The following is a 57,671-nucleotide window of genomic DNA, read 5'->3' as shown; positions in this document are numbered from 1 at the left end:
CGCTTGCGCCAGCCCAGGCGATTGAGCAATTGCCGGGTTTCGCCGTCCATGCTCAGGGTGCGCCGCCCCAGCGAGCTGGTGCCTATGCCACGTAATACTCCGACCCCGGACATACGCGCATCCGTCCCCATGCGTTGGCTGAACTGACGACGAGCCCGCAGATCGTCCACCGCCAGATAGAAGAACACCAGGGCGGTAAGCAGCTGCAACAACGAGCTGAGCAGAAGCAAGGCACCCATCAAAGGCTCCTCAACATGCGCCAGAGGGCAATGCTGCCAAGCGCCTGCAAGACGAACGCCAGCAACAGAACCATTCGCCCGGTGGGTTCCTGCCACATGCCCAGCATGAAATCCGGATTGGTGAGGAAAATATAGCTGGCCAGCGCCAGCGGCAGCCCACCCATGACATAGGCACTGATTCGCGTCTCGCCAGTCAGCGCCCGCAGCTTGCGTGCACTCTGTTCACGCTCGCGGATCAGGCGGATCAGGTTCTGCAGCAATTCGCTGCTGTTGCCGCCATAACGCTGATTGACCCGCACCCCGAGTGCCAATACCTGAAACTCTTCCCGCTCGTACAAATCGGCAAAGTCCTGCAGCGCATCACCCAAGCCCATGCCGCGTTGCACATTGCGTCGTGTACGGCCCATGGCTCCGCGCAACGGATCGGGGGCGTTTTCCATCGCCAGCAACAAGGCATCTCCCAGGGTGCGCCCGGATTTCAGGCTACGAATGACGTGATCGAGAAAGGTCGGCAGTTGCTCGATCATCCGCAGCACCCGGCGCCGATAGCGCAGGGCGATGAACAGCCGCCCGATGATCAATGGCAGCAGCAACATCACCAGCAGACCAAGCCAATGGCCGATCAGCATTCCCAGCACCGCGCCGCCCAACCAGATCGCCAGCCACAGGCCCATCCCCCGCCGTGGTCGACTGACGCCGGCACGCAGGAACAATTTGTCCAGATGGCTTAGGCTTTTGGCTCGCCGGGACTCCGGCTGGTTCACCAGCAGCCGCTGCATGACCTGCTCCGAGGCCGCCAATACACGGCTCTTGCGCAACAGAATCAGGCCCAGCGCCAACAGCGTCAGACAGATCAGCCCCAACAGCAAAGATGCGCTCATTACCTTCTCCTTGGCTCTGGCAGACCAGGTTGCTATAGCGCGCGGTACAACTTGTGCCCTGCCGGATTCGCCGCTTCGCGGCAGAAGGTGCCGGTTCCGTTGCGATCAAGGCGAAACAGGGTGTTGGTCACGTATTGATCTTCACGCAAGCCAACGACTTCGACCACCTCACTGACGCAACGCCGACCATCCGGCAGACGGGTCAACTGAATCACCACATCCAGCGCGGCACAGATCATCTGCCGCAAGGTGCGCTCTGCCACCTGCACACCGGATAGCCCGACCAGGGTTTCCAGACGCAGCAGGGCATCCTGGGCGCTATTGGCGTGAACGGTGCTCATGGAACCGTCATGGCCGGTGTTCATCGCCGTCAGCACATCGAGCACTTCCACACCGCGAATCTCTCCGAGCACGATACGATCCGGACGCATGCGCAAAGCGTTGCGCACCAGATCCCGTGCAGCCACCTCGCCGTGCCCCTCGGCATTGGGAGGGCGGGTTTCCAGGCGCACCACATGCTCGTGATTGAGACAAAGCTCAGCTGTATCCTCGATGGTGACGATACGCTCGTGGTGGTCGATCATCTGGCTGAGCATATTCAGCATGGTGGTCTTGCCGGTGCCGGTGCCGCCGCTGATCATGATGTTGCAACGACGACCAACCATCAGCTCGACACAACTGAGAATGGCCTGATCCAGCGAATTGCTGGCCAGCAGGTCGGCGCTGCGCAGCATATCCTTGCGGAACTTGCGCACCGACAGACAGGGCCCATCCAGCGCCACGGGCGGAATCACCGCGTTGATCCGGCTGCCATCGGGCATGCGCGCATCGACCATCGGCGACGACTCATCGAGACGTCGTCCCACCGGCGCCAGAATGCGCTGGATCACCCGCAGAACATGCTGATCATCGATGAAACGCAGATCGCTCAGCTGCAGAACACCACCGCGCTCGATGAACACCCGATGCGGGCCGTTGACCAGTATTTCAGTCACCCCTTCGTCCTTGAGCAGGATTTCCAGGGGTCCGAAACCGGTGAGCTCATCGACCAGCTCTTCGGCCAAGCGATCCACTTCATAGCGGGAGATGGCGATATGCCGGCGGCTGACGTACTCGCCGACTTGCTCGGTGACGAAGTGCGCCAAGGTAGTACGAGCACCTTCCAACAGGTTCTCGCCCTTTTCTTCCAGTGCATCGATCAGGTAGCGATGCAGCACGTGCTTCAGCTCCTGAACGCTGACCCGCCCACCCTCGCCACCGAATAGCCCGATCGTCATGAGCCGACCCTCAGCACACGCTTCCACCAGGAACCTGGCGAACGCCGCCGGTGCTGCAGAATCTGGTCGGCCAGATGCAACAAGCCCTGGGTAAGGGTATCGCGAGGGGCTGTCTGATACAGCGAACGCGCCTGGTTCTTACCCTTGAGGCGAGTCACCGGACTCAGGGGCAAGCCGATCCCGAGTGGTAGCTCCAGGGTACGTGCCAGCTCCTGCAGACTGGGTGCAACGGAGGACTGATAGCGATCGACCAGCAACCGGGCATGATCGAGTTTCACCCCCTTGTTGCGCCACGACGCCAGTCGCTCCATGTTACGCCGGCAGTTAGGCACACTCTGATCCACACACCACAGCAGGTACTGGCCCTGGGCGATGAAAGAGCGCAGAGCGTCGCTGTCTGGCTGCCCGCACAGGTTGACGACCACGTGCTCGAAGTTCTGCCGCAGGCTTCCCATCAGCAGAAATAGCTCGCCCAGGCTGAACAGTGCGAGCGCGTCGTCTTCCGACCCCTGGGCCAATATACGCAAACCGTCGGGATGGCTGGTGAAGGCGCTCTCGATCAGGTTCGAATCGAGTCGCCTGATGTTGCGCAACGCATCACCGAAAAAGAATGAGGCCTCCAGAGCGAAAAGCTCCAGGCTTTCGCCCTGCGGCACACCCAGGTCGATCAGCAGTGTGCGCTGACCACGAGCCTGGAATTGCAGAGCCAGATGCCCGGCCAGCAGAGCGGCATCCGCATCGGGCTGCGTTCCATAGAACAGAGTCAGATCTCCCTGTTCACGCGAGGGCGGCAGTTGCGGCAAGCGCTGGGTCAGGCGCCGCACCAGGCCCAGCACTTCGCTACTGCGCGAACCGTAGGCGATGAAGTCGCGGGCTCCGGCACGCATGGCGTTGAGCACCAGCTGGTTATCCATGCCATCGCCGAGAGCGACCACCACCACCATCGGCCGCACGTCGAGCAGCGCTTCGATCAATGCGCTCTGGTTACCCTGGCTCTCGCGGCAGAGGCCGACGAACACCAGGGAACTGCCGGTCATATCCATCAACCCCAGCACGTCATCCAGGGTCTCGCCCACGTTGAGCACCTGGCCCTGACCGGCCAATGCGGCCTGCAGCCAATCGAGATCCTGCTTGCGGCGAGTCTGCGCCAGAAAAATCTGTTCCATGCCCACTCCCTAGCGCGACAGTCCGTCTAACCGATCGAAATTGCCGTTTTCCATGAATAGCTGCCTGAAAACGCCGGGATCATAGTTGCGGAACCCCTCACCCGGCAGCGGCGGCAGGTCGGCATTGGCCGCCAATGGCTGTACCAGACGCGGAGTGACCACCATCAGCAGCTCACGCTCTTCACTGTTGATGCTTGAGTTGCGGAAAAATGCGCCGATGACCGGAAGGTTGCCAAGGAAGGGCAACTTATCCACAGCAGAATTATTGCTGGACGACATCAACCCACTGATGACGAAACTCTCGCCATCGGCCAGTGACACGCTGGTATCGGTACGCCGCACATTGAGCGCCGGCACCTGGGTGCCGGCGATGGTGATGCCCGCGCTGAAGTCCAGCTCGCTGACCTCCGGCGCGACCTTGAGGTTGATGCGGTTGCGCCCCACCACGGTCGGTGTGAGGGTCAGGCGCACACCGAACTCCTTGTACTCGATGGAAATCGAGTCGCTGCCGCTGCTGGGCACCGGTACCGGGAATTCGCCGCCCGCCAGGAAGGTTGCGCTCTGTCCGTTCAACGCCACCAGGCTGGGCTTGGCAAGGGTATAGGCAAAGCCGCTGCCCTCCAGTGCATCCAGGCCCAGCAGGAACTTGCTGCTGCCACCGCCCCAGAGGATATTGAACCCCGTATCGGACGTAGGGAAGGGAGCGCCCGGCCCGACCCCACCAACGCCACCGACTGGAACAGTGCCAGGCGCGGTGCCGGGAGAGCCGAACAGGAAATTGTTCGAGGCCGTGCCGAAGATTCTTACCCCCATTTCCCGAAGCTTGCTGCGCCTGATCTCGACGAAACGAATATCGGTCTGCACCTGGCTTGGCAGCACTTCCTGATCGTAGGGCACCACTGGCGCGGCCACCGCTGCAGTCGCCGCGCCCTCTACGAACACCATGCTCTGCCGCGGTTCGCGGTCGCAGCGCGTCCACACCATCAGGCTGGTGGCACCACCCTTCTTGCCCATCAGCAGAAAGCTGTCTTTGGTATTGAGGGTGACATCGGCCACCGTCGGATCGCCCACCGCCAGGCGCACGATGGGCACCGGGTAGCGCAACTCGCGCTGCATGCCCTGGGTCACCTCCATCACGGCCGGTACCGGTTCCAGGCCCGCGCACGAAGCGAATACCGCCGAGGGCATCAGCAACGCGGTCGCCATCAGGCAAATTGCCAGGCGCGATGGACGCGGACTACGTTTGGCATTGTTCATGGTTGTGCATCCTTGCCGGTCAGGGGTTTTGCCGAGTGACGTCATTACCGCGATACACCTGAATACCGGCCGGCGCGCGCTGAACCAAGCCAGGCTGCGGCCGTGGAGGCGTACCCCGCAGCGCCAGCTTCTCGAACTGGAACAGCTGCCGCTGGGCTTCTTCGATATCCACCTTCAGCGCATTCCCGGCGTAATAACCCGCCAGCAGTTTTTCATCGACACTGCGTACCGCCAGACGCAGGCTGCCGACCTGGGCCGCCAGCATGAAACGAGTGAGTAGTGCTTCGGGCACTGCCAGAACGGCGGTGCTGGCAACGCTGCGTCGACGGCGCTTATCGTCATCCGGCTCACCCGCTGGCCGTGCGGCTTCGCCCTGATTGGTCGCCCCCAGTTCATCGCCAACGCTGAGCAGGCGCAAGGCCGGGATCAGCACCTGGGCGGTCTGGTCGCGGTTCTTTTCGTCCTGGCGCAGATACAACAGCACATCCACATAATCGCCAGGGCTCAGATGGCCGCCGCCGCCGATTACCTCATCCACCGCCACGGCAATGGCGCGCTCCTGTGGACGAATCATCCGCGCCAGCGGGCCGCCCATCTCGAAAGTCGCCTGATTCAGAACGCTACCCGCTGGCGTCTCGCGCCACAGGGTGCGACCGACCAGCTCATCGGGATTGGAGAAGCTACCAGGGGGGGCGATGAGCAAGCGCTCGACGGCAAGGTCTTCACGGCTGATGGGAACCAGCGGCCGAACCGAACGCGCCAGCACCACGACATCGGTGCGCCGCTGCTCGTCGACTTCGCTGATCACCTGTTCCCTGATCGTAGCGGGCGCGGCAACAGTGTCGGGAGTAACAGAATCCACCGGTACCGGGGAGCGGGCAACCGGCTCTCGACTCAGGCTCAGCCCCCAGTAACCCGTGACTACCGCACCGACCAGAAGAACCCCGGCCAGCACCAACGTCAATCGGCTATTCATGACAACACACTCCCTGTAGCCATATAACTGCAAACGCCGGTAATGGATATTTACTTTATTTACTTATAGAGACCCGCGACAAAAACACAAAACACTTCATCGACGGATTATTTCAGGCTAGCCATCTTTAGCCGGGAACCAAAATGAATAGGCCGCGTCATCGCTAAGCGACCTAACCATTCGTCGCGCATGGTAAACAAAGCACTCTGCCGCAACAATACTCTTTATCGGCTAATACCCTGAACTTTATAGGTAGTCGGGCACCTATAATTGTGAATAATACTTTCTATGTAATACCAAGGTAAGTTTGCGAACCGGCTCACACCCTCCCTACACTTCCCACTGAAAGCCACACCTACAGGCGCTCTGCCTGCACGGATACAGAGGAAGTATCACCATGAACAAACCTATTATGCTCCGCGAAAAAGTTCGCGATTTCTTTGCCCGTGAAGAGGGCGCGTCGGCTATTGAATATTCGATTATTGCGGCACTGATTGCTGTTGTTATCGTAACTGCAGCTGGAGCGGTTGGTGACAACATCGTGCTAATTTTTGAAAACATCCGCGACGCCTTAGCTATTGGTGAATAAACTCTTTAATAAAAATTTATGCGCCAACATATCTTATTGGTAGACGATGAAACCGAAGCCCTCGAGGAACTCGGCGAGTTGCTCGAAGGGGCAGGGTTTCAGTGTCATTGCGCCAATAGCGTCAGCGCAGCCATGCTGTGCCTGCAGACGTGCCCAGCCATCGCCCTGGTGATCACCGACCTGCGCATGCCGGACGAGAGTGGCCTGCGCCTGATCCAGGATCTGCGGGCCAATCCGCTGCATGCCTCGCTGCCGGTTATCGTCATGTCCGGCCATGCCGACATGAATGATGTGATCAGCCTGCTGCCTTTGCAGGTCATCGATTTTCTGCCCAAGCCCATCTATCACGAGCGCCTGCTCGAAGTGCTCAACCAGCGCTTTCCTATCGCGCCAGCGACTGCCAAGGCCTGAGCCGATCGCTGCACCGCCGCCATGTACGACGCATAAAAAGGCGGAAGCAGCCGGTCGTAGGGTGGATCGGGGCGCGTAGCCGACGCTTGCCTACGCGGCCCGATCTGTCCACCACTCTGCAATCGCAATGGTGGATGAAAAAAGCGTCATCCACCCTACGGCTGCTTCAGCCCCGTAGGTTGGATTAGCGAAGCGTAATCCGACATTTGGCCGGCGCATCCGATACAACATTTCGAACGACCGCTAACGCCTTGTCCCGGTGATCACGATCGGAATGGAAAAAGCCTGGCTCGCGCAATCATGAGCCCGCTCCAAGAGCGGGAACGCCGGCTTGCGGGCCGACCGAGTTCCCCCTGAAACCTCAATCCGCCACGCGTGGCGCCAGCCCCAGGGTGCGGTAGATCTCGACCCAGCGCAGTGCCACGTCGGTGGCGGCGCGTTGCTGTTCGAGCTGGGTGTCGAATTCGGTGCGCTGGGCATCCAGCACTTCGATCAGTGATACGGTGCCTGCATCGTATTGGCGCTGCGCCAGTGTGGTGGCATTGGTCGCAGAACGGCTAGCGCCATCGAGCAGGCGCTGGCGCTCCAGGCCCTGGGCATACAGGGCAATGGCGCTGCGGGTTTCGCGCAGGGCCTGGATCAGGGCCGTCTGATAGGCCAGCCAGGCTTGCTCGCGACGCGCATCGCCGGCCTCGATGACACTGCGGATGCGGCCGAAGTCGAACAGCGGTTGCAGCGCCTGGGCACTGAGCGTCCAGGCCGGCACCCCAACACCCTGCTCGAAACCCACCAGTGCGCCCAGCGTCAGCTGTGGATAACGCAATGCCCTGGCGGCATCCAGTTCATGACCGGCAGCGAGCAGGCGCAGCTCGGCGGCACGCACATCGGCACGGGCGCGCAAGCTGCTGGCGGGTAGCTCCAGCAAAGGCAGCAACTGCTCGTCGCGCGGTACGCTGAACAGCGCCTCAGGGTCGAGAATCGCGTCGATACTTGCCTGTTCGCCGTTGAGCAGATAGGCCAGCTCGTAGCGTGCGGCAGCGGCACGTTCGCGGGCCTGAGGCACGGCGGCGCGGGTGATGGCGAGCTGGGTATCGAGGCGCTCGACGTCGAAGCCGCTGGCAGTGCCCTGGTCGAAACGAACCCGGGTGATCCGGGCAATCTGCGCCTGGCTGTCGGCAGCCTGCCGGGCGATCACTTCTTCGCGCTGAGCCAGGCGGTACTGCAGGTAAGTACCAGCGACCTCGCCGATCAGGCTGACGCGCAGCGCCTGATAATCCGCGGCAGATGCCCGCAGGCTGGCCTCCGCGGCCCCTTCGATGGCGCTCAGGCGACCGAACAGGTCGAGCTCCCAGGCCAGGTCGAGACCGTAGAAATAGTCCTCGTCGTGGCCGTCGCTGGCGCTACGCCCTTTCTCGTGGCGGCCAGTGGCATATACGCTGGGAAGCCGGTCGCCCCATGCCTGGCGGCGCAACGCGCGTTGTTCACGAATGCGCTGGGTCGCCGCGGCCAGGTCAAGGTTGTCGCGCAGAGCCAGTTCGACCAGCTGGTTCAGCGCCGGATCTTCCAGGCTCTGCCACCAGGCCAGCGGCAGCCCGGCCAGCGCTTCCGGCGGCAGCTCGGGCTCGGGCGGCGGCGTGCGCCCGGCACAGGCCGACAACAGCAGCGCCAGGGCGAGCAGCAGGTACGGCCTTCTCATGGCGCCTCCTGCACGGTGGCAGGCGAGTGCCGATGACGCTTGGCCAGGTAGCGATCCAGGGTCAGGTACACCACCGGGGTGGTGAGCAGGGTCAGCAACTGGCTGAACAGCAGGCCACCGACCACCGCTACCCCGAGGGGCTCGCGCAGTTCGGCACCGGTGCCGAAGGCGAGCATCAGCGGCACGGCACCGAACATGGCGGCCAGCGTGGTCATCAGGATCGGCCGGAAGCGGGTCATGCAGGCCTGGTGGATCGCCTCGCGCGGAGTCATGCCCTGACGCTGGGCCTGCAGGGCGAAGTCGACCAGCAGGATGCCGTTCTTCTTGACGATACCGATCAGCAGGATCAGCCCGATCAGCGCCATGATGGAAAAATCCAGGCCCCACAGCCAGAGCAGCAGCAGCGCACCAATACCCGCCGAGGGAATGGTCGAGAGAATGGTCAGCGGATGCACGAAACTTTCGTAGAGCACGCCAAGGATGATGTACACCGCCACCAGTGCGGCGAGGATCAACAACGGCTGCGAGGCCAGGGTCTGCTGGAAGGCCTGGGCCGCGCCACTGAAACGGCCGCTGATGCTGGTGGGCATGCCGATGTCCTGCTCTATCTGGCGCAGCACCGCCACTGCATCACCGAGGGCCACGCCGGCAGCCAGGTTGAACGACAGATTGGCCGACGGCAGCATGCCGCTGTGATTGATGCTGACCGGCGCCGGCTGCTGCGCCTGAACGCTGACGAAGGTGCTCAGGGGTACCAGTTGTCCACTACTTGGCGAGCGTAGCTGGAACAGCTCCAGGCTCTGTATCCGCTGACGCTGGCTGCTGCTCAATTCGAGCACCACCTGGTACTGGTTGGCAGCGGTCTGAATCTCGTTGATGCGGCGCTGGCCGAAAGCGTCGTAGAGGGCATCGTCGACATCACTGGCGGAAAACCCGTGCCGTGCCGCGGCCTCGCGATCGATACGCACCGGGGTCAGCGAAGCATCGAACTGCAAGTCGTTGTTGACGTCGCGGAACAGCGGGTGCGATTGCAGGCGCTCGGTCAATTGCGGCGTCCAGGTGGCCAGCTCCTCCAGCGAGCGGCTGCGCAGCACGTACTGGTACTGGGCACGGGAGGCGCGCGAGCCGAGGTTGATGTCCTGGGCCGCACGCAGGGTCACACGCAGGTCGGGAATGGCGGCGAACTGCGGGCGCAGGCGGTCGATGATCTGCTCCACCGTGACGTCGCGGTCGCCCGGATCGCGGAGCACCACGGCCAGGCCACCGACGCTGTAGCTGCCATCGTTGCCGATGTCGGTGTTGAAGGCGATGACGTCCGGGTCATTGCGCAGGATATCCACCAGCTGGCGATTCTTGGCGCGCATGGCCTCATAGGAAATGTCCGCCGAAGCCTGCACCGTACCGTTCATGAAGCCGGTGTCCTGCAGCGGGAAGAAGCCCTTGGGCATCAGCGCGAAGCCGCCCACGCTGATGACGATGCAGGCGAAGAACGCGCTCAGCGTGGCGCGTGGGTGATCCAGTGCCCATACCAGCGCTCGCTCGTAGCCGCGCAGCACCCTGCCCATCACCGGGCCGGGCCCCGCGTGAGCCGGCAGCGGGCGCATGAACAGCGCGGCCAGGGCTGGCGCCAGGGTCAGGCAGACCACCACGGAAATCAGGATGGCCGAAGTCGCGGCCAGGGCGAATTCGCGAAACAGTCGGCCGACGTAACCACTCATGAAGAACAGCGGAATGAACACTGCCACCAGCGACAGGCTGATGGAGACCACGGTGAAGCCGATTTCACGGACGCCGTCGAGTGCCGCCTGCACCCGCCCCACCCCGCGCTCCAGGTGGCGGTGGATGTTTTCCACGACGACGATGGCATCGTCGACGATGAAACCCACCGCAACGATGATCGCCACCAGGGTGAGGTTGTTCAGCGACAGGCCGAACAGCAGCATGGCCGCGCAGGCGCCGATCACCGAGGTGGCCAGCACCGAGAACACCACCAGGATCGCCGACCACTGGCGCAGGAACAGCGCCATGATGCCGATCACCAGCACCACGGCGATCAGCAGGGTCAGCTCCGCTTCGTGCAACGAGGCACGGATGGTACGGGTGCGGTCATTGAGCACCGAGACCTCGAGATCCGCAGGCAAGCCTGCGGTGAGTTCGGGCAACGCCGCGATCACGGCCTCGGCCGTGGCCACGATGTTGGCACCTGGCTGGCGACGAACCACCACCGCGACTCCCGGCTGGCCGTTGGGCGTGGCCTGGGTATAGGCATTCTCCGCACCGGGCACGACACGCGCCACATCGCCCAGACGCACCGGTGCACCGCCGCGATAGGCGACGATCAGGTCAGCGTAATCGCCGGGCTCGAACAGCTGGCCATTGCTGTCCAGGGTCGACAGACGATGCTCACCGACCAGGGCGCCGGTGGGCCGGTTGCCGCTGGAGCGCTGCACCGCCGCGCGCACATCCTCCAGAGTGACGCCGGCCGCCACCAGCGCTTCCGGCCGCGCCTGGATGCGGATCGCCGGGCGCTGCAAGCCGTTGAGACGAATCATGCCGACGCCTTCGATCTGACTGAGCTGGCGGGCGATGGCGGACTCGGCGAGGTCGCTGACCTCGAAGGGCGAGAGTGTCGGCGACGTCACTGCCAGGATCAGGATAGGCGTGTCCGCCGGGTTGATCTTGCGCCACACCGGCAACTCCGGCAGATCCGCCGGCAGACGCGACGATGCCGCATTGATCGCCGCCTGGACTTCCTGGGCGGCGGCATCGATGTTCTTGTCCAGGTTGAATTGCAGCACCAGCTCGACGCGGCCCAGGGAACTGGTCGAAGTCATGTCGTCGACGCCGGGGATGGCGCTGAGCTGCACTTCCAGTGGCGTGGCCACCGACGAGGCCATGGTCTCGGCGCTGGCACCGGGCATCTGCGCGGTAATCTCGATGGTCGGCGCGTCCACCTCCGGCAGCGGCGCCAGCGGCAGGCGGACGAAAGCGATCACCCCACACAGCACCAGCGCCAGGGCCAGCAGCACGATGCCAATGGGATGGCCGATGCACAGTGCGTAGAAACCACGCGACTGCATCAGCTATCGTCCCTGGCCACGGCGGGCTGGGCGTCGGCGCGCCTGACCTCGACCCCGGCACGCAACCGCGACTGGCCATCGGTGACCACCTGATCGCCTACCTCGAGCCCTTCGATCACGGCCAGTACATCGGTTTCGTGCAGCACCTTGACCGACACCGGCTGCGCCTTGTCCTGCTCGACACGCCAGACGAAAGTGCCTTCGGCGCGTTGCCGAATTGCCTCCAGGGGCACCGACAAGGCATCGCGCAGGACATTCGCCTGCAGAGTGACCACTACCGATTGATCCGGCCACAGACGCTCGTCGCCATTGTCGAACAGCGCCTTGGCGCGGATGGTGCCGGTGTCCAGGGCGACACGGTTGTCGATCAGCACCAGCTTGCCGTCGGCGATCACTTCGCCGCCGTCTTCACGAAACGCGCGCACCACGGCCTGCTCGGGCGCCGCGAGCATCGTCTGCAGCTCGGGCAAACGACGTTGCGGCAGAGTCGCCTCGATATCGATGGGGTTGGTCTGTACCACGGAAAACAAACTGCTGGCATCGCTCGCTCGTACCAGGCTGCCGGCATCCACATTGCGAATGCCCAGGCGCCCATCGATAGGCGAGTGGATGCTGGTGTAGGACAGTTGTACCTGAGCCGAAACCACCGCCGCCTCCCGGGTCGCCAGCGTTGCCTGCAGACGCGCCACCAGGGCCTTCTGCTGATCGAGGGTCTGCGCCGGTGCCGCACGTTCGCGCACCAGGTTCTGGTAGCGCTGCAGATCCAGTCGGGCGATATCCAGTTCGGCACGGGTGACGCCGCGTTCCGCGATGGCCTGGTTCAAACTGGCGCGCAGGCTGCGGTCGTCGATGCGTGCCAGCAGTTGCCCCTTGCGCACCTGCTGGCCCTCGGCCACGGGCAGTTCGACCAGGGTACCGTCGACCTGGGCACGGATCTCGATGCTACGCTGGGCGCGTACCCGCCCAAGTGTACGCAGCAGTATCGGCACGTCGCTGCGGGCGACTTCATGCACCACCACGGGTACCGCGCCAGGCGTGTTATCGATGACGAGCGCAGGCGTACGCAGCAGCCAGTAGGCCAGGGCGCCGAATAACAGAATCGAGATGACCAGCAGCGATGTTCGGGACAGGGGCATGCCGTTTCTTCAAGTCAGTGAGCGGGCCATACGTTGCCGGCAGTCATGAAAGACCGCCTGAAAACGCACCAGGGGTCGAGTGTTGTAACGGATTTTGCCGCTACTTTCTCTAATTACTTTGCCAAATTTACATGACTAGCGTTACGAATCTGTTCCACGCCCGGCGTCGCTCGGTGGCACCTGCCGCTGCCAGCGCGTAGAGTCGCGGGCTGGAATCCTGGTATGACACGGGCAGACGATGCAAGAACGGGACACGGAAGACGCACGGATCGGGCAGCTACTCGCCTTCTACCGCAGCGCCTACCTGGCCGACAGCCGCGATCTGAATCTCGACAACCTCGGCAAACTGCCAAGCGAGCGCTGGGCCTGGCTCGACGGGCGCGAAGAGCTGGCCAGCGGCGCCCTGCCACTGCTGGCTCTGGCACCGAGCATCGGCGCCGAACTGGAGCGCCAGCAGCGCCTTTACCAACGCGAACTGCAACTGGTCTATGGCGTACTGCCGGTGTGCGGTCGCCTGGTCGCCGACGATGGCCCCTCCACTCCATTCTGTGCGCCCCTGGTTTACTACGAGGCGAGCCTGAGCAACGGCAGCGAAGGTGATGCTCACCTGCTGTCCATCGACACCGGCCAGCCGCAGGCCAACTGGCGACTGTTGCGACAATTGCTACGCGAGGATGGTGGCACCGCGCTGGATGAGCTGCCCCTGGCGAATACACCCATCGACGCCGTGGCCCTGGGCGATCTGATCGCCTGGATCGGACGCCATACCCGGGTCGCCGAGGTGCTGCCGGCCGCCGGCTTTCCGGCCCTGGAAAGTGCCGAGGCGCTGGACAAGGCACTGCGCCGACGCAGCCTGTCGCTGCGCGCCGCCGCCATGGTCGCCCTGGTACCACGTGGTAGTGGCAGCCGCGGCATCACCCATGAATTGCAGCAGTTGCAGGACGCCGGTCAATGGTCGCCGCCGCTGCGCCAGTTGCTCGGCGCGTCGGCCGCCGTCGCACCCCAGGGTGGCAGCACGCCCCACGCCCTGCCCGCGCAACTCAGTGCCGCGCAGTGCCGGGCCCTGGCCAACGCCGCCCGCTACCCGCTGAGCCAGATATCCGGCCCGCCGGGCACGGGCAAGAGCTACACCCTGGCGGCGCTGGCACTGGATCGTTACCTGCATGGCGAAAGCGTTCTGCTGGTCAGCCGCAGCGAACAAGCGGTGCGGGTCATCGCGCAGAAACTCAGCGACGATTTCGGTCTGCGCGACGCGGTGCTGGAAGGCTCCGGTCGCAGCCTGCAACAGAACCTGCGCGAGCGCCTGGGCAACCTGCTGCAGGGTGAGCTGGAGAGCGTCGAGGCAGACGCCGAAGAGCGGCAGAAGACCGCCCTGCGCGGCCTGATGCAGGAGGAACGACGCCTGGCCGCGGCCCTGGGCGTGCGCAGTGAGCAGGCACTGCGCTGGAGTCGGCTGATCCTGCGCGCCGAGCGCGGCACCCTGGGTTTCTGGCGCCGCCATCTGTTGCTGCCCTGGGTACGCCGGCGCATCCGTGGCAGCGCGAAACCCTGGGCGCTGCTCGACGAACTGCGCGAGTGCCAGCAACGCCGCGAACGCCTCAGCCGCGATTACCTCAACACGCGCCGCGGCAGTCGGCTGCAACAGTTGCTGAGCAAGGATCGGCAACTGTTCGTGCAGTACAACCAGGCCATCCGTGCACGCCAGTCACAACGACAGCTGGCCTTGTTCGAGGACATCGACCCGGCACGTCTGCTCGCCGCCTTCCCCATCTGGGTGGTGACGCTGGATGAGCTGCATCGCCTGCTGCCGCTGCGTGCCGGGCTGTTCGACGTGATGGTGATGGACGAAGCCACCCAGTGCGATATCGCCTCGGCACTACCGGCCTTCCAGCGCTGCCGCCGCGCGGTGATCACCGGCGACGCGAAGCAGTTGCGCCACCTGTCGTTCCTTTCGCGCAACCGTGAGGAGCAGTTGCTACAGCGCAGTGGCCTGGATAGGCGCCAACGCGAACAATGGAGCTACCGCGACAACAGCGTGCTCGATCTGGTCGGCCTGCACCTGCCCAGCCAGGCCGCGCTGACCTTTCTCGACGAACACTTTCGCAGCCGCCCGGCGCTGATCCGCTTCAGTAACGAACAGTTCTACGAGCGTCGTCTGCGAGTGATGAAGGAACGCCCGGATCAGGTTCGCTGTGACAGCCTGCAGCTGGAGCGACTGCAGGGCGAACGGGGTGCCAGCGGCGTCAACCAGGCCGAAGTGCAGCGCGTGCTGAAACTGATCGACGAGCACCTGAGCCGCTATGCCGACAGCCCGGTAAAACCCGCCATCGGCGTGCTGTCACCGTTTCGCGACCAGGTCGAAGCGATCCGCCAGCGCGTGGCCCGGCTCGACCTGCAGAAGCTGCGCGAATTCCGTTTGCTGGTGGATACGCCCTACGGTTTTCAGGGCGAGGAGCGCGACCTGATGATCATCAGCTTCGCCCTCGATGCCCGCGCCTCCCAGGCCGCCGTGTACCTGAACCGCCAGGACATGTTCAACGTCGCCATCACCCGTGCCCGCGAACGCCAGGTGCTGCTGTTCAGCGGCGACGAACATCAGCTCCCCGCCGGGCACCTGCTGCGCCGCTACCTGGAAAGCATCGACCGCGACGCCCCGGCGCACCCACCCGCCGTCGAGCAGGACGCCTTCGAGCGCTCACTGTGCAGCGCCCTGCAGGCCGAAGGCGTGAACACCTGGACGCGTTATCCACTGGCCGGCCTGCTGCTGGACGTGTTCTGCCAGCGGGGCGACAAATGCCTGGCCATCGACCTGATCGGCTTCCCCGGTGAGGGCGAAGGCTTTCTCGAACTGGAGCGCTACCGCGTGCTGGCCCGCGCCGGCCTGGAAACCGTGCCACTGAGCTATGGCCTGTGGGTACAGGAACCGGAGCTGGCCCTGCAGGCGTTGCTGCAGCGGCTCTGATCGAGTCCGTAGCCAACGATGCCTGCGGTTCTTATCGTACCCATGATCGATAGCGCTGGTTGCGTGCTTCACTCCAGCAACAGCCTTCTGTTCGAACCGTCCATATCTCCTACAACTGTATGTGCTCTTACACATACAGAAGCTGAGCTGGCTCCCGTATGGGCAAACATCGACAGGTTCTCTTTCCGTATAAAACCCGGGTGTTAGAGTCGCGCCAGTGACGGATCCTACTGAAACGAGTTGATGATGGATTTCAATCGTGCACAAGCCAAGATCACGGTGGCGAAGCTCATCGAACTGGCTTATTCGACGGACAAGGGATTGACGACCCGGATAATGGCCAAGAAAGGCAGCGCAACCCTGGTCGTCGATCAAGAGGGTAATGCAATACTTTCAGGCTCGGCCGGAGTGTTGAGGTTCAGCGGATCTCCCGTGCTGGCGAGTATCGGCATTCATATGAAGCGGATCTCGGTGAGTTTCGTAAACAGGGATGGCGGGAAGATTGGATACAATGCAGCGTTCAATCTTGAAGTGATCAGCGTCACTGTCATGGATGAATTCGATCTGGAGGCGCTTATCACTGCCTGTTCCGGGTTGCTTTGTCAAGCAGCCAGGGTGATGAAGGGCCGTCACAAGGCTTATGAACGGGAACTCGAACGGATCATGATGGGGCGGTGAGATGAAGACAGCGATTCTGTTCTGCCTGGTTTTCCTGGCGGCTTGCGCTTCATCCTCGGGGGCGGGGCGCACACTGTTCGAACTCTATGAGGATTACGTACAGGCAACCAATGCCGGGAATGTAGCCTTGCTGGCCCCCCGTTACTTCAGTCCCCGACTGATAGAGGGCAAGAATCTGGATTCGCCCGGGATCAAGAGCCAGCTCCTGTTCAAGGAGCGGATGGTCACGATCCGCAACCACTTGGAACGCAAGGCGCCATCAGGCGGTTGTCTAACGATCAACGGTCATGACGAGGAGCGCATGCCGATCGCCTTCGACATCGCTTATAGCCGAAGCGACAATAATTATCTGATCAGCCAGGTGGCCGTTTCCTATCTCAACGACGAGGCGGACTTCAGCGATACCGCCAGGTGTCCTGACGCAGCAGACGACGCAGCGCGTTGAGCGCGCTGGCACCCGGGGTCAATCGCTCAAGACCCTGGCGCGCGCCACAGCGCCACGCGGCGGTGGTGGCGTCAGTGCAACCTGTCGAACGACACTCCTTTCAGAAGCTGCGCCCCAGGTTCAGGTACAGGGCCTTTTCATCCTCGTCGTTGAAGCCATAGCTGAAGTTCAGCGGGCCCAGGGGCGTTTCATAACCGAGGAAGATGCTCGCCGCATTGACGTAACCGCTGTCGAAGGCGTTGTCGTTGTTCCAGACCCGTCCGCGTTCCAGGGAGGCGCCAAGGTACAAGGGGAAATCCAGGGGCAGGAACGACCGCGGCGTCATCCGTCGGTAGTAGACCAGACGGCCAAGGCTGACATTCTGCCCGGCCAGGGCATCCTGGCGGAAACCGGACAGCTGCCGCGCGCCGCCGAGCAGGAAACTCGAGGTGACCACTTCGGCATCGTCCAGGGTGCGCCCGTAACGACCACCGAGCACCCAGGTGTTGGGGCCATTACTGAAGGCCTTGTCCAGCGTCAGCTCCCATTGCCGGTAACGGTCGTCGGCGCCCAGGCTGGCGTCGTACTGGCGCAGGTGCAGGCCGATCTCTTCACCCTCGTTGGGAAAGTCGACGTTGTCCAGGGTGTCGAAGGAGTACTTCAGTTCATAGAAGCCCTCGGTGAAGCTGAAACTCGGCAGGTCGCGCTCGCCGATACGTACTTCGGCATCGCCCCAGGCCTGGCCGATGCCAAAGCGAAGTTCGCCGTTGTTGGCGATCTGCCGGCCGAGGTTGAAGCCGTAGCCATAGCGACGCAGGCGGTATTCGGCGATCGGATCGTTGTCCAGCACCGCCTCGACGTTCTGTGCCTCGCCATACAGGTTGGGTGCGACGAACCAGCGCGAGCCGACGTCCAGTGGCTGGTAGAACTCGCTGTAGAGTTCCTGGCGGTCACCCAGTTGCAGGCGCGTCAGCCACTCGGCACCGAGGCGGTTGATGCCATTCTTGCGATAGCTGGCACCGAGGTTGAAGACGCTGTCGCCGTTGAAGTCATCGGACAGGTTCAGACCCAGACGCAGGTAGTCGGTGCCGGTACGTTTTTCCCGTGCATCGATGACCAGGGTGTTCTCGTCTTCGCTGCTGACCACCCGATACTCGACGCGCTCGAAGTAGTCGAGGCCGTAGAGCGTGCCCATGTCCCGCTGCAGGCGGGTCATGTCCAGCGGCTCGCCGAGGGGCTGGCGGATGTAGTTGCGAATCACCTCGTCGCCGACCTTGGAGTCGTTCTCGACACGGATCGCGCTGATCACCGGTTCGCGCTGCTTGGCACTACGGGCCAGACTCAGGGCCGGGTTACCGCCACTGCTGCGACGCAGCTCTGCCAGGCGCGGTTGCAGCGCCTGGGCGGCACGATAACCGGCGTCGATCATGGCTTCGCCGCGGCCGAAATCGGTGACACCGAACTGCGCCATGGGTGGCTGCACCAGTATGTCGACGTCAGTCAGGGTGGCCAGTTGTTCCTCGGAGTTGCGCCGAGTCATCATGGTGATCGACTGGTTCAGCACATCGACCACGGTCAGCAGTTCCTTGCGCGGTTTCAGCGGGGTACCGATGTCGACCACGATCACCCGGTCGACGCCCATGCTGCGTGCCACGTCCACCGGGATGTTGTCGACCATGCCACCATCGACCAGCAAGCGGCCATCCAGCTCGACCGGCGCGAACACCGCCGGGATCGACATGCTGGCGCGGATCACCTGGGGCAGGTGGCCGCTGCTGAAGATCACCTTCTCGTCGTTGGCGATATCGGTAGCCACGGCGCGAAAGGGAATCGGCAGGCGGTCGAAATCACGGATATCGCTGCTGCGCACCAGCAACCGCTCCAGCAGCAGTGCCAGGTTCTGGCCCTGGATTACGCCCAGGGGCAAACCCAGGCTGCCATCGTCACGAAAGCTCAGGCGCTGCTTGATGAGAAAGTCGCGGTCGTCCTGCTTGCGCCGGAACGGCACATCGGGGCGCGGCGGAGCATCTGAAAGCACCTGCTGCCAGTCCATGGTCAGGGCCACTTCTTCGAGCTCGGCGATGCTGTAGCCGGAGGCATAAAGGCTGCCGATCACGGCGCCCATGCTGGTGCCGGCGATGGCATCGACCTGCACGCCCTGCTCTTCCAGAGCCTTGAGTACGCCGATATGAGCCAGGCCACGCGCCGCGCCACCGGATAACACCAGGCCGACCTTGGGCGGCACCGACTGGGCGACAGCGAGCAGCGGACAAAGCAGAAGCAGCAGAACGAGCAGACGACGCATGGCACATCCCTGGCGGTGGCAAGCTGGACAAGGCCATCATTATACGAGCCCGCCACCAGGATATGCCCGGTCAGTGCATCATCGGCCGCAACGACTCTCTGCCCACCTCGCTGGCGAAGGGATCGTAGTAACTGGCAATTTCACTCTGCAGCCGACGATTCTCACCGTACAGCTCGATAGCCCGCCGGTACCGCATGCGCTGCTCATCGAGCAACTTGCGCCGGGCTTTGACCACACTGTTTTCCGATGCATCCACGTGGCGAGCCATGTGAGGTCTCCAGGTTGAATAACGGGAAACCAGATTCGGATAACGGCATGACAGTTTGAGGGCGCCAGGATGAAGCTGGCGTGAATGCTTCGGAGCATGCTCACGATTTCGCGAAGCAGAGAGCTGGCCGATGAGACGCTACAAGGCGCAAACGGCCTGTCGCAGGGTGGACGACGCTTGCCTACGCGGCCCGATCCGTCCACCGCTCTGCAATCGCAATGGTGGATGAAAAGAGCGTCATCCACCCTACGAGATGAGCGTCTGCTTGCGCCGCTTTTCGGTCGTAGACCAGGGCTTCTCAGAGTGCCTCGTCGCTCACCCTGACCGACTTCGGCGAAAGCCGCAGGCTGCGCAAGCTGCGCTTCACGCTCTTGAGGTGGTTGACCAGGCTTGGCCCGCGCGCCATGGCCACGCCCATGGCCAGCACGTCGATCACCACCAGGTGAGCGATGCGCGAGGCCAGCGGGGTGTAGATCTCGGTATCTTCCTGTACGTCGATGGCGATGTTGACCGTGGACAGCTCTGCCAATGATGTCTGTCCTGGACACAGGGTAATCAGTGAAGCACCGGTCTCACGCACCAGATTGGCGGTGATCAGCAGATCCTTGGAACGGCCGGACTGGGAAATGCACACCGCCACGTCCGTCGACTTGAGGGTCACGGCGGACATCGCCTGCATGTGCGGATCGGAATAGGCAGCGGCGTTGAGCAACAGGCGGAAGAACTTGTGCTGGGCGTCGGCAGCCACCGCACCGGAAGCACCGAAGCCGTAGAATTCGATACGCTGCGCCTGGGCGCAAAGCGCGATAGCGCGCTGCAGGGCATCGGGATCGAGCTTCTCGCGCACCTCGATCAGGGTATGCAGTGTCGTGTCGAAGATCTTCATACTGAAGTCGGCGACCGAATCGTCCTCATGGATGGCGAACTGGCCGAAGCTGGCCCCCGCCGCCAGGCTCTGTGCCAGCCTGAGCTTGAGATCCTGAAAACCGCTGCAACCGATGGCTCGGCAGAAACGTACGATGGTCGGCTCGCTGATACCCACCGAATGTGCCAGCTCGGCCATGGAGCTGTGCATCACCGCAGCAGGATCGAGTAGCACATGATCGGCCACTTTCAGTTCCGATTTGCGCAGAAGGTGGCGTGACTGGGCAATGTGCTGCAACAGGTTCACAGGCATGGACTCGACAGGAAAAAGTAACGGATGCACCGGGTAACCTAGTTTGAAGCCGTTACTCGGCTATGATCGGTTACGCCGGGTTGTAGTGTTTTTGTAGTTATACTACAAGAATGTCGCCCTCGCACGGACAAACCGAGTCGGAGTATCCAAGTTGAGTAATTCCTGTGACATGCTGATTTTTGGTGGTACGGGCGATCTGGCCTTGCACAAGCTGCTGCCGGCGCTCTACTACCTGCACCGTGAAGCACGCCTGCACCGCGATACCCGCATTCTTGCCCTGGCCCGCAGCAACCATAGCCGCGAGGCCTACCAGGGCCTTGCCGAACGCCGCTGCCGAGCCCAGGTGGCCCGGGCCGATTTCGATGAGGAAACCTGGCGCAGCTTCGCCGAGCGCCTCGACTATTTCTCCATGGATGCCTCGCAAAGCGCCGATTTCGGTCGTTTGGCCAAGCGGCTGGGCAACGATCCGGATCGGGTACGCGTGTATTACCTGGCCACCGCACCGAGCCTGTTCGAAGACATTGCCTCGCACCTGCAGGTCGCCAGCCTGGCCAGCGCCAATGCGCGCATCGTGCTGGAAAAACCCATCGGTCACTCCCTGGAATCGGCTCAGGCGATCAATGCCCGAATTGGCGCGGTATTCGATGAATCCCGGGTGTTCCGTATCGACCATTACCTGGGCAAGGAAACCGTGCAGAACCTGATGGCGCTGCGCTTCGCCAATGCCCTGTTCGAGCCGGTGTGGCGGGCCGGACATATCGATCACGTGCAGATCAGCGTGTGCGAAACCCTCGGCGTGGAAAACCGCGGCGCCTACTACGATCAGGCCGGTGCCATGCGCGACATGATCCAGAACCACCTGCTGCAGTTGCTCTGCCTGGTGGCCATGGAAGCACCGGTGCGCTTCGACGCCGAGTCGGTGCGCAATGAAAAGGTGAAGATTCTCGAAGCGCTCAAACCCATCTGCGGCCAGGATGTACGTGACAAGACCGTACGCGGTCAGTACACCGCCGGAAAGATCGGCGGCCAGGAAGTGTCCGCCTACTATTTCGAGAAGAACGTCGACAACGATAGCGACACCGAAACCTTCGTCGCCGTACAGGCCGAAATCGATAACTGGCGCTGGGCCGGCGTGCCCTTCTACCTGCGTACCGGCAAGCGCCTGGCACGCAAAACCTCGGAAATTCTCATTCAATTCAAACCGGTACCTCACCACCTGTTCGGTGGCGGAGAGGCCAACCACCTGCTGATTCGCCTGCAGCCTGAGGAGCGTATCAGCCTGCAGCTAATGGCCAAGAATCCGGGCAAGGGCATGCGCCTGCAACCCGTAGAGCTGGATCTGAATCTGGCTGACGCCTTCCACAAGCAGCGACGCTGGGATGCCTATGAGCGGCTGCTACTGGATGTCATCGAGGGTGATTCGACACTGTTCATGCGCCGTGATGAGGTCGAGGCAGCGTGGCAGTGGACGGATCCGATCATCAAGGGCTGGAACCAGCATTATCAGCGGCCACGACCCTACCCAGCCGGCAGCAACGGCCCGGAACAGCTGCAGAGCCTGCTGGAGCGCCACGGCCGGGAATGGGTCGAGTGATAGGCCTCGAATTCCCAAGGGTGGATGACGCTCTTTTGGTCGTAGGATGGGTGAAACCCATCGGAAATTGATGGGTTTCACCCATCCTACGGACTGTAGGTTGGATCGGGGCGCGTAGCCTAGCCGCAGGCGTAATCCGACATTTGGCCGGCACATCCAATACAGTTTTGAGCGTCCGCTTGCGCCTTTTTTCGGTCATACATGAAACGCTCCGCGGCAGATCGTGAGAGCCAAAGAGCTGACCGATAAAACGCGGCAAGGCGCAAGCAGCCCCCGCGCCTCGACGACCCCGCCGCTTGGTTGTCGCCCTATAGCTGGTAACTGAAGCTCATGCCGAATCGCGGGTCACGATCCCGACTGTCCAGGGCGCGATCACCCAGTGGCCGCGCCAGTTCCAGCGACAAGCTGTAGAAACGCCGATCACCAAAGCGCACACCCAATGCCGCCGATGCCAGGTTGGATGATGCACCGGCTCCGTTGAACCTGGCGCGCGCGGCATCCACCGCAGCATAAGGCTGGATCATGCGCAGCCATTGCCCATCACGGGCGAAGCTGCGATTGAGCTCGTAGGCCAACCCCCAACCCTTGTCACCATAAGCCTGATCACTGGGATATCCACGACCGAAATTGCGGTCACCGAAGATCACCTGTTCGCTTTCCGGCAGCGAATCGTCGCTCCAGTACAGCGCGCCTGATATCACGCTTTGCCAGGTACCCGCGAAGGTATCGCTCTGTACGCCGGACAAGCGCAAACGAGTGAAATCCAGATCGTGCAGCTGAATGTCGGCTTTCTGATCCAGCACCCGCACCTCGCTCTTCGCACCCAGATCGTCGATACCCTGATACAGGCCTCCGCTGAGAATACGCAGGCGATTGGCCTGCGCCATCTTCCACTCACCTTCCAGGGCCACGGCCCGTACCTTGCTGTCGATCACCAGCGCCCGCTTGCGTTCGGGCAGGGGCGACAGACGAGTGAACTCCCGCTCGTCATCCACCGAGTAGATTCGCGCCACGCCGGTCACCATCTCTGTCGGCGAGGCGACGAAGGGATGACTCACCCCCAGCGACAGACGCTGGTTGTCCCGATGCGACTCCGTGGTGGCACCGCCGATCACGAGCTGATCCTTGGGGTCGCTGCGATAGCGCGATGCAGAGGCTTGCAGACGCGTGCCCTCATCACTGACGAACTGGCTGTAATCGACCCGCACATAGCGCTCGCGATCTTCGCCTGGCGGCACCAGGGCACTGACCACCACCTGTTCACCTACCGACGTGTGTGAATTACTGGCGACCGAGACCACGGCCTGTAGATCATCCCGGCTGTCGTAGTCCATCGCCATCGAGACGCTCACCGGTTTACGGCTGACGTCGGTAACCAGGGTCACCGCACCATCGGTGGTGGTCGGTGGCGGTACGCTGGCACGCACCGTCACGCCGGGAATCTGTGCCATCAGCGTGGTGTAGCGTTGGAAGGAGCGAGTGGTCAGCGGGCGCTCCTGCAGCAGTTTGGCGGCGAGCTTGTCGACGTAGCCCCTGGCACTGCCGATCTCGCCGCGCAGTTCATGGCCACTGATATGCCCCTCGACCAGGATCACCCGCACATTACCCTGGCTCAGATCCTGGGCCGGCACAAAGGCGTAGGACAGCGCATAGCCATCAGCCTTGTAGCGCTTGGTGATGCTTTCTGCAGCAACCAGCAACTCACGGAGGCTGACCTCGCGACCGACCATGGGATTGAACAGCGCCGCAACTTCCTCGAAGGGATACACGGTGCCGCCCTCGATCAGCACATGGTTGACCTGTACGCGGGTATCGATCGGCAGTTGCTGCTGGGTGGGAGCGGAGAGCTGGGTCTCCGGCACCTTGGGCCTGTAGCTTTCCGGCGGCAGGTTGGGGGTTGGCAGGTTGTTTTCGATATCGTTGGTGTTGAGAAACTGCGGGCTATCAGCCATGGCACAAGACCAGGGCAGACAAATCAGCCCTGGCAACAGTAGGTCACGAAAGCGCATGAGTACCCTCCCTGAGATCCTCAAAACGCGGTGCAGAGCGCACCGAAAAGTCCTTTATAACAAGAAGGCGTCGCCCAACCGGGCGACGCCTCATATGCACGAACTGAAGTGTAGTCAGCTTTTCCAGAACACTGGAATCTGTTGACTCACTGGTTCGAGGAGCGGGAGCCACCGAGCAGGCCGCCCAGACCACCACCCAGCAGGCCACCTTCACCGCCAACCAGGCCTCCGGTCAAACCGCCGACCAGACCATTCACCGTGCCGACTACAGGCGCCAGAACCCCGTTTTCGCCAGCCAGACCGTTGACCAGCCCGCCAACCGGAGCCAGCGCACCAGACGGCGAGGTCAGGTTTTCAACCTGGCCAGTGATCGGGGCCAGTGCACCATTCACCGGATCGACCAGACCGCCGACCAGACCGCCAACAGGTGCCAACGCCGTGCCGTCAACCAGGCTGCCGACCGTGCCCTGTACATCGGTGATGGCGCCAGTGCCGCCAGCAGAGCCACCAGTCAGGCCACCGAGCAGGCCACCGCTGGCGGAACCACCGGTCAGGCCACCGCCCAGCAAGCCACCTTCACCGCTAGTCAGGCCACCGGTCAAACCGCCGAGCAGACCATTCACCGTACCGACTACAGGCGTCAGCGCACCATTCTCGCCAGCCAGACCGTTGACCAGTCCACCTACTGGAGCCAGCGCGCCAGATGGCGAAGTCAGGCCTTCAACCTGGCCAGTGATCGGGGCCAGTGCACCATTCACCGGATCGACCAGGCCGCCGACCAGACCACCAACAGGTGCCAACGCCGTGCCGTCAACCAGAGTGCCAACCGTGCCCTGCACATCGGTGATGGCGCCAGTGCCGTCAGCAGATCCACCGGTCAGGCCACCAGTCAGACCACCCGTGAGGCCACCGAGCAGACCACCATTTTCCAAACCAGCACCGCCTATATCGCTCAGCCCACCGAGCAGGCCGTTGACCGTACCCACGACAGGCGTCAGCGCACCATTCTCGCCCACCAGACCATTGACCAGACCACCTACCGGAGCCAGCGCACCGCCCTCACCCGTCACACCTTCGACCAACGAGGTAATCGGGGTCAGCGCACCAGTCGCAGGATCGACCAGGCCATTGGTCAAGTCGCTGACCGGCGCCAGAGCGGTGCCGTTGACCAAGCCACCCACCAGTCCCTGAGCGTCGGTTACCGTGCCGGTGCCATTGGTGCCGGAAGCCAGGGTATTGGTCAGGCCGTCGACGGCGCCGTTGACACCGCCCACCAGGCCGCCAACAGCATCGGTCACCGGCGACAGGCCCAGACCATCCACCGTCGAATTGAGGGTGCCGATCACAGGGCTCAGGGCACCACTTTCACCGAGCAGGGTACCGGTAAGGTCACCCACCGGCTGCAGCGTGCCACCCGTTCCAGTCAGCCCATCGACCAGACCAGTCACGGGCGACAGCAGGCCGGTGCTCGGGTTGATCAGGGTATTGGCCAGATCACTGACCGGGGCCAGGCCACCTTCGCTGCCCGTCACCTGGCCCGCGGTTGCCAACACATCGGATACGCTGCCCGTTCCCACTTCACCGCCGACCAGGGTGTTGTTGACGATACCGATAACCGGGCTCAACGCACCATCGGAACCCACAAGCGACCCAACCAGGCCACCCACCGGGGCCAGCGCACCACCATCACCGGTGAGGTTGTCGACGATGGAGGTTACCGGGGACAGTAGGCCGGTCTCCGGGTTGACCAGGTTATCCACAAGGTCGCCGACAGGAGCGAGCACCGAGTTATCAACAGTGTTGTCGACCACGTTCTGCACATTGTCTATGACACCATTATTCGCACCAGGCCCGCCTGGGGTGCCCGGTTCACCCGGAGTGCCCGGTTCACCCGGAGTGCCTGGCCCGCCTGGGGTACCCGGTTCACCTGGAGTGCCTGGTTCACCTGGAGTGCCTGGTTCGCCTGGAGTGCCTGGTTCGCCCGGAGTGCCTGGTTCGCCCGGAGTGCCTGGTTCACCCGGAGTGCCTGGTTCGCCTGGAGTGCCCGGTTCACCCGGAGCACTGCTGCTGTTCTCGGTAACGTAATACTTCTTGGTAGTACCGCTGCAACCCGCAACAGCAGTCAGGGAGAGTATCAGCGCCAGTGCTGTGCAGGTGTGCAAAACCGAATGCGTTTTCATGATGACCGTCCTAGCCGATGAGGCCCAGTTGAAACAAGGTTCACGAAAGTGGAACCACGACTGTGACGGTCATTAAAGGTGCACAACTTAAGGGCGGCAATTCTCGAATTATTACTACTACCAGAGGTATAGGGTTTTATATACCGGATGGATTAATACTATCTACGTAAATAAAAACCCATGCTCCATATGACCTCCTGAATGCGAAAACAACATGTCGCGACTCGGTCATCACTTACTTAATCAACTGGCTCCGGAGTTTGTTGCACAATCACCAAGACATAGTAAACAACTATTTTCAGAAACGCTCACACGTAGCATGAACGTAGTATTTTCAATTCTCATCAATAAATAAAGCGCCCTAGAAAGCATTTCATAACAGATGTGTTAATTACAAAGTATTATGGAGCCTCTACTGGCTCCATGCTATTAGATAAGCGTTGGCGCACCGACTTTTCATTTATGGCCTGGAATCTCGATACCCGGCTTCATGAAATGATCCTTTCTCTACTCCAGCCAACATGTGGAGAGCTGCATCGTTATCCAGCAGACGGCTAGCGACAGAGCGAGTGGCGTACTCGCGCAGGATCCAACAACGGCGCCACAACATGGATTTGGCAATCATGGGGATCAGGGAAGTGCCTCAACGGCTACAAATGCGCTCGGCACACAAGCAGCGTGGCGCGGTGGCCGTCGAATTTTCGATCGTCTTCATCATTTTCTTTCTGATTTTCTACGGGCTGGTGGGCTATAGCATCCCGTTTCTGCTCGGCTCCACGTATCAGGAGCTCGCCACCGAAGCGCTACGTGACACCATTCGTACCCCCAATACCCGTGCTCCCACAGCAGAACAGCTGGCCCTGCACCAGCAGCGCGTTCAGCAAACCCTGCACAACTCCTGGCTACCAGAGGCCTGGGCACAGACTTGCGACGGCTATACCGGTTACCTGAAAACCGGCGCGGTATGGAGTGTTTGCGTTCGCCACGCCAACCCCGAAGCCATCATGCCGCCCTTTTCCATATTCGGCTGGAAGGTTCCGCAATTGCCCAGCGAAATACGTGGCGAGGCGAAGATTCGCCTCTATAACGGAGCAGGATAATGCACATGAACATGCCACTTCAGCGGCGAAGCCAGCACGGCGCCTTCAGCATCCTCAGCGCCTTCACCCTGATGCTGGCCATCCTGTTCCTCGCTCTGGTGGTAGACGCCGGCCGCCTGTATCTGGAACAACGCAACCTGCAACGAATCGCCGACACCGCCGCACTGGAATCCATTTCCCGGCTCGAGTCGGGCAACTGCTCCCAAGAGCCAGCCAAAGCCCAGAGCTATGCCCTGGAAAACGCGAGTTCCTATGGTTTTGCCATGAATGACCTGCAGTCTCTCAGTACCTCCTGCGTCAGTATCAATAGCGTCGACAGCCTGCTTGTCACATCACCTGATGCCGCAACCGGCCGCGCCGTAGAAGTGATCACCAGCAGTCAGGTGCCGGCCAGCATCATCATCCGTACCGGTAGCCTGTTCGGCTTTCCCGGCAATGCCACGGTACGGCTGCAGGCTATAGCGGTTGCCGAGAAGGATAGCGATCCGATGGCAGTATTTTCTGTTGGTGCGCAACTGCTTAATTTGGGTTGTAGCGCTTCCCCTGGCTTGGTTCCCAGCCTATTGAAAACAGTTGGCGCAGATATCTGCCTGACGCTATTGGACTGGGAGGGGTTACTTGAGACTCAAGTTACTCCAGCAGGACTACTACAGGCACTGGGCGTGGATCTGACCATCAACCAACTCAAGGCACTGACACCGGAAGGGCTAGTGGAGTTGGAGGGAACCAAGATCAACCTGATTGACCTACCAGACTTGATCAATGCTTCAGCCAGCCTGATCACCAACAACGATACGCTGGCTGCCAACATTGCCGCTCTTGGCGTAGATCTGCTGAGTACCGAACTGAAAAACGCCAAGGTAAACCTTCTGGGCACTGCCGATCAGCCTGGAATACTCCAGATCGTCACGGGCCCTGGCCAAGCGCTGGGCTCGGCACTGGATGCCAAGCTCAATCTTGGCGATGTGTTATCCACAAGTTTGATGACTGCGGTACAGGGGCGTGGGTTGCTGGTAGATCAACTGAGTCTTCTCAATGGCACTTTGGCCGTGAAGATGGGAATTGTAGAGCCTCCAGCCATCGGTATCGGACCTGTAGGCACCACCGCTTATAACGCCCAGATCCGCCTCCAGGCCAATGTCGACAGCAGTAAACTTCTAGGTGGTTTGTTGGAGCCTCTCTTATCGCTAAAACTCCCAATTATTCTCGATCTCGTTAATACCAAGGGCGAATTGGCTGACATCGATTGCTCGCTTCCCGAACCGGAGATCACTATCGATGTGGAATCACGCGTTGGAAATATTTGTATCGGTACCATGCCCAGCGAGTCCTTGTGGTCGACAAAAGCCAGTTGTACCGAAGCCAATACCCAAGAAACGCCCATATTGAAGTTGCTTGGTTTGGATCTGGTCAAAGGCAAGGCTGCTGTACCACTGCTTAGTACAGGGGTTCCTAGAAGCGTCACCCTCGCCGAGCAAGAGTCAGAAACAACCGAAATTAATAAATTAAATATCGGTACCTCAGTTAGCAAATTACTTTCTGAAGTACTTAAAATGATCAGGCTAGGGGCTCCAAAAACCTCGAACGGCTCACCTGGCTTTACAACGATTCAGGCGGCTCAGATTGCCGAGAAATATCTTTCAGAAAATAGTTACAACAAAGAAAAAGCAAAGGCCGCACTAGAAAAAGACAACATCGACTGGGCTAGGCCTGCCGTAATTATTTTTAGCACGACAATGCTGGAAGAATGGAGCGGTAAATTGCTGGGAGTTAACTGCGCTATCGAATCCAATAAATCCAAATGCCGTAATGAGTTAGCCAACTCATTACAAACCAAAGCACAAAATGGTCTATTAGGTAGCCTTTTAACAGGCATCGCAAACCTGCTTGGCTTGGGCAGTGATTCTCAACCTCTACTGCTAACAATCCTTGAGCCAATTATTAAAATCCTTGAACCACTCCTGAATGAAGTAGGCAATAGCCTGAGCACCCTACTCACCGCCCTCGGCCTAAATCTGGGTCAAAGCGAAATCAAAGTACACAGCATCAGCTGTGGCATCCCTCGGCTGGTGCAGTGAGGTTCGCCATGCGACGTTCTCTGGCAAACAGGCAACAAGGCGCGGTGGCCATCGAGTTCGCCATGCTGTTCGGAGTGTTCTTCGTGGTGGTCTACGGGATCATCGCCTACAGCATTCCCATGTTGCTGATGCTGACCTTCAAGCAGGTCAGCGCCGATGCAGCACGGGCGACCCTGCAGGTGAATCCGGCCAGCAGCAGTTATGTACAGGTGCTTAGCCGCGAAATCACTCGTACCGTCGAGCAGAGTTGGTTGCCGGAGAGCTGGCGTGGAGGCGACTGTCCCGCGCCGGAGCAGAATGAAGCGGGCTATGTCTGGAGCAAACTACCCGGCAGCCCGTCCTACGGCCATATCGCCCTCGACGCCCGTGATCCGAACGCGTCCTACCATGTGTTGCACGTCTGCCTGCAACGCTTCTACAACCGTGAAGGCGCTACCGAACAGCGGGCCATAGTGCCGACCCTGCGTCTGTTCAATATCGACATCCCCAGCCTGCCCGAGCGTGACGGCAACGTGGTGATTCGGGGCGAGACGACCGTGACGCTGTGAGTGAGCACGCAGGACGGAAGCACCGAGAGCGTTTCCGTCCTTACCGCGAAACAGGCTGACACGGGGTCGACCCACAACAGCAGCATTGCCCCAACGTTCGGCGGATTACGCCTTTGGCTGATACGCCCTGCGGATCTGCAGGACGGATCTCGGCGGAGAGGCCAATACGATTAGTCTCACGAATGTTCTGTCCATGAGGCGTAAACGCAGACCATCAGGCGCCGATGACACCCCCATCGTCACGGCTGATCACCATCACCGAAGAGCGTGGATGCACACCCGGCCGATGATCCGGGAAAGACGAGCCACCCTCTTCGCCCGGGTGCTGAATGCCGACGAACATCGTGGTGTAGTCCGGCGAGAAGGCCAGGCCGGTGACTTCGCAGCCGACCGGGCCAACCATGAAGCGGCGGATTTCGCCGCTGCGCGGATCGGCGCAGAGCATCTGGTTGTTGCCCATGCCGGCATAGTCGCCGCTGTTGCTGTACTTGCCATCGGTCTGGATCCACAGACGGCCGCCGCCATCGAAACCGACACCGTCCGGGCTGTTGAACATGTTGTCGGCATCGATCGCATGGCTGCCGGCCTGTGCGGTTCCGGGATGAACCACCGGGTTACCGGCGACCACGAACAGATCCCATTCGAAATCCTGCGCCGCGGCATCATCGCCCTCCTCACGCCAACGCAGGATCTGCCCGTACAGGTTGTTGGCCCGCGGGTTCGGGCCGCCGACCGGCTGCCCCTCCTCGCCACGCTTGCTGTTATTGGTGAGGGTGCAATAGACCTGCCCATCCTGCGGGCTGACGGTGATCCATTCGGGGCGATCCATACGCGTCGCCCCCACTTGAGTTCCGGCCTGGCGGGCGCGGATCACCACGTCGGCCTGGTTGGCGAAACCATGCTCGGCGGTCAGACCGTTCTTACCCGCGCTCAGCTCGATCCAGCGACCACGGCCTTTCGGATGATCGGCATCACCGTCACCTCCGTCGAAACGCGCCACGTACAAGGTGCCGTGGTCGAGGATATGCCGATTGGCCTTGGCATCCGCGCGGTTCAGGCGGTCACGGGTGATGAATTTGTAGATGAACTCACCGCGCTCATCGTCGCCCATATACACCACCACGCGACCATCGCGCGTGGTGTTCAGCGCCGCGTTCTCGTGCTTGAAGCGGCCCAGGGCGGTACGCTTGATCGGTTTGGACTGTGGATCGAAAGGGTCGATTTCGACAATCCAGCCATGCCGATGCAATTCGTTGGGATTCCTGGCCAGATCGAAGCGAGGGTCGAAACGGTGCCACTCGTTGTCGACGCTGTCGTGAACCACACTGAAACGCTTCTGATCCGGGGTGAAGGCCAGTTGCGCATCCGTGCTGCCGAAGCAATCGCTAAAGTTCTCTTCGCAGGTCAGGTAGGTTCCCCACGGCGTCTGTCCACTCGAGCAGTTCTGGAAAGTGCCGAGCACTTCGGTACCGAGCGGATCACTCTGGGTTTTGAGCAGGTCGTGGCCACGGGCCGGGCCACTCACTTCGATCGGCAGGTTGGCATGCACACGGCGGTTATACGGCGAGCCCTGAACGAACGCCCAGCCATCCTTGCCACGACGTACTTCGATCACCGTCACACCCTCGGCATTCTGCGCCTTGCGCACATCCTCGGCGGACTTCGGCAATTCACCGTGAGGCAGTAGATAACGGTAGTTCACGTATTCGTTGTTGATGGCCATCAGCGCGCGATCCGCGTCACCGGGCCAGGGAAAGAAGCTCATGCCATCGGTGTTGTCACCAAACTGCAGCAGCTGCTCGGCGGTACTGTTGCTGCCATCACCTTTGAACGCCGGGCCACCGTCGTGCAGTGGCTGGCCCCAGCTGATCAATGTGCGGAAGGAATAGCCGGGCGGCAGGGTAATGGTGTCGGCGCTGGACGCAGCGATATTGTCGAATCCCATCAACGGACTGCCAACCGCAGTACCGATCGCATCGGCCAGGGCGCTACGGCCCAGCAATCCGCCCCCGAGAAACAGCGCCGCACCGGTCAGGGCACCAGCCCCGATGAAACGGCGACGGGAAAGGGTCAGGCGTTCGAGGTCAGTCGGTTGCTCGTCATGCATCACGGTATTCCTGCTTTCTTCTGATGCGCAGGAACGCTAGGGCATGAACATGACGGTTGGATGACGACTGATCGCAAAAGCGAGTCAGAATACAGCGTCATTATCGACAGGCTGAGCGATATACACAATTACCGTGGCTTAACCTGTGGATAACCTGGGAGCTCTCTGCCATAGCCCTCAGAAGACGAGCACTACAGATGATTGTGCAGAATCTGACCAGTAGTAATATTTTATACACAGGCGCTCTGGATAAGATCCTTAAGTATCTGTGGATAAAACAACAGAGGCCATATGTTACGTATGCTTGGAGACTCTGGATACTTTTTGACCATACGAGGGGAGGTGCACAGGATCAAAAGCGGCGCGTGCTGAGCAGTTCGTCCAGCACTCGGTTAACCACTCGAAACGGCACCGACATGTGATCCTCGCCCGCTTCGATCTGAAAGTCACTGCGCAGGCCGTACTGCGACAGGTTTTCCAGGCGAATTTGCAGGGAACGTACATCCTGGATTTCCTGAGGCATCTCACGATCGCCGACCCACATCGTCAGGCTACGATGGGTCAGATCGAGTTGCCCGGCATGAGCCTGTTTGGTGAACGCACGCTCGTGCTCCAGCAGGTAGCGGTCACGCCACCACAGGCTCGGGCTGATCGCGACCACATGCTGGAACAGCGCCGGCCGGGTGAATAACGCGTAGATACCGAACATGCCGCCGAATGAGTGCCCGACCAGACTGCGCTGATCCTGATCGACCTTGAAACGTTCGGCGACCCTGGGCATCAGGCGCTTCTCGATGAAATCCAGGAACGGATCCTGACCACCCTGCGGCGGCGTGTTGCGCTCCTTGGGCTGCGGCGGCGACAGGTCGAACGCACGCCGCTCGAAGTCCAGCGGCGTGTCGCTCGGGTAACCGATGGCCACGATGATCGCCCCCCGCAGGCGCTTCTGCGCGCGCTTGGCGGCGTGGAAGGCCGGAAAGTAGGCGTTGCCGTCGAGCAGGTAGATCACCGGATAGCCGCCGGTATAGGGCACATCGCCCTCCGGCAGGCTGACCATGATGCGGTACTCGCGCCCTTCGGCGCTGTTCATCGTCCACTGCTCGGTGCCGTCCAGTGTTACCGGAGTGGCCTGGGCGAGCGATAGGCTCCCTAGCAACACACTCATCAGTAACGCGCTCCAGCAGTTCACCGCGATCACCAGCGGTAGCTAAGGCTGGTGACCACGCTGCGCGCTTCGCCGCGATAGCAGAACGTGTCTTGGCAGGTGATGTAGCGTTTGTCGGTCAGGTTGCGGGCGTTTAGTGCCACGCGCACGCCGTCCATGCCGCCACCGAAGTCGTAATGCACGCCCGCATCGAACAGGGTGTAGTCGTCGTTCTTTTGCGTGTTGGCGCCATCGCGATAGGTGCTGCCAGTATAACGCGCGCCGGCGGATACCCCGAGGCCGAACGACAGGCTGTAATTCAGCCAGAGCGAGGCCAGGTGACGCGGCGTGTCTTTCGGCGCCTTGCCTTTGAAGTCGCTGTCCTTGGTCACTTCGGCGTCATTGAAGCTGTAGCTGGCGTTCATGCGCAAACTGTCGGTCAGATCGGACACGGCTTCCAGTTCCAGGCCACGAGAAACCTGCTCACCTGTCTGCACCTGGAAGTTGGCATTGTTCGGGTCACGAGTTGTCACGTTGCTCTGGGTCAGGTGGTAGAGCGAAGCCGTGAGCATCGTGCTGCTGCCTGGCGGCTGATACTTGAGGCCGACTTCGTATTGCTCGCCTTCGCTCGGTTCAAACAACTTGCCACCGAATTCGGCGCCACTCTGCGGCAGGAACGAAGTCGCATAGCTGGCATAGGGTGCCAGGCCGTTGTCGAACAGATAGAGCGCGCCGACCGAACCGGTGGTGGCGGAATTGCTGATTTTGGTGTTGACGTCCTCGCCCCACACGTAACCATTGGTACGCGCATGCACCCAGTCGCGGCGCAAGCCTGCGGATAGGCGCCAACGGTCGATTTCGATTTGATCTTGCAGGTACATGCCTGCGCGGTACTCAAGACCTTCACGGTCGACTTGAACATTGTCGGGGCGGCTAATGTGCTGGTGATAGTCAGGTGCGCTGAGATCCAGCGATGGAGCTGCGCCCGTGGCATACAACAAGGACGTATCGAGCCAGGCGTAATCCACGCCACTGATCAGGGTGTGCTGCAGATTGCCGGTGGCAAAACGGCTGATCAGGCGGGTGTCTGTGGATAACGTGGTCATGTCCTCATAGCTGCCTGCCGTACCACGATTGAGGATGTGGCCATCGGTGACACCAAGTATGTCCAGATACTGGTTGGTAGTATCCAGCTGCCCGTAACGCAGGTTCTGCTGCAGGCTGAAAGTGTCGTTGAAGGCATGCTCGAACTCGTAGCCGACCGTCCACTTGCGTTGTTCGAGCTTGTCGAAATATTCGTCGCCCTGCCAAATATTGGTCAGGTGATCGCCGTCCTTGTAGAACATCGGCGACGCGGCTGTCTGGCGCTCCTGATACTGCGCCAGCAGAGTCAGGCTGGTGTCCGGGTCGATCTGCCAGCTCAGCGACGGAGCCAGCAGGCGCGTGTCGTTATCCATCTGCTCGATGGAGTATTCGGCATCCCGATAAATGCCGACGGTGCGCCACAACACGTCACCGGACTCATCCAGCTTGCCACCCACATCGAACTGGCCCTGACGATGGTTGTAGTTGCCGGCCTGGATCTCCACTTCATTCTTCGCCAACATGCTCGGTCGCTTGCTAACCCGGTTGACCATACCGCCAGGACTGATCTGTCCGTACAGCACTGAAGCCGGGCCCTTGAGCACCTCGACACGCTCCAGGCTGTAGGCCTCCAACGCAGGCAAGGCCAACCAACCGCTGCCCGTCTGGCGCAAACCGTCGAGGAAGTCGGCAGATTGGGTGGTCTCGAAACCCCGCATACTGATGGTGTCGAAGCGCGGATCCAGGCCCGAGCCGCCGACCCGTACACCGGCGGTGTAGGCGACGGCATCCTCGACCCTGTTCACCTTACGATCGGCCATCTGCTCGGCAGTCACCACGCTGATGCTCTGCGCGGTTTCCAGGATTGGCTTGTCGCTTTTCGTGGCGCTGCTGGCGTTGCTGGCGAAGTAGCCCGGCACCGGCGCAAAGGCACTCTGCACCGCCGTGGCTTCGATGCTGGTGGCGTCGAGCTGAACGCTGGAGTCGGTCTTGCCCGGCAGCACCACATAGCCTGATGACGTCTTGCGGGCGGCCAGACCACTGTCGGCAAGCAATTTCGCCAACCCTTCCTCCAGCGAACCGCCGCCGGCCAGGCCAGGGCTGTTCAAACCACGCACCACGTCTGGAGAGTAGGACAAGGTGATGCCGGCCCGCTCGGCGAAGGTGCTCAGCGCCTGTTCCAGCGATCCGGCCGGAACGCTCGGGGCGGCAGCAGCGGAAACCGGTGAGGCCGCCTGAGCCGACAGGCTTGCCGTACCACCAATCAGGGCCAGCGCCAGGCAGATGGCGCCCGGCAACGTACGAGGCTGAAGCTGAAACGGCAGGGGTCTGGCAGAACGCATGACGGTATCCATTGAGGGAGTGATCACCCCTAACCGGATGAGCCGAAAAAATCCGACAGATTATTTTCAAAAGGAGATCGCACCATCGGCGCCTAGAAGGCGAAAGCGGCCTGTCGTAGGATGGGTGAAACCCATCGGAAATTGATGGGTTTCACCCATCCTACGGGCTGGTGGATGAAAAGAGCGTCAGCTACGCGCCCCGATCCATCCTACGTCCGCTTGCGCCTTCAAACGGCCACTGATTTCGTTCGGACTTACGCCACCGGCATGATTCGTACCCACCAGCGCGTTCGCTCGACGATCTTCACCGGCAATAGATGGGTGATGTTGCTCAGCATCGCGTCGGGCTCGTCCAGGCGGAAAACCCCGGAAAGATGCAGATCGGCCACTGCCGAATCGCAGCCCAGCCAGCCCTTCCGGTAGCGCCCGGCTTCAGCCAGGAAGTCATCCAGGCGAATATCGCTGACCACCAGCAGACCGCGCGCCCAGGCGAAGGGATCGAGCGGACCTTTGCCGAGTACGGTCATGCCGGTCGCTGACACGCCAACTCCCTCGCCAGCCTGTAACCGCAACTGACCGGTAGCGGTGGAAACCAGCGCTTCGCCACGCTGGACTCGAATCTCACTGTAATCGTCACGCTCACGCAGCAGCACGCTGGCGTTATGGCCCTGACACGCGGCGAAACGACAGCGCGCTCGCCAATCGGCCCCCTCCACCAGCGCCTCGCCTGCGCGCAGAATCAGTTCTTGCCCCTGCACATCCAGCGCACTACCGGTGTTGAGCACCACCTCGGCAGCGGCGCCCAGGCTGACTCGACGGCGCTCCCCGGTGGCGGTCGCAAAGTCGGCCTGCCAGGCAGGTGGCGCCTGCGTTGCCAATAACGTCGCGCTGCCCACCGCCAAGCCGAGGCCGAGTAACTTCAGGGTGCGTCGACGGTTCAAGTCGGCTTCAGCGCGGCGCAGCAAAGGAATGGTTTGTGCGGCATCTGGCAACTGACTGGCCTGGAACAGCCCGCCCATCTGCTGCAGGCGTTGCCAGGCCAGTTGATGACGCACATCGCGCCCTAACCAGTCCTGCAACTGCCCGTGCAGCTCGGCACTACCGGTATTGGCGCGCAAACGCATCTGCCACTCGATGGCCGTGCGGACGATGGACTCCGGCAGACGCTCGGCGGCCGCGCTCACAGCGGCGCCTCGAAACAGCCGCGGTAACAGTGCAACAAAGCGCTCGCCACATGCCGCTCGACGGTGCGGCTGGAAATACCCAACTGCTGGCCAATCTGCTGATGAGTCAGGCCGCCGAGCTGATACAGCAGAAAGGCCTCGCGTACGGTTGGCTTGAGGCCGTCGAGCAACCCAGCGATTCGCTCCAGGCACTCCATCGTCTCGTGGCGCACTTCCGGCGAGGGATGGCTGGCTTCAGGCAACAGTGCCAATGCATCGAGGTAGGCACGTTCCAGCGCATCACGTCGCCAATGGTCGATTACCAGGCCGCGGGCAACACGAACCAGCAAGGCGCGCGGCGCCCGATCACTGATCGGCTTGCCACGCATCAACAGACGCACAAAGGTGTCCTGGGCCAGATCCGCCGCCTGCTGCGAACAGCCGAGCGAACGCCGCAGCCAGCCATTCAGCCAGCCGTGGTGCGTGCCGTAAAGCACATCGAGCGGAACGATCGAATCCGTTTCAGGTAGCGACATGGACGCCCTCCGAGGCCGACAAGCGCAATAAACACCATGGACGTGATGGCGACCGCGCACATTATTCGCGAATCGTTCTTATTACAACTATTAGCGCGTTCAAATCGACGAGCAAGGTGACGGATACCCTTGCCAAATTGATCGCGATTTCAGGATTCGCTGCTCATGCCATAGGAAACAGCGTCTTTATTGATATATGATTCGTATACGATTCATATATCTGGAGGGCGCATGGGCATAGTCAATATCGAGGATGAGCTGCACGATCAGATTCGTAGGGCAAGCAGCGTATCGTGCCGCTCGATCAACGCTCAGGCCGGCTTCTGGATTCGCATCGGCATGTTGTGCGAAATGAACCCGATGCTGAGCTTCAACGAGGTGGTCGCGGCAGAACTACGCGCCGCCGGTGTGGTGGCTCCACGTCGTGTGGTGGAAACGGTATGACCAAAAATCCGCAAGAAATCGCCCTGATGGCGGAATCCGGCAGGCTGCTGGCATCGGTATTCGGCTACCTGGATCGCCTCGACCTGCTTGGCATGTCCACCCTGCAGGTCAATGACCTTGTGGATAACTTCATCGTAAAGGAGCTCGAGGCCCGCCCCGCGAGCAAAGGGCAATACGGTTACGCCTATGCTCTGAACGCTTCACGCAATGAGGTGGTGTGTCACGGAGTGCCCAGCCCCAGCGAGATTCTGCAAAGCGGTGATCTGGTGAATTTCGATATCACCCTGGAGAAGAACGGCTATATCGCCGACTCCAGCAAAACCTACCTGATCGGCGAAGTTTCCCCACAGGCCCGGCAGCTCGCCACGATCACCTATGAGGCGATGTGGAAAGGCATCGAGGCCGTGCGTCCTGGTGGGCGCCTGGGCGATATCGGTCACGCCATCGAAAGGCACGCCCGCGCCCATGGCTATTCGGTGGTTCGCGAGTATTGCGGTCACGGGATCGGCCGAGAAATGCACGAGCCACCGGAGGTGTTGCACTGGGGTAAGGCAAAGACCGGCCTGACGCTTCGCGAAGGCATGGTCTTCACCATCGAGCCAATGATCAATCAGGGCCAGCCTGGCGTGCGCACACTGCGTGACGGTTGGACGGTAGTGACCCGTGACGGCACGCTGTCCGCGCAGTTCGAACACACCGTGGCGGTGACGAAAGATGGCGTACAGGTACTGACCTTGCGGCCCGATGAGCGCTCGATCGTTTGAAGGGAAGTTTGCCAACATAAGCGAATGCTTGGCGATTGACTGCGCGGCACTGCTCCATGATCAGGCTGCTAAAAGACGCAAGCGGACGCTCACCCCGTAGGGTGGATGACGCTCTTTTCATCCACCATTACGATTGCAGAGCGGTGGACGGGTAAAGCGTCGTCCACCCTACGACAGGCCGCTTCCAGCACTCTGCTGCCATTGTTTTTGAAATGCCTGAGGCCGATGCAACTCTGGCCTATGCCTGCGTCTCGAGACTGACCAGCACCCATGGCAGCATCACCTGGGTCAGCGGCCCGATGCTCAGTGCGAACAACAGGGTACCTATCCCCAGAACAGCCGGGCCCGCAAGCAGAAGGCCGACCAACAGCACGCTCAGTTCGAGCGCGGTGCGTACAGCGCGCAGCGAGTAACCGGTGACCCGATGCAGCCCGGTCATCAGCCCGTCCCGCGGCCCGCGTCCAAGCTGGGCACCGATGTACAGCGCCGAGCCCAGCCCACACAGCGATACGCCACCGATGGTGAACAGCAGGCGCCAGAGGAATGTCTCCGGTGCAACCAGCACCTGCAGGGTAAAATCAACCACAACGCCAATAATCACGGCATTGGCGATGGTGCCGAGGCCGGGCATTTCGCTCAGCGGAATCCACAGCACCAGCACCAGAAAGGAAACGCCGACCACCACCCAGCCAAAACTGACAAGCAGCAGTTTGGCCACCCCGACATGCAGCGCATCCCACGGCGCCAGGCCAAGGTTTCCGCGAATCATCAGCGCAATGGAAACGCCGAAGAAGACCAGACCGACAACCAGTTGCACGAGGCGGCGCAGCAGTTTGCCGGCGCGCAACTGCGCAAGCGGCCCGAGCTGAACGAGTGTGGCCTTGTTGCCCATCATTCCACAGTTACGCTCTTGGCCAGATTGCGCGGCTGGTCGACATCGGTGCCGCGCAACACGGCCACGTGGTAGGACAGCAACTGCAGCGGCAGGGTGTATAGGATCGGCGCCAGGGCGTCGTGGATGTGTGGCATGTTCACTACGTGAATGCCTTCGCCATTGCTCATGGCCGCCTGCTCGTCGGCGAACACCAGTAGCTCGCCGCCACGGGCGCGCACCACTTGCAGGTTGGACTTGAGCTTGTCGAGCAGCTCGTTGTTCGGCGCCACGGTGACCACCGGCATGTCGGCATCCACCAGGGCCAACGGGCCGTGTTTCAGCTCACCGGCCGGATAGGCCTCGGCGTGGATATAGGAGATTTCCTTGAGCTTGAGCGCTCCTTCCATCGCCACCGGGTATTGAGCGCCGCGGCCGAGGAACAGCGTGTGGTGCTTCTCGGCGAACAGTTCGGAAACCTTTTCCACGATCTTGTCCATGGCCAGGGCTTCGTCCAGCCGGGCCGGCAGGCGACGCAGTTCTTCCACCAGTTCGGCGGCCACGCCATCTTGCAGCGTGCCTTTGACCTGGCCGAGGGCCAGGGTCAGCAGCATCAGGCCGACCAGCTGGGTGGTGAAGGCCTTGGTCGACGCCACGCCAATCTCGGGGCCAGCATGGGTCAACAGGGTCAGGTCGGATTCGCGCACCAGCGAGCTGATACCAACGTTACAGATGGCCAGGCTGGCCAGGTAACCACCGTCGGCCTTGGCGTTGCGCAGGGCAGCCAGCGTGTCGGCCGTCTCGCCGGACTGGGAAATACTGACGAACAGCGTGTCCGGCTGCACCGCCACTTTGCGATAGCGGAATTCGCTGGCCACTTCGACCTGGCAGGGAATACCCGCCAGACCTTCGAGCCAATAACGGGCGACCATACCGGCGTGGTAGCTGGTACCACAGGCGACGATCTGCACGTTGCGCACCTTGGCGAACAGCTCGGCAGCCTGGGGGCCGAAGGCCTGTACCAGCACATGATCGCTGCCCAGGCGGCCTTCCAGCGTGCGCTGCACCACCTTGGGCTGCTCGTGGATTTCCTTGAGCATGAAGTGACGGAACACACCCTTGTCGGCCGCATCGGCGCCTTCGTGGTACTGCACCGCCTCACGCTGCACCACATGGCCATCGGCGTCCCAGATTTGCACGCTGTCGCGACGGATCTCGGCGATATCGCCCTCTTCCAGATACATGAAGCGGTCAGTGACCTGGCGCAGAGCGAGCTGGTCGGAGGCGAGGAAGTTCTCGCCCAGGCCCAGGCCGACCACCAGCGGGCTGCCACTGCGGGCGGCGAGCAGGCGATCCGGTTGAGCCGCGCTGATCACTGCCAGTCCATAGGCACCCTGCAACTGCTTGACCACCGCTTTCAGCGCCTCGACGAGGTCGCTCTGGCTTTTCAGGGTGTGATCGAGCAGGTGCACGATGACTTCGGTATCGGTATCGGAACTGAAGGTATAACCCAGTTCCTGCAAGCGCTCACGCAGGGGGCCATGGTTTTCGATGATGCCGTTGTGCACCACGGCCAACTGGTCGCCGGAAAAATGCGGGTGGGCATTGTTTTCGGTCGGCACGCCGTGGGTGGCCCAGCGGGTATGGGCGATGCCCAGGCGACCCGGCAGCGGCTCGCTGCTCAGGGCGCTTTCCAGTTCGCTGACCTTGCCGACGCGGCGGCGGCGCTGCAGCGAGCCCAGATCATCGACCAGCGCCACACCGGCACTGTCATAACCGCGGTATTCCAGGCGCTTTAGGCCCTCGACCAGCACAGCGGTGATGTTACGTTCGGCAATGGCGCCTACGATGCCACACATAGCATTCTCCTCAGGTAGCGTCGGCAACCGCGCAGATCAACTGGATCCCGCGGGCCAAGAGTTGTTCACGCGCCTCGTCAGTGAGACGCTCATCAGTGATCAGGGTGTGCACGCTGCTCCAGGGCAGCTCGAGGTTGGGGATACGCCGGCCGATCTTGTCGCCCTCGACCATCACGATCACCTCACGGGCCACCTCGGCCATCACCCGTGAAAGCCCCAGCAGTTCGTTGAAGGTAGTGGTGCCCCGCTGCAGATCAATGCCATCGGCACCGATGAACAGTTGGTCGAAATCATAGGAGCGCAACACCTGCTCGGCGACCTGGCCCTGGAAGGAATCCGAATGCGGATCCCAGGTGCCACCGGTCATCAACAGCACCGGCTCATGCTCGATATCGCGCAAGGCGTTGGCCACGTTCAGCGAGTTGGTCATCACCACAAGGCCGGGCTTGTGCCCCAGCTCGGGAATCATCGCCGCCGTGGTGGTGCCGCTGTCGATGATGATCCGCGCATGCTCGCGAATCCGTGCCACCCCGGCCCGGGCGATGGCCTGCTTGTAACGGGAAACCGGCTGAGCACTGTCGACGATCAATTCCTGCGGCAGGGGTACCGCACCGCCATAGCGACGTAGCAGCAGGCCATTGGTCTCCAGAGCCGCGAGATCCTTGCGGATGGTCACTTCGGAGGTGGCGAAACGCTTGGCCAAGGCATCCACACTCACCTCGCCCTGCTCGGCGAGCAAGGCAAGGATGGTATGGCGACGTTGCGGTGTGTTGCGTTTCGACATCTATAAGTTTCGATTCGAAAGATAATTGCGCGAATCAAAACCTACCGAAGCTTTCGAGTCAAGCCTTTGCAACGATAAAAGTGGCTGAGGCTACCCTCCAGAGTTATCCACAATATCGTCAGGGCTTCAATTCAAGGTCAGCTTGACCCCGAAGCCCACCAGGCAAAGCCCTGCAAGCCTTTCCAGGCCACGGGCGATCCTCGGGTTCGCGCGCATGCGCTCAGCGAGGAAGTGGGTACTCAGTACCACCACCAACCCGTAGAGAAAGGTCAGTACGGCGATGGTCATGGCGAGAAACCCGAAGGTCAGCATACCCTGGTGCTTCTGCGGGTCGATGAACAGAGGAAAGAAGGCCATGTAAAAGATGATGGCCTTGGGGTTGAACAGGGTGATCAGGCAAGTCTGGCGAAGGTATTGGCGGGGTTTGATCTCCAGCGTAGGCGCCGCCCCGGGTTTGGCCAGCAGCATGCGCAAACCGAGCCAGACCAGGTAAGCGGCACCGAGCCACTGCACCAGGTGGAACGCTGTCGGATACGCCTTGAGCAAAGCGGCAACTCCGGCCACGGCCAGCCACATCAGCACCTGATCGCCAAGAATGATGCCCAGGGTCGAGGCCAGACCAGCACGGATACCGCCCTTGCCTGTGGATAAGATCAGCGCCAGGTTACCCGGCCCGGGAATCGCCAGCAGGATGATGAAGGCCACCACGAAGGCGCTGTAGTCCGTTACGCCAAACATTCATTGACTCCCTGTGTGGCGAGGTGAAGCAAGTGTCTGACCGTCAGATAGCTATCCACAGGCGCACCCGCTGCTGGTATTTCCTGGGTATCGCTTCGCTCAACCCAGGCTACAGACTACAGGCCGAGCTTAAGCCATGCTTGCCATCGCAGGCATATTTCGCGGTGCCTGCGCCTCTTCTTGCAGCTTATGGCTTGCGGCTTGTAGTTGCTTTTACCGGGCGCTGCCAGCCATCTATGTTGCGCTGGCGGCCACGGGCGACAGCCAGGTTGTTGTCTGGCACATCGCTGGTGATGACAGAACCGGCTGCCGTGGTCGCCCCGTCGCCCAGGGTCACCGGAGCTACCAGGGCGCTGTTGGAACCAACGAAGACATCTTCACCCATCACCGTACGGTGCTTGTTGGCGCCGTCGTAGTTACAGGTGATGGTGCCGGCGCCGATGTTGCTGCGCGCACCGATCTCGGCATCGCCCAGGTAACTCAGGTGACCAGCCTTGGCGCCCTCGCCCAATACGGCATTCTTCAGCTCGACGAAGTTACCCACATGGGCCTTGGCGCCGAGCACGCTGCCCGGACGCAGGCGGGCGAACGGGCCGCAATCGGCACCCTCACCGACTTCGGCACCTTCCAGGTGGCTGTTGGCCTTGACGATGGCGCCCTTGCGCAGGGTACTGTCCTTGATCACGCAGTTCGGGCCGATCTGCACATCATCCTCGATGACCACACGGCCTTCTAGGATCACGTTGATGTCGATGGTGATATCGCGGCCCACGCTGACTTCCCCACGCACATCGAAACGGTAAGGGTCGATCAGGGTGACGCCTTGCGCCATCAGACGATTGGCGAAGCGTTGCTGGTAATGACCCTCAAGCTGCGAAAGCTGGATGCGGTCATTGGCCCCCAGCACTTCCATTTCGTCGGCCGCCTGCTCGGTGGCCACCACCAGACCATCGGCCACGGCCATGGCGATCACATCGGTCAGGTAGTACTCGCCCTGGGCGTTGCTGTTGGACAGACGCCCCAGCCAGTCGGCCAGATGCTTGCCCGGTACGGCGAGAATGCCGGTATTTCCCTCACGGATGCTGCGCTGGGCTTCACTGGCATCCTTGTGCTCGATGATGGCCTGCACCACGCCGGTATCATCGCGAACGATGCGACCGTAACCGGTCGGGTCGGCCAGCTCGACGGTGAGCAGACCCAGCTGGTTGTCACTCACCAGGGCCAGGAGACGCTGCAGGGTCGCGGCCTCGATCAGCGGCACATCGCCGTAAAGAATCAGCACGGTGTCGGCGCTGAGCTGCGGCAGGGCCTGGGCCACCGCGTGGCCGGTACCGAGCTGCTCGGCCTGAACGACGAAATTCAGGTCATCGGCTACCAGCCGCTCGCGTACCTTCTCGGCACCATGCCCGATCACCACCTGAATGCTTTGCGGCTGCAGGCTGCGGGCGGTGTCGACGACGTGGCCGAGCATGGATTTGCCAGCCACCGGGTGCAGCACCTTGGGCAGAGCGGAACGCATGCGGGTGCCTTGGCCGGCGGCGAGGATGACGATATCGAGGGACATGGAGAGCGGTTCCTTGGCAATCCCAGACGCACGGGTCGTCTGCGAAAATAAAACGGCAGAAAAGCAAAAGGGTAGCCAAGGCTACCCTTTTACCAAGCAACGATGAAGCCCGTTGGTATCAGCTACCGCCGAACTTCTTGCGCATTTGCTGGACGGTGCGCAGCTGGGCTGCGGCCTCGGCCAGACGAGCAGCGGCGGAACCGTAGTCGAACTCGGCTCCCTGCTCGCTCAGCGCTTTCTCGGCAGCCTTGACGGCTTCCTGAGCAGAGGCTTCGTCCAGGTCGGCAGCGCGTTGCACGGTATCGGCAAGCACCTTGACCATGCTCGGCTGCACTTCGAGGAAGCCACCGGAGATGTAGAACACCTCGGTGTCGCCACCCTGCTTGACCAGACGAATCGGGCCCGGCTTGAGGTCGGTGATCAGCGGCGCGTGGCCCGGGGCGATCCCCAGATCACCCAGGTTGCCGTGGGCGATCACCATTTCGACCAGACCGGAGAAGATCTCGCCTTCTGCGCTGACGATGTCGCAATGGACTGTCATAGCCATATCTAGCCTCACGTAAGCGCCCGTTGCCGGGCGCACGGGTGATTACAGTTTCTTCGCTTTCTCGATGGCTTCTTCGATGCCGCCGACCATGTAGAACGCCTGCTCCGGCAGGTGATCGTAATCACCTTTGAGGATGCCGCTGAAACCAGCGATGGTGTCCTTCAGGGAAACGTACTTGCCTGGCGAACCGGTGAAGACTTCGGCCACGAAGAACGGCTGGGACAGGAAGCGCTGGATCTTACGAGCACGGGATACCAGCTGCTTGTCTTCTTCCGACAGTTCGTCCATGCCGAGGATCGCGATGATGTCCTTCAGCTCTTTGTAACGCTGCAACACGTACTGAACGCCGCGAGCGGTGTCGTAGTGCTCCTGGCCGATAACGTTCGGATCCAGCTGGCGCGAAGTCGAGTCGAGTGGATCGACCGCTGGGTAGATACCCAGGGAGGCGATATCACGGGACAGTACGACGGTGGCGTCCAAGTGGGCGAAGGTGGTCGCCGGGCTCGGGTCGGTCAGGTCGTCCGCAGGTACGTATACGGCCTGGATCGAGGTGATCGAACCGGTCTTGGTCGAAGTGATGCGCTCTTGCAGAACGCCCATTTCTTCGGCCAGGGTCGGCTGATAACCCACTGCAGACGGCATACGGCCGAGCAGTGCGGATACTTCGGTACCGGCCAGGGTGTAGCGGTAGATGTTGTCCACGAAGAACAGAACATCACGGCCTTCGTCACGGAACTTCTCGGCCATGGTCAGGCCGGTCAGTGCTACGCGCAGACGGTTGCCTGGTGGCTCGTTCATCTGACCGTAGACCAGGGCTACCTTGTCGAGAACGTTGGAGTCCTTCATCTCGTGGTAGAAGTCGTTACCCTCACGAGTACGCTCACCCACACCGGCGAACACGGAATAACCGCTGTGCTCGATGGCGATGTTACGGATCAGCTCCATCATGTTCACGGTCTTGCCCACACCGGCACCACCGAACAGACCGACTTTACCGCCCTTGGCGAACGGGCAGACCAGGTCGATGACCTTGATGCCGGTTTCCAGCAGTTCGTTGGAGCCAGCCTGTTCGGCGTAGGTCGGAGCGGGACGGTGGATGCCCCAGCGCTCTTCTTCGCCAATCGGGCCCGCTTCGTCGATCGGGTTGCCCAGTACGTCCATGATACGGCCCAGGGTTTTCACCCCGACCGGTACCTGAATGCCCGCGCCGGTGCTGTCGACGTCCAGGCCACGTTTCAGGCCTTCGGTCGAACCCATCGCAATGGTACGCACCACGCCGTCGCCCAGCTGCTGCTGAACTTCCAGAGTGGTTTCGGCGCCGACTACTTTCAGCGCTTCATAAACACTCGGCACCTTGTCACGCGGGAATTCCACGTCGATGACGGCGCCGATGATTTGAACGATACGTCCGCTACTCATCTTTGGTTCCTCTGAATATTTGAACCGTTAAACCGCGGCAGCGCCGCCGACGATTTCCGAAATTTCCTGGGTGATCGCTGCCTGACGTGCCTTGTTGTAAACCAACTGCAGGTCTTTGATGATGTCGCCAGCGTTGTCGGTGGCATTCTTCATCGCAATCATCCGCGCGGCCTGTTCGGCTGCGTTGTTCTCGACCACCGCCTGGTACACCTGCGACTCCACGTAGCGCACCATCAGCCCGTCAAGCAGTTGCTTGGCGTCGGGTTCGTACAGGTAGTCCCAGTGGTGTTTCAGCTCCTGATCCGAGTCGGCCACCAGTGGAATCAACTGCTCCACGGTAGGACGTTGGGTCATGGTATTGACGAACTTGTTGGAAACCACGGACAAACGGTCGATGCGCCCTTCCAGGTAAGCATCGAGCATCACCTTGACGCTGCCGATCAGATCATTGATCGACGGCTCTTCGCCGAGGTGGCTGATCGCAGCGACGACGTTGCCACCAAAGTTGCGGAAGAATGCCGCGCCTTTGCTGCCAACCACGCAGAGATCGATCTCCACGCCGCGCTCGCGGTTTGCCGACATGTCCTTGACCAGGGCCTTGAACAGGTTGGTATTCAAGCCACCGCACAGACCACGGTCCGAACTCACCACCACATAACCGACGCGCTTTACTTCGCGCTCGATCATGAAGGGATGACGGTATTCCGGGTTGGCGTTGGCCAAATGACCAATTACCTGGCGGATACGCTCCGCGTAGGGACGGCTAGCTGCCATGCGCTGTTGTGCCTTGCGCATCTTGCTGACCGCCACCTTTTCCATGGCGCTGGTGATCTTCTGCGTGCTTTTGATGCTCGCAATCTTGCTGCGAATCTCTTTTGCGCCTGCCATTTCACACCTATCGGGTTAGCAGGCGGGCGCCGTTGGGCGCCCGCTGCGGCTTACCAGGTTTGGGTGGCTTTGAACTTCTCGATACCGGCTTTCAGCTGGCCATCGATGTCGTCATTGAAGTCACCCTTCTCGTTGATCTTCGCCATCAGAGCGGCGTGATCACGGTTGAAGAAGGCGATCAGAGCCTGCTCGAAGCTGATGATCTTGGCGACTTCGATGTCGGTCAGGAAACCACGCTCAGCGGCATACAGCGACAGCGCCATGTCCGCGATGGACATTGGAGCGTATTGCTTCTGCTTCATCAGCTCGGTAACGCGCTGACCATGCTCGAGCTGCTTGCGGGTGGCTTCGTCCAGGTCAGAAGCGAACTGGGCGAATGCCGCCAGTTCACGGTACTGAGCCAGAGCGGTACGGATACCACCGGAGAGCTTCTTGATGATCTTGGTCTGCGCAGCACCACCGACGCGGGATACCGAGATACCGGCGTTGACGGCCGGACGGATACCCGAGTTGAACATGGCCGATTCCAGGAAGATCTGACCGTCGGTGATCGAGATCACGTTGGTCGGAACGAACGCGGAAACGTCGCCAGCCTGGGTTTCGATGATCGGCAGAGCGGTCAGCGAACCGGTCTTGCCAGTCACGGCGCCATTGGTGAACTTCTCTACGTACTCTTCGGAAACGCGCGATGCACGCTCCAGCAGACGGCTGTGGAGATAGAACACGTCGCCCGGGTAGGCTTCACGGCCTGGCGGACGGCGCAGCAGCAGGGAGATCTGGCGGTAGGCAACGGCCTGTTTGGACAGGTCGTCGTATACGATCAGTGCATCTTCACCGCGGTCACGGAAGTATTCGCCCATGGTGCAGCCGGCGTAAGGTGCCAGGAACTGCAGCGCAGCGGATTCCGAAGCCGAGGCAGCCACCACGATGGTGTTGGCCAGGGCGCCGGCTTCTTCCAGCTTGCGTACCACGTTGGCGATGGTCGATTGCTTCTGACCGATGGCGACGTAGACGCAGCGGATGCCGCTGTTCTTCTGGTTGATGATGGCGTCGACGGCCAGAGCAGTCTTGCCGATCTGACGGTCACCGATGATCAGCTCGCGCTGGCCACGGCCGACCGGGATCATGGCATCGACCGACTTGTAACCGGTCTGCACCGGCTGGTCGACCGACTTACGCCAGATCACGCCCGGTGCCACTTTCTCGACAGCGTCGGTAGCGGCGGCGTTGATCGGGCCTTTGCCATCGATAGGGTTACCCAGTGCGTCGACCACGCGGCCCAGCAGTTCCGGACCAACCGGGACTTCCAGGATGCGGCCAGTGCACTTGGCGCTCATGCCTTCGGCGAGGGTGGTATAGGCACCCAGCACAACGGCACCGACGGAGTCTTGCTCCAGGTTCAGTGCCATACCGTAGACGCTGCCCGGAAACTCGATCATTTCGCCGTACATGACGTCGGCGAGACCGTGAATGCGCACGATACCGTCAGACACGCTGACGATGGTGCCTTCGTTGCGGGCTTGGGAAGAGACGTCGAGTTTATCGATACGTCCCTTGATGATTTCACTTATTTCGGAAGGATTGAGTTGCTGCATAGCTCTGCTGCCCCTTCAAACTCAAGATTTCAATGCTTCGGCCAGCTTCGCGATTTTGCCGCGAACTGAGCCATCGATAACCAGGTCGCCGGCGCGGATCACGACACCACCGATCAAGGTGGTGTCCTCCGCAGCGTGCAGGCGCACTTCCCGGCCGAGCCGTGCACTGAGAACCTTGGCGAGTTTGTCTTGCTGTTCATCGCTCAATGCGAAGGCACTGGTGACATCCACGTCGATCGATTTTTCCTGTTCGGCCTTGTACAGCTCGAACAGCGAGTAGATTTCCGGCAACAGGGCCAGACGATCGTTCTCTGCGACAACGTGGATGAAATTGCGTACCTGGGCGTCGAACTTGTCACCACACACCTCAACGAAGGTGGTGGCCTTGTCTGTACTCGTCAAACGCGGGGCCTTGAACACGCGCTGCAGCGTGGCGTCCTGAGACACCACTGCTGCCAGGCCGAGCATGGCTGACCAAGAGGCCAGCTGCTGGTGGGCCTGGGCGTATTCGAAAGCCGCCTTGGCGTAAGGTCGGGCCAACGTGGTCAGTTCTGCCATGATCGCGCCCTCGCTTAAATTTCGGCGGCCAGTTTGGAAACCAGCTCCGCATGCGCGTTTTGGTCGATGGATGCGCCCAGGATCTTCTCGGCACCGCCGACGGCCAGAGCACCCACTTGGGCACGCAGGGCGTCTTTGACGCTGTTGATTTCCTGTTCGATCTCGGCCTGAGCCTGAGCCTTCACGCGATCAGCCTCGACACGAGCCTGTTCACGGGCTTCGTCGACGATCTGAGTGCCGCGCTTCTTGGCTTGCTCGATGATCTCAGCAGCCTGGGTTTTGGCTTCGCGCAGTTGCTGACCCGCTTTCTCTTGGGCCAACTCCAGGTCACGAGCCGCACGACTGGCTGCATCCAGACCTTCTGCAATCTTCTTCTGACGTTCCTGCAAAGCCGCAATGACCGGAGGCCACACGAACTTCATGCAGAACAGCACGAAGATGAAGAAGGCAACGGATTGGCCAATCAGGGTTGCATTAATGTTCACGCCAACACCTCGCTCGTTCGTTGTCCATCACACCAATCAACTCGAAAATTCGAGTGATCAGCCTGCGATTTGACCAACGAAGGGGTTCGCGAAGGTGAAGAACAGTGCGATACCAACACCGATCATGGTCACGGCGTCGAGCAGGCCGGCGACGATGAACATTTTCACTTGCAGCATCGGAACCATTTCCGGCTGACGCGCAGCGCCTTCCAGGAATTTGCCGCCCAGCAGGCCGAAGCCGATGGCGGTACCCAGAGCGCCCAGGCCAATCAGCAGAGCAACAGCGATCGCGGTCAGACCAACTACAGTTTCCATCTTTCCTCCCGACTTTTTACGTCGTATTGGTTTAAGGTTTTTCTAAGGGTAAAGCGGTAAAGCAAAACCGTTACTTCCAGTGCCCTTGCGGGCGTTCCAGCCGAGGCCGGATCCATCAACAACGCTCTCTCATCCGTTCTGCGGGGAATCAGGTACTAAAAAGCCCCCTCATCCGCCCTTCGGGCACCTTCTCCCGAGGGAGAAGGGCATCGGATGCGCTACGCGCTGTTAATGGCTGTCTTCGTGCGCCATCGACAGGTAAACGATGGTCAGCATCATGAAGATGAATGCCTGCAGCGTGATGATGATCAGGTGGAAGACTGCCCAGGCCCACTGCAGTACGCCTGCCAGTGCTGCCAACAGAATGCCGCCGCCGAACATGACCGCGATGAGGATGAAGATCAGCTCGCCGGCATACAGGTTGCCGAACAGACGCAGGGCGAGGGAAATCGGCTTGGCGATCAGGGTCACGAACTCCAGCAGGAGGTTGACCGGGATCAGCAGGATCTTGACGAAGATGTTCTTGGCGCTGAACGGGTGCAGGGTCAGTTCGCCGAGGAAGCCGCCGATGCCCTTGACCTTGATGCTGTAGAAAATGATCAGCGCGAACACCGACAGGGCCATGCCCAGGGTGGCGTTCGGGTCAGTGGTCGGTACGGCGCGGAAGAACAGGTGCTCGTCGCCAGCGATCTTGGCGGCGGCGACCGGGATCCAGTCCACCGGCACCAGATCCATCAGGTTCATCAGGAAGATCCAGACGAAGATGGTCAGAGCCAGCGGCGCGATCAGCGCGTTACGACCGTGGAAGGTGTCCTTGACGCTGCCGTCGACGAACTCGACCAGCACTTCGACGAAGTTCTGCAGACCGCCAGGCTGGCCAGAGGTAGCCCGCGTTGCGGCAGCCTTGAACAGCAGAATGAAGATCAGGCCCAGCACCACGGAGATACCCAGGGTGTCGAGGTGGAAAGCCCAGAAGCCCATTTCTTTGGCTTCTTCAGCGGAGTGGGCGAACCCCCAGCCATTCACCGGATGCTGACCATAGGTCAGGTTCTGCAAGTGATGCTGGATATAACCCGAAGCGGTTTCTGCAGCTGCCATAAATCCCTCAAACGCTCTAAGGCTTTAAAAGTTATCTCTTCATCAGCAAGGGTGCGAACCAGTTGACCAATTGGGTCAGCAGGAATACGCCGAACAACGCCAGCGCATCCAAAGGCTTCACACCTGCAAACACCAGCGCAAAAAGCACCGCTGTCAAAACCAGTTTCCCTGCTTCGCCGGCATAGAACGACCGGACGATGGCCTGGGCCGCCCGCGCTCCGGAAAACCGGAATGCCTTGTGGGCGAAGTACAGATTCGGCAGCCAGGCGATCAGGCCGCCACAAAGACCGGAGTAACCGGCAACAGCACCTCGCCATTGCCAAAGAGCAGCAGCGAGTAAAAGCACCACGATCAACTGAACCACAAGCACCGGGAAAACCGGAATGCGATGGAAGGGCAGGCGTTTTGGCGTGCGGATATCCATCGAATTACCTAGGAGATGGCCCTCATGGTATCGGCGCCAGAATAATCAATGCCTTGGCATAGTTTGTGCGGCCGAAATGCGCGCAGAGTATAGGGGTGGTTCCCACCCCGTTCAACCGCTCGAAAGTCTTTTCGGACTAGTGCTGCGGGAGCAATTGTTTCAGCGGATGTGGGCTAGAACGCCCTGAAGTTCATCGAGGGAATTGTAACGGATGACCAGTTGGCCTTTGCCCTTCTGCCCATGCTTGATCTGCACCGGAGAGCCCAGCCGCTCAGCCAGGCGCTGTTCGAGCCGGCTGATGTCCGGATCGGTCTTGGCGGGGGAGGCAGGTTTGTCCTGGATATTCAGCCATTGCCTCACAAGCGCCTCGGTCTGACGGACGGTCAGGCCTCGTGCGACAACGTGTCGCGCTCCTTCTGTCTGCTGTTCGGCAGGCAGGCCAAGCAGTGCACGGGCATGGCCCATTTCCAGATCACCATGGGAGAGAAGGGTTTTCACTTCTTCGGGCAGGGCGATCAGGCGCAGCAGGTTGGTGATGGTGACCCGCGACTTGCCGACGGCTTCGGCCACCTGTTGCTGGGTGAGCTGAAACTCCTGCTGCAGGCGCTGCAGGGCCATGGCTTCTTCAATCGGATTGAGGTCTTCGCGCTGGATGTTCTCGATCAGCGCCATGGCGATGGCGGCCTCGTCCGGCAGCTCACGCACCAGAGCCGGAATGCGATCCAGGCCTGCTTTCTGGGTGGCTCGCCAGCGGCGTTCACCGGCAACGATCTCGAATCGACCTTCGCCCACCGGACGCACAACGATAGGCTGCATCACACCATGGGATTTGATCGACTGGGCCAGCTCTTCGAGAGCGGTGACGTCCATGTCGCGGCGTGGCTGGTATTTGCCGCGCTGGATCAGATCCAGAGGCAGGTGCTGCAACTCACTGGTATCGGCCTTGACCGCTTCTTCCTCCAGAGTGTCGACGCTGGAGCCCCCCAACAGGGCGTCCAGGCCTCGTCCCAGCCCTCGTTTCTTGGCGGCCATGCACAGATTCCTTATACGGTTGCGGTGTGGGCGTTCGCACGCTGACGGCGAACCAGTTCGCCAGCCAACGCCAGATAGGCGATCGCACCACGGGATTGCTTGTCGTAGACCAGCGCCGGCATGCCGAAACTCGGCGCTTCGGCCAGACGCACGTTACGCGGGATCACGGTTTGATAGAGCGTGTCGGGAAAATGTTCCTTGAGCTGCGCCGATACGTCGTTGGTCAGGCTGATGCGCGGGTCGTACATGGTACGCAGCAGGCCTTCGATCTTCAGCGACGGATTGAGCAGCTTGCCGATACGCTGGATGCTGTTGACCAGATCGCTCAGCCCCTCGAGTGCGTAGTACTCGCACTGCATCGGAATGATCACCCCATCGGCGGCGACCAGGGCGTTGACGGTCAGCATGGACAATGCCGGCGGGCAGTCGATGAGGATGTAATCGTAATTCTCGCGGATCGGCGCCAGTGCGTAACGCAGGCGGCTCTCCTTCATCTTCATTTCCAGCAGACCGACTTCCGCGGCTGTCAGGTCACGGTTGGCCGGCAGCAGCTGGTAGCCGCCGTGCTCGGAGAACTGCATGGCCTCGACCAGGTTGCACTCACCGACCAGCACGTCGTAGATGGAATGCTCCAGCGCCTGCTTGTCCACACCGCTGCCGGTGGTGGCATTGCCCTGTGGATCGAGGTCGATGAGCAGCACACGGCGTTTGGTCGCAACCAGGGAGGCCGCCAGGTTGATGCAAGTCGTGGTCTTGCCCACGCCGCCTTTCTGGTTGGCGATTGCGAATACTTTAGCCATGTTGCCGTTCCCCCTAGACCGAGCGACGCAGTATCAACAGATGGCGCTGACCTTGGCAACCGGGAACCTTGAGTACGTGGGTGGCAGTGAGACGGAAGTCCGCAGGTAATGCCTGCAACTCGTCATCCGGGTGCACACCCTTCATCGCCAACCACTGGGTCTGGCCATCGCCAAGGTGGCGCGTCCAGTTGGAGAAATCCTCCAGCGAACTGAACGCTCGCGAGCAGATGCCGCTGAACGGCTGCTCCGGCGTGAAGCCTTCGACCCGGCTGTGGATAACGTCCAGGTTGGCCAGTTTCAGCTCGAGCTTCACCTGAGTCAGAAAACGGGTTTTCTTTCCGTTCGAATCGAGCAGGGTGAAATTTCGCTCGGGAAACAGGATGGCCAGGGGAATACCGGGCATACCGCCGCCACTGCCGACGTCCAGCCAGTTATCCCCAGCCTCGGCAACGAACGGCACGACACTGAGGCTGTCGAGCAGATGCCGCGACACCATCTCGTCAGGGTCGCGCACCGCGGTCAGGTTGTAGGCCTTGTTCCACTTGATCAGCAGCGCCAGGTAGGCGAGCAATTGCTCATGCTGCTGCTCGGACAGCGTGACACCCAGTTCGCGGGCGCCTTGCTGCAATTCTTCGGCGTGACGGGCAGTGACGACGGACATCAGGCGCTCTGCTCCAGCTGGCGACCCGCGCCGCGTTTCTTCAGGTGGATCAGCAACAGCGAGATCGCCGCCGGCGTGACACCGGGGATACGCGATGCCTGACCCAGGGTCTGTGGCCTGGTGTTGCCGAGCTTGTGCTGGATTTCCTTGGACAGGCCGGAAATCGTCGCGTAGTCGATATCCGCTGGCAGCTCGGTTTCCTCACTGGCGCGCAGGCGAGCGATCTCGTCCTGCTGACGCTCGATGTAGCCGGCGTACTTGGTCTTGATCTCGACCTGCTCGGCAACCTGCGGATCTTCGGCACCGCCGCCAGTCACGTCGATCAGACCGGCATAGTCGATCTCCGGGCGCGACAGCAGGTTGAGCAGGTTGTATTCATGGGTCAGCGGCGTACCGAAGCGCTCGACGATGGCGTCGCCCTGAGGCGTGTTTGGCCGTACCCAGGTGCTTTTCAGGCGCTGCTCTTCCTGGGTGATGCCCTCACGCTTGGCCTCGAAGGTCGCCCAGCGCTCATCGTTCACCAGGCCCAGTTCGCGACCCTTTTCGGTCAGGCGCAGGTCAGCATTGTCCTCACGCAGGATCAGGCGGTACTCGGCCCGCGAGGTGAACATGCGGTAGGGCTCCTGGGTACCCAGGGTGATCAGGTCGTCGACCAGTACGCCGATGTAGGCCTCGTCGCGGCGCGGGCACCAGCTGTCCTTGCCCTGGGCGCGCAGTGCGGCGTTGGCACCGGCCAGCAGGCCTTGGGCGCCGGCTTCTTCGTAGCCGGTGGTGCCGTTGATCTGGCCAGCGAAGAACAGGCCGCCGATGACCTTGGTCTCCAGGCTGTACTTCAGGTCGCGCGGATCGAAGTAGTCGTACTCGATGGCGTAGCCCGGGCGCACGATATGCGCGTTCTCCATGCCACGGATGCTCTGTACGATCTGCAGTTGCACGTCGAACGGCAGGGATGTGGATATCCCGTTGGGGTACAGCTCGTGGGTGGTCAGGCCTTCCGGCTCGATGAACACCTGGTGGCTGTCCTTGTCGGCGAAGCGGTGGATCTTGTCTTCGATCGATGGGCAGTAACGCGGCCCCACACCCTCGATGACCCCGGAGTACATCGGCGAACGGTCGAGGTTCGCGGCGATGATCTCGTGGGTACGCGCGTTGGTGTGGGTGATCCAGCAGCTCACCTGCTGTGGATGCTGTTCCTTGTTGCCCATGAAGGACATCACTGGAATTGGCGTATCGCCCGGTTGCTCGGTCATCTGGGTGAAGTCCACCGAGCGACCATCGATGCGGGGTGGCGTACCGGTCTTCAAGCGACCAACGCGCAGCGGCAATTCACGCAGACGTTTGGCAAGCGCGATCGAAGGCGGATCGCCTGCGCGACCGCCGGAATAATTCTGCAGACCGATGTGGATAAGTCCACCGAGGAAGGTGCCGGTGGTCAGTACCACCGAGTCGGCGAAGAAACGCAGACCCATCTGGGTGACCACACCTTTGACTTCATCCTGCTCGACGATCAGGTCGTCCGCGGCCTGCTGAAATATCCACAGGTTGGGCTGGTTTTCCAGAATCTCGCGTACCGCCGCCTTGTACAGGATGCGATCGGCCTGGGCTCGGGTAGCACGTACGGCTGGCCCCTTGCGGCTGTTCAGCACACGGAACTGGATGCCGCCCTTGTCAGTGGCGATGGCCATGGCGCCACCGAGGGCATCGATTTCCTTGACCAGATGGCTCTTGCCGATCCCGCCGATGGCAGGGTTGCAGCTCATCTGCCCGAGGGTTTCCACGTTGTGGGTCAGCAGCAGGGTTTTTACCCCCATGCGCGCCGCTGCAAGCGCGGCTTCGGTACCGGCATGGCCGCCGCCGATGACGATCACCTGAAAACGGGAAGGGAAATCCACCACGCACCTCGTGCCTGTTGAGAAGGGGAGCTTTTAATTTGAAAGCGGGAAAGGGCGGCAAGTATAGGGACTTAGCCAGATTGAAAGAAGCCTTTTGCACAAAAAATAGCCAACTGGTCGTTGGTCATCGAGCACCTTCTCCAAGCGTACTCACCTTGTCCGTTCACCACGCCCGGGAGGTGAAATGGACGGAAGGTTAATAAAAGAAAAAAGAAAAGATCTTTTTAAAAGGCTTGTTTTTATGTTTATAAATGGTCTTCACGATTTCTGTGGATAGATCGCTACAAGCCTCTAATCATCTGATGTACAGCGATGTATGAAAGCGCGATTATCCTGGGTGGCGGGTGTTAGGTACCGGTGGTCAGCCTGTGTGTAAATGAGGTACTTATGCACAGGGTGGTTTATCCCTAGCTTTGCCACCTGCTTATGAACGGGGCTTATGGCTAGTTTTCCACAGGGTTCTGAGAGGCAGATTCCCTGGTTTCCCGGTCGGTGATCAATGCCTGGATCAGTGCATCCGAATTTATGTCGTAGCGAAAAAGCTTGGGCTCATCGTCGATCTTTTCGATGTAGAAGGATTCCATAGCTGCGCCCGAGCTGAATTGAGTGTTGAACACCAATAGTGTCAGCATGCGGCCATCATCGGCTTTCGTGGGAACCCGGTTGGCCAGTTCGCTGCGCTCGATGGATCCCATGGTTTTGCCGATCAATCGAAGAATCCGAACGAAGTCTGACTCTGAAGCGCCCTCTCTCAAGCCAGGCGCTGCCTCGTTATAGATGGATGAGAATTCCCCACGTTGAGCCTGGTTGTGGAAATCTTCCACCAGCTTGAGTGACGCGGCCTGATAATCACCATCTTCAAAAGAGCAGGCTGCGAGCATTAAACAGCCCAGCAGGGAAAAGGCTTGGAAAACGGATTTCATGGTGAGTCCCTCACACAATATTGATATTGCTGGCAGGTCATCACGCCCCCTGCCCCACCGCCCCCGAGACCGAACCCTCCAAACCGAATAGGTTTTCCCAGTGGTGGGAGCAGCATTCGAGGCCGTGCCATAGGGTTTGGCAGGTCATGATGTAAAAACGAAAGTTGGGCAGGTTGTCGCTGCCCTTCTTGCCGGCAATGCTGAGGTCATGGCAATGCCGAAAGCATCACACCGGTATCGTCATTTTCCGATACAGAAGCTCGAGAAGATGCGCCCGAGCAGGTCGTCGGAACTGAAGGCACCGGTGATCTCCCCCAGCGCCTGCTGAGCCTGACGCAGGTCTTCGGCGAGCAGCTCGCCGGCGCCGGCCAGCGTCAGCTGGGCGTGGCCATGGTCGAGGTGGCTCTGGGCCTGGTGCAGTGCATCCAGGTGGCGGCGGCGAGCGCTGAAGCCGCTCTCCGCCGTTTGCTGGAAGCCCATGCAGGCTTTCAGATGTTCGCGCAGCAGCTCCAGGCCCTCGCTGGACTTGGCCGATAGCACCAGCGTGGCATGACCGTCGTCGCTGGTCTGCAGGCCGACGGATTCGGCCGACAGATCTGCCTT

Annotated in this window: 50 protein-coding genes (2 of these 50 running past the window's edge); 11 read left to right on the top strand and 39 right to left on the bottom strand. The window is 60.9% G+C overall.

The features are described from left to right. The 6 genes in view from DNK06_RS07635 to cpaB are tightly spaced (at most 32 nt apart) and all read right to left on the bottom strand, a layout consistent with a single transcriptional unit that may run on beyond the window. A protein-coding gene (locus DNK06_RS07635) for a type II secretion system F family protein (RefSeq protein WP_131179431.1) crosses the window boundary here: on the bottom strand, positions 1-239 show its beginning. It extends 652 nt beyond the left edge of the window; only the first 239 of its 891 coding nucleotides appear in the window; it begins with the start codon at positions 237-239; its stop codon lies beyond the left edge, outside the window. After that, complete coding sequence (locus DNK06_RS07630) at positions 239-1,120, bottom strand: type II secretion system F family protein (protein ID WP_131179430.1); 882 nt, start codon at positions 1,118-1,120, stop codon at positions 239-241. Before DNK06_RS07630 ends, DNK06_RS07635 begins: the two co-directional genes overlap by 1 nt. Positions 1,121-1,152: 32 nt before the next feature. Beyond that, positions 1,153-2,397, bottom strand: a complete 1,245-nt coding sequence (locus DNK06_RS07625) for a TadA family conjugal transfer-associated ATPase (protein WP_131179429.1) — start codon at positions 2,395-2,397, stop codon at positions 1,153-1,155. Continuing rightward, a complete protein-coding gene (locus tag DNK06_RS07620; RefSeq protein ID WP_131179428.1) occupies positions 2,394-3,563 on the bottom strand; it encodes a CpaE/TadZ family protein in 1,170 nt (389 codons plus the stop codon). Before DNK06_RS07620 ends, DNK06_RS07625 begins: the two co-directional genes overlap by 4 nt. 9 nt (positions 3,564-3,572) lie before the next feature. After that, positions 3,573-4,820 (bottom strand): type II and III secretion system protein family protein, encoded by a 1,248-nt coding sequence (locus DNK06_RS07615; protein WP_131179427.1) that lies wholly within the window; start codon positions 4,818-4,820, stop codon positions 3,573-3,575. Positions 4,821-4,839: 19 nt separating this feature from the next. After that, on the bottom strand, positions 4,840-5,796 hold the full coding sequence (gene cpaB, locus DNK06_RS07610; RefSeq protein WP_131179426.1) for a Flp pilus assembly protein CpaB: 957 nt from the start codon (positions 5,794-5,796) through the stop codon (positions 4,840-4,842). A 397-nt stretch (positions 5,797-6,193) separates the two neighbouring features. Between cpaB and DNK06_RS07605 the strand changes: the two genes are divergently transcribed. Together DNK06_RS07605 and DNK06_RS07600 are read left to right on the top strand one after the other, a co-directional pair. After that, positions 6,194-6,385: a Flp family type IVb pilin gene (locus DNK06_RS07605; RefSeq protein ID WP_131179425.1), complete on the top strand. Its 192-nt coding sequence runs from the start codon at positions 6,194-6,196 to the stop codon at positions 6,383-6,385. An 18-nt stretch (positions 6,386-6,403) separates the two neighbouring features. Then, positions 6,404-6,796, top strand: a complete 393-nt coding sequence (locus DNK06_RS07600; RefSeq protein ID WP_131179424.1) for a response regulator — start codon at positions 6,404-6,406, stop codon at positions 6,794-6,796. 361 nt (positions 6,797-7,157) lie between these two features. Here DNK06_RS07600 and DNK06_RS07595 read toward each other — a convergent pair whose 3' ends face one another. The 3 genes from DNK06_RS07595 to DNK06_RS07585 are packed head-to-tail and all read right to left on the bottom strand — an operon-like array spanning position 7,158 to position 12,708. Then, positions 7,158-8,492, bottom strand: a complete 1,335-nt coding sequence (locus DNK06_RS07595; protein WP_131179423.1) for a TolC family protein — start codon at positions 8,490-8,492, stop codon at positions 7,158-7,160. Beyond that, a complete protein-coding gene (locus DNK06_RS07590) occupies positions 8,489-11,572 on the bottom strand; it encodes an efflux RND transporter permease subunit (RefSeq protein ID WP_131179422.1) in 3,084 nt (1,027 codons plus the stop codon). The genes DNK06_RS07595 and DNK06_RS07590 overlap by 4 nt, the downstream gene beginning before the upstream one ends. Then, the gene (locus DNK06_RS07585; RefSeq protein ID WP_131179421.1) at positions 11,572-12,708 is read right to left on the bottom strand and encodes an efflux RND transporter periplasmic adaptor subunit; all 1,137 of its coding nucleotides are present in this window, start codon (positions 12,706-12,708) and stop codon (positions 11,572-11,574) included. Before DNK06_RS07585 ends, DNK06_RS07590 begins: the two co-directional genes overlap by 1 nt. Before the next feature lie 238 nt (positions 12,709-12,946). Here DNK06_RS07585 and DNK06_RS07580 point away from each other — a divergent pair, with 238 nt between their 5' ends. The 3 genes from DNK06_RS07580 (at position 12,947) to DNK06_RS07570 (ending at position 16,793) form a co-directional block, all read left to right on the top strand. After that, entirely contained in the window at positions 12,947-15,670 is a 2,724-nt protein-coding gene (locus DNK06_RS07580; protein WP_131179420.1) for a DEAD/DEAH box helicase, read from the top strand. Positions 15,671-15,916: 246 nt separating this feature from the next. Next, positions 15,917-16,348: a hypothetical protein gene (locus DNK06_RS07575; protein WP_131179419.1), complete on the top strand. Its 432-nt coding sequence runs from the start codon at positions 15,917-15,919 to the stop codon at positions 16,346-16,348. Position 16,349: 1 nt separating this feature from the next. Beyond that, positions 16,350-16,793 (top strand): hypothetical protein, encoded by a 444-nt coding sequence (locus DNK06_RS07570; RefSeq protein WP_131179418.1) that lies wholly within the window; start codon positions 16,350-16,352, stop codon positions 16,791-16,793. A gap of 100 nt (positions 16,794-16,893) precedes the next feature. Here DNK06_RS07570 and DNK06_RS07565 read toward each other — a convergent pair whose 3' ends face one another. The 3 genes from DNK06_RS07565 to hexR form a co-directional block, all read right to left on the bottom strand. Beyond that, on the bottom strand, positions 16,894-19,077 hold the full coding sequence (locus DNK06_RS07565) for a patatin-like phospholipase family protein (protein WP_131179417.1): 2,184 nt from the start codon (positions 19,075-19,077) through the stop codon (positions 16,894-16,896). Between the two features lie 70 nt (positions 19,078-19,147). Beyond that, on the bottom strand, positions 19,148-19,345 hold the full coding sequence (locus DNK06_RS07560; RefSeq protein WP_131179416.1) for a PA3496 family putative envelope integrity protein: 198 nt from the start codon (positions 19,343-19,345) through the stop codon (positions 19,148-19,150). A gap of 298 nt (positions 19,346-19,643) precedes the next feature. Then, complete coding sequence (hexR, locus tag DNK06_RS07555; RefSeq protein ID WP_131179472.1) at positions 19,644-20,516, bottom strand: transcriptional regulator HexR; 873 nt, start codon at positions 20,514-20,516, stop codon at positions 19,644-19,646. A gap of 175 nt (positions 20,517-20,691) precedes the next feature. Between hexR and zwf the strand changes: the two genes are divergently transcribed. Further along, positions 20,692-22,116: a glucose-6-phosphate dehydrogenase gene (gene zwf / locus DNK06_RS07550; protein ID WP_242674733.1), complete on the top strand. Its 1,425-nt coding sequence runs from the start codon at positions 20,692-20,694 to the stop codon at positions 22,114-22,116. 308 nt (positions 22,117-22,424) lie between these two features. Here zwf and DNK06_RS07545 read toward each other — a convergent pair whose 3' ends face one another. Continuing rightward, positions 22,425-24,125 (bottom strand): ShlB/FhaC/HecB family hemolysin secretion/activation protein, encoded by a 1,701-nt coding sequence (locus DNK06_RS07545; RefSeq protein ID WP_131179414.1) that lies wholly within the window; start codon positions 24,123-24,125, stop codon positions 22,425-22,427. 146 nt (positions 24,126-24,271) lie between these two features. Further along, the gene (locus DNK06_RS07540; protein WP_242674731.1) at positions 24,272-26,305 is read right to left on the bottom strand and encodes a hypothetical protein; all 2,034 of its coding nucleotides are present in this window, start codon (positions 26,303-26,305) and stop codon (positions 24,272-24,274) included. Between the two features lie 608 nt (positions 26,306-26,913). On the opposite strand from DNK06_RS07540, the gene DNK06_RS07530 reads away from it, so the two are divergent. Genes DNK06_RS07530 through DNK06_RS07520 form a run of 3 tightly spaced genes read left to right on the top strand, consistent with a single transcriptional unit; the run spans position 26,914 to position 30,031 of the window. Further along, complete coding sequence (locus tag DNK06_RS07530) at positions 26,914-27,405, top strand: TadE/TadG family type IV pilus assembly protein (RefSeq protein WP_242674777.1); 492 nt, start codon at positions 26,914-26,916, stop codon at positions 27,403-27,405. A gap of 5 nt (positions 27,406-27,410) precedes the next feature. Beyond that, positions 27,411-29,483, top strand: coding sequence for a pilus assembly protein TadG-related protein (locus DNK06_RS07525; protein ID WP_165493675.1), 2,073 nt, complete (start codon positions 27,411-27,413; stop codon positions 29,481-29,483). An 8-nt stretch (positions 29,484-29,491) separates the two neighbouring features. Further along, positions 29,492-30,031, top strand: coding sequence for a TadE/TadG family type IV pilus assembly protein (locus tag DNK06_RS07520; RefSeq protein ID WP_131179410.1), 540 nt, complete (start codon positions 29,492-29,494; stop codon positions 30,029-30,031). 214 nt (positions 30,032-30,245) lie between these two features. On the opposite strand, the gene DNK06_RS07515 is transcribed toward DNK06_RS07520, so the two are convergent. The 5 genes from DNK06_RS07515 to DNK06_RS07495 all read right to left on the bottom strand — a co-directional run bounded on the left by DNK06_RS07515 (position 30,246) and on the right by DNK06_RS07495 (position 37,407). Then, positions 30,246-32,138 carry a PhoX family protein gene (locus DNK06_RS07515; RefSeq protein ID WP_131179409.1) on the bottom strand — a complete coding sequence of 631 codons (1,893 nt, stop codon included), beginning with the start codon at positions 32,136-32,138 and terminating at the stop codon, positions 30,246-30,248. Between the two features lie 352 nt (positions 32,139-32,490). Then, positions 32,491-33,303 carry an alpha/beta hydrolase gene (locus DNK06_RS07510; RefSeq protein ID WP_131179408.1) on the bottom strand — a complete coding sequence of 271 codons (813 nt, stop codon included), beginning with the start codon at positions 33,301-33,303 and terminating at the stop codon, positions 32,491-32,493. Positions 33,304-33,332: 29 nt separating this feature from the next. Then, positions 33,333-35,708 carry a TonB-dependent siderophore receptor gene (locus tag DNK06_RS07505; RefSeq protein ID WP_242674729.1) on the bottom strand — a complete coding sequence of 792 codons (2,376 nt, stop codon included), beginning with the start codon at positions 35,706-35,708 and terminating at the stop codon, positions 33,333-33,335. A 254-nt stretch (positions 35,709-35,962) separates the two neighbouring features. Next, the gene (locus DNK06_RS07500; protein ID WP_131179406.1) at positions 35,963-36,892 is read right to left on the bottom strand and encodes a DUF4880 domain-containing protein; all 930 of its coding nucleotides are present in this window, start codon (positions 36,890-36,892) and stop codon (positions 35,963-35,965) included. Then, positions 36,889-37,407: a sigma-70 family RNA polymerase sigma factor gene (locus tag DNK06_RS07495; protein WP_131179405.1), complete on the bottom strand. Its 519-nt coding sequence runs from the start codon at positions 37,405-37,407 to the stop codon at positions 36,889-36,891. The genes DNK06_RS07500 and DNK06_RS07495 overlap by 4 nt, the downstream gene beginning before the upstream one ends. A 231-nt stretch (positions 37,408-37,638) precedes the next feature. On the opposite strand from DNK06_RS07495, the gene DNK06_RS07490 reads away from it, so the two are divergent. Together DNK06_RS07490 and map are read left to right on the top strand one after the other, a co-directional pair. Beyond that, the gene (locus tag DNK06_RS07490) at positions 37,639-37,851 is read left to right on the top strand and encodes a ParD-like family protein (RefSeq protein WP_131179404.1); all 213 of its coding nucleotides are present in this window, start codon (positions 37,639-37,641) and stop codon (positions 37,849-37,851) included. Beyond that, complete coding sequence (gene map, locus DNK06_RS07485) at positions 37,848-38,615, top strand: type I methionyl aminopeptidase (RefSeq protein WP_131179403.1); 768 nt, start codon at positions 37,848-37,850, stop codon at positions 38,613-38,615. Before DNK06_RS07490 ends, map begins: the two co-directional genes overlap by 4 nt. 238 nt (positions 38,616-38,853) lie before the next feature. On the opposite strand, the gene yczE is transcribed toward map, so the two are convergent. The 20 genes from yczE to mnmE all read right to left on the bottom strand — a co-directional run. Beyond that, a complete protein-coding gene (gene yczE, locus DNK06_RS07480; RefSeq protein WP_131179470.1) occupies positions 38,854-39,507 on the bottom strand; it encodes a membrane protein YczE in 654 nt (217 codons plus the stop codon). After that, positions 39,507-41,345, bottom strand: coding sequence for a glutamine--fructose-6-phosphate transaminase (isomerizing) (glmS, locus tag DNK06_RS07475; protein WP_131179402.1), 1,839 nt, complete (start codon positions 41,343-41,345; stop codon positions 39,507-39,509). Before glmS ends, yczE begins: the two co-directional genes overlap by 1 nt. 10 nt (positions 41,346-41,355) lie before the next feature. Then, positions 41,356-42,129, bottom strand: a complete 774-nt coding sequence (locus DNK06_RS07470) for a DeoR/GlpR family DNA-binding transcription regulator (protein ID WP_131179401.1) — start codon at positions 42,127-42,129, stop codon at positions 41,356-41,358. A gap of 126 nt (positions 42,130-42,255) precedes the next feature. Then, on the bottom strand, positions 42,256-42,867 hold the full coding sequence (locus DNK06_RS07465; protein ID WP_131179400.1) for a LysE family transporter: 612 nt from the start codon (positions 42,865-42,867) through the stop codon (positions 42,256-42,258). 187 nt (positions 42,868-43,054) lie between these two features. Next, positions 43,055-44,431, bottom strand: a complete 1,377-nt coding sequence (gene glmU, locus DNK06_RS07460; RefSeq protein ID WP_131179399.1) for a bifunctional UDP-N-acetylglucosamine diphosphorylase/glucosamine-1-phosphate N-acetyltransferase GlmU — start codon at positions 44,429-44,431, stop codon at positions 43,055-43,057. Positions 44,432-44,549: 118 nt separating this feature from the next. Beyond that, positions 44,550-44,978 carry a F0F1 ATP synthase subunit epsilon gene (locus DNK06_RS07455; RefSeq protein ID WP_131179398.1) on the bottom strand — a complete coding sequence of 143 codons (429 nt, stop codon included), beginning with the start codon at positions 44,976-44,978 and terminating at the stop codon, positions 44,550-44,552. Between the two features lie 42 nt (positions 44,979-45,020). Then, entirely contained in the window at positions 45,021-46,397 is a 1,377-nt protein-coding gene (atpD, locus tag DNK06_RS07450) for a F0F1 ATP synthase subunit beta (protein ID WP_131179397.1), read from the bottom strand. Positions 46,398-46,424: 27 nt separating this feature from the next. Further along, positions 46,425-47,285, bottom strand: a complete 861-nt coding sequence (gene atpG / locus DNK06_RS07445) for a F0F1 ATP synthase subunit gamma (protein ID WP_131179396.1) — start codon at positions 47,283-47,285, stop codon at positions 46,425-46,427. A gap of 50 nt (positions 47,286-47,335) precedes the next feature. Continuing rightward, positions 47,336-48,880, bottom strand: a complete 1,545-nt coding sequence (atpA, locus tag DNK06_RS07440) for a F0F1 ATP synthase subunit alpha (RefSeq protein WP_131179395.1) — start codon at positions 48,878-48,880, stop codon at positions 47,336-47,338. A 21-nt stretch (positions 48,881-48,901) separates the two neighbouring features. Further along, complete coding sequence (locus DNK06_RS07435) at positions 48,902-49,438, bottom strand: F0F1 ATP synthase subunit delta (protein ID WP_131179394.1); 537 nt, start codon at positions 49,436-49,438, stop codon at positions 48,902-48,904. Between the two features lie 14 nt (positions 49,439-49,452). Beyond that, on the bottom strand, positions 49,453-49,923 hold the full coding sequence (locus DNK06_RS07430; RefSeq protein WP_131179393.1) for a F0F1 ATP synthase subunit B: 471 nt from the start codon (positions 49,921-49,923) through the stop codon (positions 49,453-49,455). A 57-nt stretch (positions 49,924-49,980) separates the two neighbouring features. Continuing rightward, complete coding sequence (gene atpE, locus DNK06_RS07425; RefSeq protein WP_003097235.1) at positions 49,981-50,238, bottom strand: F0F1 ATP synthase subunit C; 258 nt, start codon at positions 50,236-50,238, stop codon at positions 49,981-49,983. Positions 50,239-50,466: 228 nt separating this feature from the next. Beyond that, positions 50,467-51,336 carry a F0F1 ATP synthase subunit A gene (gene atpB, locus DNK06_RS07420; RefSeq protein ID WP_131179392.1) on the bottom strand — a complete coding sequence of 290 codons (870 nt, stop codon included), beginning with the start codon at positions 51,334-51,336 and terminating at the stop codon, positions 50,467-50,469. Positions 51,337-51,367: 31 nt separating this feature from the next. After that, positions 51,368-51,760, bottom strand: a complete 393-nt coding sequence (locus DNK06_RS07415) for a F0F1 ATP synthase subunit I (RefSeq protein WP_131179391.1) — start codon at positions 51,758-51,760, stop codon at positions 51,368-51,370. A gap of 159 nt (positions 51,761-51,919) precedes the next feature. Then, positions 51,920-52,792, bottom strand: coding sequence for a ParB/RepB/Spo0J family partition protein (locus DNK06_RS07410; RefSeq protein WP_131179390.1), 873 nt, complete (start codon positions 52,790-52,792; stop codon positions 51,920-51,922). Between the two features lie 11 nt (positions 52,793-52,803). Continuing rightward, positions 52,804-53,592 (bottom strand): ParA family protein, encoded by a 789-nt coding sequence (locus tag DNK06_RS07405; RefSeq protein WP_131179389.1) that lies wholly within the window; start codon positions 53,590-53,592, stop codon positions 52,804-52,806. A gap of 13 nt (positions 53,593-53,605) precedes the next feature. Continuing rightward, a complete protein-coding gene (rsmG, locus tag DNK06_RS07400) occupies positions 53,606-54,253 on the bottom strand; it encodes a 16S rRNA (guanine(527)-N(7))-methyltransferase RsmG (protein WP_131179388.1) in 648 nt (215 codons plus the stop codon). Further along, positions 54,253-56,145, bottom strand: coding sequence for a tRNA uridine-5-carboxymethylaminomethyl(34) synthesis enzyme MnmG (gene mnmG / locus DNK06_RS07395; RefSeq protein WP_131179387.1), 1,893 nt, complete (start codon positions 56,143-56,145; stop codon positions 54,253-54,255). Before mnmG ends, rsmG begins: the two co-directional genes overlap by 1 nt. Before the next feature lie 443 nt (positions 56,146-56,588). Continuing rightward, a complete protein-coding gene (locus DNK06_RS07390) occupies positions 56,589-57,068 on the bottom strand; it encodes a hypothetical protein (RefSeq protein WP_131179386.1) in 480 nt (159 codons plus the stop codon). Between the two features lie 240 nt (positions 57,069-57,308). Continuing rightward, positions 57,309-57,671, bottom strand: partial view of a tRNA uridine-5-carboxymethylaminomethyl(34) synthesis GTPase MnmE gene (gene mnmE / locus DNK06_RS07385; RefSeq protein WP_131179385.1) — the final stretch only. It continues 1,005 nt past the right edge of the window; the window shows 363 of its 1,368 coding nt (coding positions 1,006-1,368); the start codon falls outside the window, past its right edge; its stop codon occupies positions 57,309-57,311.

The organism is Phytopseudomonas daroniae (assembly GCF_004327285.1).
GTDB lineage: Bacteria > Pseudomonadota > Gammaproteobacteria > Pseudomonadales > Pseudomonadaceae > Aquipseudomonas > Aquipseudomonas daroniae.
Note: the sequence above shows the minus strand (reverse complement) of the source record. Positions and strands in the feature narration are given on the sequence as shown.

Coding starts and splice junctions, on each gene's coding strand:
- DNK06_RS07630 (WP_131179430.1), bottom strand. CDS start 1,120: ATGAGCGCATCTTTGCTGTTGGGGCTGATCTGTCTGACGCTGTTGGCG.
- DNK06_RS07625 (WP_131179429.1), bottom strand. CDS start 2,397: ATGACGATCGGGCTATTCGGTGGCGAGGGTGGGCGGGTCAGCGTTCAG.
- DNK06_RS07620 (WP_131179428.1), bottom strand. CDS start 3,563: ATGGAACAGATTTTTCTGGCGCAGACTCGCCGCAAGCAGGATCTCGAT.
- DNK06_RS07615 (WP_131179427.1), bottom strand. CDS start 4,820: ATGAACAATGCCAAACGTAGTCCGCGTCCATCGCGCCTGGCAATTTGC.
- cpaB (WP_131179426.1), bottom strand. CDS start 5,796: ATGAATAGCCGATTGACGTTGGTGCTGGCCGGGGTTCTTCTGGTCGGT.
- DNK06_RS07605 (WP_131179425.1), top strand. CDS start 6,194: ATGAACAAACCTATTATGCTCCGCGAAAAAGTTCGCGATTTCTTTGCC.
- DNK06_RS07600 (WP_131179424.1), top strand. CDS start 6,404: ATGCGCCAACATATCTTATTGGTAGACGATGAAACCGAAGCCCTCGAG.
- DNK06_RS07595 (WP_131179423.1), bottom strand. CDS start 8,492: ATGAGAAGGCCGTACCTGCTGCTCGCCCTGGCGCTGCTGTTGTCGGCC.
- DNK06_RS07590 (WP_131179422.1), bottom strand. CDS start 11,572: ATGCAGTCGCGTGGTTTCTACGCACTGTGCATCGGCCATCCCATTGGC.
- DNK06_RS07585 (WP_131179421.1), bottom strand. CDS start 12,708: ATGCCCCTGTCCCGAACATCGCTGCTGGTCATCTCGATTCTGTTATTC.
- DNK06_RS07580 (WP_131179420.1), top strand. CDS start 12,947: ATGCAAGAACGGGACACGGAAGACGCACGGATCGGGCAGCTACTCGCC.
- DNK06_RS07575 (WP_131179419.1), top strand. CDS start 15,917: ATGGATTTCAATCGTGCACAAGCCAAGATCACGGTGGCGAAGCTCATC.
- DNK06_RS07570 (WP_131179418.1), top strand. CDS start 16,350: ATGAAGACAGCGATTCTGTTCTGCCTGGTTTTCCTGGCGGCTTGCGCT.
- DNK06_RS07565 (WP_131179417.1), bottom strand. CDS start 19,077: ATGCGTCGTCTGCTCGTTCTGCTGCTTCTGCTTTGTCCGCTGCTCGCT.
- DNK06_RS07560 (WP_131179416.1), bottom strand. CDS start 19,345: ATGGCTCGCCACGTGGATGCATCGGAAAACAGTGTGGTCAAAGCCCGG.
- zwf (WP_242674733.1), top strand. CDS start 20,692: ATGCTGATTTTTGGTGGTACGGGCGATCTGGCCTTGCACAAGCTGCTG.
- DNK06_RS07545 (WP_131179414.1), bottom strand. CDS start 24,125: ATGCGCTTTCGTGACCTACTGTTGCCAGGGCTGATTTGTCTGCCCTGG.
- DNK06_RS07540 (WP_242674731.1), bottom strand. CDS start 26,305: ATGAAAACGCATTCGGTTTTGCACACCTGCACAGCACTGGCGCTGATA.
- DNK06_RS07530 (WP_242674777.1), top strand. CDS start 26,914: ATGGATTTGGCAATCATGGGGATCAGGGAAGTGCCTCAACGGCTACAA.
- DNK06_RS07525 (WP_165493675.1), top strand. CDS start 27,411: ATGAACATGCCACTTCAGCGGCGAAGCCAGCACGGCGCCTTCAGCATC.
- DNK06_RS07520 (WP_131179410.1), top strand. CDS start 29,492: ATGCGACGTTCTCTGGCAAACAGGCAACAAGGCGCGGTGGCCATCGAG.
- DNK06_RS07515 (WP_131179409.1), bottom strand. CDS start 32,138: ATGCATGACGAGCAACCGACTGACCTCGAACGCCTGACCCTTTCCCGT.
- DNK06_RS07510 (WP_131179408.1), bottom strand. CDS start 33,303: ATGAGTGTGTTGCTAGGGAGCCTATCGCTCGCCCAGGCCACTCCGGTA.
- DNK06_RS07505 (WP_242674729.1), bottom strand. CDS start 35,708: ATGCGTTCTGCCAGACCCCTGCCGTTTCAGCTTCAGCCTCGTACGTTG.
- DNK06_RS07495 (WP_131179405.1), bottom strand. CDS start 37,407: ATGTCGCTACCTGAAACGGATTCGATCGTTCCGCTCGATGTGCTTTAC.
- DNK06_RS07490 (WP_131179404.1), top strand. CDS start 37,639: ATGGGCATAGTCAATATCGAGGATGAGCTGCACGATCAGATTCGTAGG.
- map (WP_131179403.1), top strand. CDS start 37,848: ATGACCAAAAATCCGCAAGAAATCGCCCTGATGGCGGAATCCGGCAGG.
- yczE (WP_131179470.1), bottom strand. CDS start 39,507: ATGGGCAACAAGGCCACACTCGTTCAGCTCGGGCCGCTTGCGCAGTTG.
- glmS (WP_131179402.1), bottom strand. CDS start 41,345: ATGTGTGGCATCGTAGGCGCCATTGCCGAACGTAACATCACCGCTGTG.
- DNK06_RS07470 (WP_131179401.1), bottom strand. CDS start 42,129: ATGTCGAAACGCAACACACCGCAACGTCGCCATACCATCCTTGCCTTG.
- DNK06_RS07465 (WP_131179400.1), bottom strand. CDS start 42,867: ATGTTTGGCGTAACGGACTACAGCGCCTTCGTGGTGGCCTTCATCATC.
- glmU (WP_131179399.1), bottom strand. CDS start 44,431: ATGTCCCTCGATATCGTCATCCTCGCCGCCGGCCAAGGCACCCGCATG.
- DNK06_RS07455 (WP_131179398.1), bottom strand. CDS start 44,978: ATGGCTATGACAGTCCATTGCGACATCGTCAGCGCAGAAGGCGAGATC.
- atpD (WP_131179397.1), bottom strand. CDS start 46,397: ATGAGTAGCGGACGTATCGTTCAAATCATCGGCGCCGTCATCGACGTG.
- atpG (WP_131179396.1), bottom strand. CDS start 47,285: ATGGCAGGCGCAAAAGAGATTCGCAGCAAGATTGCGAGCATCAAAAGC.
- atpA (WP_131179395.1), bottom strand. CDS start 48,880: ATGCAGCAACTCAATCCTTCCGAAATAAGTGAAATCATCAAGGGACGT.
- DNK06_RS07435 (WP_131179394.1), bottom strand. CDS start 49,438: ATGGCAGAACTGACCACGTTGGCCCGACCTTACGCCAAGGCGGCTTTC.
- atpE (WP_003097235.1), bottom strand. CDS start 50,238: ATGGAAACTGTAGTTGGTCTGACCGCGATCGCTGTTGCTCTGCTGATT.
- atpB (WP_131179392.1), bottom strand. CDS start 51,336: ATGGCAGCTGCAGAAACCGCTTCGGGTTATATCCAGCATCACTTGCAG.
- DNK06_RS07415 (WP_131179391.1), bottom strand. CDS start 51,760: ATGGATATCCGCACGCCAAAACGCCTGCCCTTCCATCGCATTCCGGTT.
- DNK06_RS07410 (WP_131179390.1), bottom strand. CDS start 52,792: ATGGCCGCCAAGAAACGAGGGCTGGGACGAGGCCTGGACGCCCTGTTG.
- DNK06_RS07405 (WP_131179389.1), bottom strand. CDS start 53,592: ATGGCTAAAGTATTCGCAATCGCCAACCAGAAAGGCGGCGTGGGCAAG.
- rsmG (WP_131179388.1), bottom strand. CDS start 54,253: ATGTCCGTCGTCACTGCCCGTCACGCCGAAGAATTGCAGCAAGGCGCC.
- DNK06_RS07390 (WP_131179386.1), bottom strand. CDS start 57,068: ATGAAATCCGTTTTCCAAGCCTTTTCCCTGCTGGGCTGTTTAATGCTC.